This is a genomic window from Cryobacterium melibiosiphilum, assembly GCF_003602235.1.
Classification (GTDB): domain Bacteria; phylum Actinomycetota; class Actinomycetes; order Actinomycetales; family Microbacteriaceae; genus Cryobacterium; species Cryobacterium melibiosiphilum.
Genome location: NZ_QZVS01000094.1, coordinates 1 through 57444, shown reverse-complemented (window position 1 = coordinate 57444; position 57444 = coordinate 1). Strand labels below are relative to the sequence as shown.

The window sequence follows — 57444 nt, the reverse complement described above, 5'->3', positions numbered from 1 at the left end:
CCACCGGCCAGCATCGACCCCACCCGCAGGCCACGCCGCGGCGGCCGCCCACCCCTCCCCCAGCCGAAAGGACACTAGTGACCGGGCGTCCGGCCGAACCTGTCAGCGGAAGTCATCCCGGCATCTCGGCGCTGCCGAGCGGTGCCGGCGAAGTGGGCTGCAACACGGTCAGGCCGGCGTCACGCAGGGCGAGCAGGGCGTCGGGGTCGGCGGCGGCATCCGTGATGAGGGTGTCGAAGGCAGTGAGCAAGCCGACCCGGCCGAGGTGCACCCGCCCGAGTTTGGAGCCTTCGGCGACCACGACGACCCGTTCGGCAGCTCCCAGCATGAGGGTTTTCACCCCGGCTTCGGGCAGGTTGATGTTGGTCACGCCGCGCTCGACGTCGACGCCGTTGCAGCCGATGAAGGCGAGGTCGGCGTGCACCTGGGCGAAGAACGCGCTCGCGAGGGGCTCCACGAGCGAGTGCTGCAGCGGGCGCAGGGAGCCTCCGGTGACGATGACCGTGAACCTGGGGATGGCCGATTCCAGTTCGAGGGCGATACTGAGGCCGTTGGTGATGATGATGACGCCGTGCAGCTCGGCGCGCGCGACAAGCGCCCGGGCAATAGCCAGCGTGGTGGTTCCGACATCGAGGATCACACTCTGGCCGCTCTCGACCAGGCCCGCGGCGAGGGCGCCGATCTGCTGCTTCGGCACGACGGATGCCGCGAGCGATTCCTCGAACGAGAACTCGCGTTCCCGCGCGGTCGCCCCGCCGCCTCGTGGTGCGGGGTCGGTGTCCCGGGCCGGAACCGCTCCCCCGTGCACCCGGCGCAAGGCACCGGCGGCGACGAGGGCGTCGAAGTCGGCCCGAACGGTGACACTCGAGATCGTGAAGGCGTCGCGCACCTCGGCGACCCGCACAAAACCACGCTCAATCACCAACTGTTGGATCTGCTCGCGCCGTACGGTGGCAGGCAGGCCGTTGGTGTGGTGCGATACGGGTGAAGAAGGCATGACCACAGCTTCGCCTAGTTTCTTTTACTTTTCAAGACGAAGCCACTGGTTTCGAGAACGCAAGTCGGCTACTCTGGGAGCGCCATGACCGACACTGCTGCCGCCCCCGCCACCTTTCTCACCGATGCCACCATCGCGCGCCAGGCCCACACCCTCGCCGACGGCCGGGACCTCTTCTACTTCGACGACCCGGGCACGAGCCTCAGCCTCGACCGGGCGCCCGACCAGCGCGACCTGGGGCCCCGCCCCGCAACAGCGCGCATGCGCCAGGACGTGCTGACCGGCGACTGGGTGTCGATCGCCGAGGCCCGGCAGAACCGGGTGTTCCTGCCACCGGCCTCCCAGGATCCGCTCGCGCCGTCGACCCCCGGCAATCCCTCCGAAGTGCCGAGCAACTATGACGTCGCCGTGTTCGAGAACAAGACGCCGTCGTTCGGGCCGCTGCTGACCGACGAGAACGCTCCGGCGAACCTCGCCGAGCTCGACAAGATCGGCCTGGAACGCACCCGCACGAGTGTCGGCCGCTGCGAGGTCGTCTGCTTCAGCCCCGACAATGAGGGCTCCTTCGCCACGCAGACCGTGGTGCGCGCCCGCACGGTGATCGAAGCGTGGGCCGAGCGCACACATGCACTCGCCGGCATGCCCGGCATCGAGCAGGTATTCCCCTTTGAGAATAAAGGCGAGGCGATCGGCGTCACCCTGCGGCATCCACACGGCCAGATCTACGCCTATCCCTACGTGACGCCGCGCACCCAGCGGGTGCTGGCCTCCGTCGCCGCCTACGGCCCCACCCTCTTCGCCGACATTCTCGCCAGCGAACTCGCCGGGCCTCGGGTCGTGCTGCGCGGCGAGCACTGGACCGCCTTCGTGCCGTTCGCGGCACGCTGGCCCGTGGAGGTGCACATGCTGCCGAATCGTCAGCTGCCCGACCTGGCCGCCACGACGCTCGCCGAACGCGACGAGCTCGCCGTGCTCTACCGCCGACTGCTGCGCGGCATCGATGCGCTCTACCCCGAACCCACGCCCTACATCGCCGCCTGGCACCAGGCGCCGGTACGGGTGGGGCGCGCGGACATCCGTCTGATGCTGCAGGTGACGAGCCCGCAGCGCTCGGCCGACAAGCTGAAGTTTCTCGCCGGGTCGGAGGCCGCGATGGGCGCCTGGATCGGCGATGTCGCGCCCGAGCAGGCGGCAGACGCGATTCGGGCTGCCATCGCCCGTGCCCAGGAAGCGGATGCCGCGTCACCCGCCGCACGCACGTCTGACGCCGCCGAGGCCACGGATGACAGCGCGAGCGACGAGCTCGACGCCGAGACCCGCCGATGAGCCCGCTACACCAGGCCGCGCTCAGCGCCGTGCAGGCCGGCTTCGAGAGCCGCTTCAACCATGCCCCGGCCGGCATCTGGTCGGCGCCCGGGCGGGTCAACCTGATCGGCGAGCACACCGACTACAACAACGGCTTCGTGCTGCCGTTCGCGATCGACCGCCGCACGGTCGTGGCCCTGTCGCCGCGCACCGACCGCACGGTGCGCGTGGCCAGTTCCTTCGGCGGTGAGGCCGTCGAACTCTCGCTCGACCAGCTGTTTCCCGAGAATTTCACGGGCTGGTCGGCGTATCCGCTCGGCGTCGCGTGGGCGCTGGGCCAGTTCGGCGCCGACCTTGACGCGGTCAGCGGCTTCGAGGCGTACATCGATTCCGACGTGCCGATCGGGGCCGGCCTGTCGTCGTCGGCGGCGATCGAGAGCGCGGTGGCGATGGCGCTGAATGATGTGTGGGCGCTCGGCCTCGACCGGGCCACCCTGGCCAAGGTCGGCCAGCTCGCCGAGAACCGAGCGGTCGGCGCACCGACGGGCATCATGGACCAGTCGGCGAGCCTGCTCGGCCAGGCCGACTCCGCCGTGTTCCTCGACTGCCGCAGCCTCGAAGCCGACGTCGTTCCGCTCGGCTTCGACCCGGCCGGCCTCGAGCTGCTGATCATCGACACCAAGGTCAGCCATGCCCACGCGACCGGTGGGTATGCGGCGCGGCGCACCTCGTGCGAGACCGGCGCCCGGCTGATGGGGGTGCCGAGCCTGCGCGAGCTGAGCGTCGACGACCTGCCGCGCGCCGCCGAAACCCTCGACGACGAGACGTTCCGCCGGGTGCGCCACATCGTCACCGAAAACCAGCGGGTGCTCGACACCGTGAAGGCCCTGCGCCTGTTCGGCCCGAGTTCGATCGGCGCGCTGCTCGACGCCTCCCACGTCTCGATGCGCGACGACTTCGAGATCTCGGTGCCGCAGCTCGACCTCGCGGTGCGCGCCGCCCGCGGCGCCGGTGCGATCGGAGCGCGGATGACCGGGGGCGGCTTCGGCGGGTCGGCCATCGCCCTCGTGCCGCGCGACCTGGTGCCCGCGGTGCAGGTCGCCGTGCAGGCCGCGTTCGCGCTCGACGGCTACGCCACGCCCGACACCTTCGTGGTGCACGCCGCGGACGGCGCCGCCCGAGAACGGTAACCGGGTCGCAAGGCACACGCGGCGACGGATGCCGCGGGGCGGCCACCCGCGGCTCAGGTTAGATGCGCGGGCGCAGTTTCGATACGAAGCCCGCGAATCCAACCTGAGCCGGGGCATCCGTCGCCGCACCGGGCAGCCGGCCTAACGCGACCGGAGCCGGTGGCCGGCCTCAATGCGCTGGCCCCAGAACGTCCCCGCGATGATCAGGGCCGCGCCGACCGCGCCGACGAGGCCGAGGGTCTCGCTGCCGAGCGACACCCCCACCAGCACCGCCCAGATCGGCTCGGTGCCCATTAGCAGGCTCGCCCGGGCCGCGGAGGTGCGCCGGATCGCCCACAGCTGCGCGAGGAACGCGAAGACGCTGCAGGCCAGGCCGAGGTAGAGCACGCCGATCCACGCTGCGAGATCGAAGGTTGTGACGGCAGCAACGAGCCCCGGCACGTCCAAGGCCGTGAAGACGACGGCGCCGACGAGGGCCTGCAACAGGGTGAGGGTGATCGTGCTGTCGCTGCGCGCGCGGGTGAGGTGGCCGAGCATGGTGACGTGCAGCGCGCGCACGAGCGCGGCGGCGAGGATGAGCAGGTCACCGACGTTCGGCTGGGCGAAACCGTTGCCCGACACGAGTAGCGCCACCCCCACCACCGCGAGCACCGCGGCGACGAAGAACGGCCGCGGCAGCCAGCGCCGGCCGGCGACCGACTCGAGCACCGGCGTGAGGATGATCGTGAGGCTGATGATGAGGCCGGCGTTCGTGGCCGAGGTGAAGGCCACACCCTGCGTTTCCAGCCAGAGGATGCTCGCCTGCGTCGCGCCGAGCAGCAGGCCGACCCCGACGGCGCGGCGGGACGGCATCCGTTCGCGGCGCACCAGCCAGACGATCACGAGCAGGGCGGCGGCGACCAGAAACCGCAGCGCGAGCACGGCCGTGACGCTCGCCTGCTCGGTGAGCACCTTCGCGCTGAGGTAGCTTCCGCCCCAGACCACGGCGACGAGCAGCAGCACGAGGTCGACCCGGTAGCGCCGCAGCAGCGGGGGCAGCGGTGACAGGGGCGGGCGCGTGGTGGTGGTCATGGGGCAAGCGTGACCGTCGGCATCCGTTAAGTCTAGATACCACTTTGTGAACGGATGCTTTAGCTTTACCTTATGGAACTTCGTCACCTGGCCGTGCTGCGCGAACTCGGCGAACGGGGAAGCGTGGCCGCCGTGGCCCGGGCGCTGCACGTATCGTCGTCGGCGGTGTCGCAGCAGCTCAGCGCGCTCGAGCGTCGGGCGGGCGCAGCACTGACCGAGAAGCGCGGTCGCCGCCTCGCGCTGACGCCCGCCGGGGTGGCCCTGGCGGCGGCCGCCGCCGAGGTATCGACCGCGATGGCCCGGGCCGACGAGGCCGTGGCACGGTTCCAGGCCGATCCCGCCCTGCCGGTGTCGCTGAGCGCCTTCCACAGCGCCGGACTCGCCTGGTTCGGACCACTGATCGCGCGGCTGGGCGAGCTCGACGGGCCGAGCGTGGAATGCGGCGACGAAGATGTCGCACGGGAACGCTTTCCGGCGCTCGTTGCCGACTTCGACCTGGTGATCGCACACCGGGTGCCGCACGAGCAGTCCTGGCCGGCCGGCGTGAGCGTCACTCCCCTGTTGCGCGAGCCGCTGGATGTCGCGGTTCCGGCCGGGCACCGCCTCGCCGGGCAGGCCAGCGTCTCGATCGACGATGTGCGGGGCGAATCCTGGATCACCGGGCATCCCGGGTATCCGCTCGCGGAGGCGGTGAACGTGGTCGCGGTGGCCGCCGGCCAGCCGTTGCGGGTCGCGCACCGCATCAATGAGTTCTTTGTGGCGGCATCCGTCGTGGCGACCGGGGCGGCGATCGCCCTGCTGCCGCGGTACACGATGGCGCCGCGGCCGGGATCGGGCGTGGTGCTGGTGCCGTTTCGCGACGTGCCGGTGGCCCGGCAGATCGACGTGCTCAGCCGCCCGGAGGCCCTCGCTCGAGCCTCGGTGCGGCGGGTGCTCGCCGAGCTGGTCGCGGTCGCCGAGGCGAGCGCCTCCCCGCAGAGCACCCCGCAGCCTGCCCAGTAGGCTGGCGCCATGACCGTAGACGCCGCAGCCCGCATTCTGACCCTCCCCGACCTGCCCGCCCCGAGCATCGCTGCAACCGCGTTCGTGGCGCCCGGCGCCGTGCTCGTCGGCAACGTGACCCTGCACGACCAGGCCAGCGTCTGGTACAACACCGTGCTGCGCTCCGAAAACGAGCCGATTACGATCGGCGCGCGCTCAAACCTGCAGGACAACGTGAGCTGCCACGTCGACCACGGCTACCCGCTGACCCTCGGCGAGGGCGTCTCGGTCGGCCACGGCGCGGTGCTGCACGGCTGCACGATCGAGGACAACGTGCTCGTCGGCATGGCCTCGACCATCATGAACGGCGCCGTCATCGGCACCGGATCCCTCGTCGCGGCCGGAGCCGTGGTGCTCGAGGGCACGATCGTGCCGCCCGGGTCACTGGTCGCCGGGGTGCCGGCCAAGGTGCGCCGCGAGCTCAGCGACGACGAGATCGCCGGCATCCGTCACAACGCCGAGAATTACCTCGGGCACACGGCCGCCCACGAGGCCGCCCAGGCCTGAGCCGCGCCGCCGACGGATGCTCCGTCGCGGCCCCGCAGGGCGGCTACGCGGTCAGGGACTGCTCGGCGGCCTTGACCACGTTGCTGACGAGCATCGCACGGGTCATCGGACCCACGCCGCGCGGGTTCGGCGACAGGTAGCCGGCGACCGAGGCGACATCGGGGTGCACATCGCCGAGCAGCCGGCTCTTGCCGCCGTCAACACCGGCGACGCGGGTGATGCCCACGTCGAGCACGGCCGCGCCGGGCTTGACCCAGTCGGCTTCGATGAGGTGCGGCACGCCGACGGCGGCCACGACAATATCGGCGCGGCGCACCTCGCCTGCGAGGTCCACGGTGCGGGAGTGCGTCAGCGTGACGGTCGCGTCGAGGCCCTTGCGGGTGAAGAGCAGGCCGAGCGGGCGCCCGACCGTGAGGCCACGGCCGACGACGACGACCTTCTGGCCGACGATCGGCACGTCGTAGCGACGCAGCAGCTCGACGATTCCGGCCGGCGTGCAGGGCAGCGGCGACCGCAGGTTGCCCTCGATGCCGAGCACCAGGCGACCGAGGTTGGTCGGGTGCAGGCCGTCGGCGTCTTTCGCCGGATCGATGAGCTCGAGCATCGCGTTCTCGTTGTGGCCCACCGGCAGCGGCAGCTGGATGATGTAGCCGGTGACCTCGCGGCTCGAGTTGAGGTCCTTGATCGCGGCGCGCACGTCGGCGCTCGTCGCCGATCCGGGCAGGTCGATGCGCAGGCTCTCGATGCCGACCTCGGCGCAGTCCTTGTGCTTGCCGGCGACATAGAGGCGCGATCCCGGGTCGTCACCGACGAGCAGGGTGGCGAGCCCGGGCACGACGCCCTGGGCCCGCAGCGCGACGACGCGGTCGCGCAGTTCTTGCTTGAGGGCGGTCGCGGTGGCGACGCCGTCGAGGGTGATGGCCGTCATGGGTGGTTCCTATCTGCGTGGATCAAAAGCTGAAGTTCGGGCGCGACTGTCAGGTGCGCGCGTACCATTCGACGGAGATTGACCGGTAAAGCAAGCGGAAACATCCGCTAGACCGGTGTTTGCACGGCAATCTCCGTCGAACGGTACGGGGCCGAGGCGGATGCGCGGGCCGAGTCGACCCGGCGGCCCCGGCCGTCGGGCTACTGCTGCAGGCCGCTGTAGAGCGGGAAGGCCTGGGTGAGCACGCCGACGCGGGCGCGCAGGGCGGCGACGTCGGCGCCGGGCTTGAGGGCCTCGGCGATGACGTCGGAGACCTCGGTGAACTCGGCGTCGCCGAAGCCGCGGGTGGCCAGGGCGGGCGTTCCGATGCGGAGGCCGGAGGTGACCATCGGCGGGCGCGGGTCGAACGGAACCGAGTTGCGGTTCACGGTGATGCCGACCTCGTGGAGGGCATCTTCGGCCTGCTGGCCGTTGATCTCGGAGTGGCGCAGGTCGGCGAGCACGAGGTGCACGTCGGTGCCGCCGGTGAGCACGTCGATACCGTGCGCCTTCGAGTCGTCGGCCGTGAGGCGGTCGGCGAGGATGCTGGCACCGCGCAGGGTGCGCTCCTGGCGTTCCTTGAACTCGGGCTCGGCGGCGAGCTTGAACGCCGTGGCCTTGGCGGCGATCACGTGCATGAGCGGTCCGCCCTGCTGGCCGGGGAACACGTTCGAGTTGAGCTTCTTGGCCAGCGCCATGTCGCGCGAGAGGATGAAGCCCGAGCGCGGGCCGGCGAGGGTCTTGTGCACGGTGCTCGACACAACGTCGGCGTAGGGCACGGGCGAGGGGTGCAGGCCGGCGGCGACGAGTCCGGCGAAGTGGGCCATGTCTACCCAGAGCAGGGCGCCGACCTCATCGGCGATCGCCCGGAAGGCCTCGAAGTCGAGGTGACGCGGGTAGGCCGACCAGCCGGCGATGATCACCTTGGGCTTGTGGGCGATCGCGGCGTCGCGCACGGAGTCCATGTCGACGCGGAAGGTCTCCGGGTCAACGCCGTAGGCGACCGGGTTGTAGAGCTTGCCGGAGAAGTTGAGCTTCATGCCGTGGGTGAGGTGGCCGCCGTGGGCCAGCTCGAGGCCGAGAATGGTGTCGCCGGGGGTGGCGATGGCGGAGAGCACAGCGGCGTTCGCGGTGGCGCCGGAGTGCGGCTGTACGTTCGCGTACGCGGCACCGAAGAGGCTCTTGGCGCGGTCGATGGCGAGCTGCTCGGCCACGTCGACGTACTCGCAGCCGCCGTAGTAGCGGCGGCCCGGGTAACCCTCGGCGTACTTGTTGGTGAGCACGGAGCCCTGCGACTGCAGGATGGCGCGCGGAACGAAGTTCTCGCTGGCGATCATTTCGAGGTAATCGCGCTGGCGTCCGAGCTCCTGCTCGAGGACGGCGGCGATCTCCGGGTCGACGACCTCGAGGGGTTCGTTGAAGGTGGATTTGAGGGCGATGGCGGAATCAGGCACGGAGTTCTCCTTAAAAAGTGGATGTTTGCGGCCCAGGCGTGCGGCCACTAACCGTGTCAGTCGCTCCCCGATGGTGACCCATCTTCGTGCTACGCCAGTTGCGACGTGGCCAGCATACCAGCCGCCAACCGGGAATAGGCTCGGGCATAACTCCGTTACCCTCGATATACATGCACACGCATTGAAACTTGGAGGATGGCATGCAGTTCGGAATCTTTACGGTCGGAGACATCACCACCGATCCGACCACCGGCGACACCCCCACCGAAAACGCCCGCATCAAGGCCATGCTGACCATCGCGCAGAAGGTCGAAGAGGTGGGCCTCGACGTCTTCGCCACCGGCGAGCACCACAACCCGCCGTTCGTGCCGTCGTCGCCGACCACCCTGCTGGGCTACATCGCCGCGAAAACCGAGCGCATCATCCTCTCGACCGCCACGACCCTGATCACGACGAGCGACCCGGTCAAGATCGCCGAGGACTTCGCCACCCTGCAGCACGTGTCCGACGGCCGGGTCGACCTCACCCTCGGCCGCGGCAACACCGGCCCGGTCTACCCGTGGTTCGGCAAGGACATCCGCGAGGGCATCCCGCTCGCGCTGGAAAACTACGCCCTGCTGCGCCGGCTCTGGCGCGAAGACTACGTCGACTGGGAGGGCCAGTTCCGCACCCCGCTGCAGGGTTTCCAGTCCACCCCGCGGCCCCTCGACGGGGTGCCGCCGTTCGTGTGGCACGGCAGCATCCGCAGCCCGGAAATCGCCGAACAGGCCGCGTACTACGGCGACGGATTCTTCTCCAACCACATCTTCTGGCCCGCCTCGCACACCGCGAAGATGGTGGGGTATTACCGCCAGCGCTTCGAACACTACGGCCACGGCACCGCCGCGCAGGCCATCGTCGGGCTCGGCGGCCAGGTCTTCATGAGCAAGAACTCGCAGGACGCCAAGCGCGACTTTCGCCCCTACTTCGACAACGCCCCGGTCTACGGCAACGGCCCGAGCATGGAGGACTTCACCTCGCAGACCCCCCTTACCGTGGGCAGCCCGCAGGAGGTCATCGACCGCACCCTGGGGTTCAGGGACTACGTGGGTGACTACCAGCGCCAGCTCTGGCTGATGGACCACGCCGGCCTCCCGCTGAAGACCGTGCTCGAGCAACTCGACCTGCTCGGCGAAGAGGTCGTGCCGGTGCTGCGCCGCGAGTTCGCGAAGAACCGCCCGGCCACGGTACCGGATGCCCCCACTCACGAATCCCTGCGCCTCGCGCGGGTCGCGGCATCGGCCCCGGCCCCGGCGACCACTGGGGCCGAGGTGCACCACGACCTCGACACCGCCGCGGCGATCTCTCCACCCCGCGCCGGTTCGGCATTCGGACTGTCCCGCTCCGCGGGGAACGGTTCCTGAGATGACCGCACCGAAAGGGAAGCAGCGCACCCTCGCCGTCGTCTCGGCGGGCCTCAGCCAGCCGTCATCGACCCGACTGCTCGCCGACAAGCTCGCCGCCGCGACCGTGGCCCGGCTGGTCGACGAGAACATCGAGACCCGGGTGGTGACCTACGAACTGCGTGACTACGCGCAGGACGTGATGAACAACATGCTCACCGGATTCGCCAGCCCACGGCTTGAGACGATGATCGACGCCGTCACCGCGGCCGACGGCCTGATCGCGGTCACGCCGATCTTCACCACCAGCTATAGCGGCCTGTTCAAGTCGTTCTTCGATGTGATCGACAACCGCTCGCTAACCGACCAGCCGGTGCTGATCGGCGCGACGGCCGGAACGGCACGGCACTCGCTGGCCCTCGACTTCGCGCTGCGCCCGATGTTCACCTACCTGCACGCCGTGGTCGTGCCGACGTCGGTGTTCGCCGCGTCGGAGGACTGGGGCAGCGGCGACGCCCGTGTGGCCACGCTTCCCGCCCGCATCGAACGCGCGGCCGGCGAGCTCGCGGCGCTGGTCGCCCGGTCCGACCGGTCCGCCCGGGTGCTGGACCCGTTCGAACTGCCCGCGGGCTTCAACCCCGCCGGCCTAGGCCCCTCCCGGTAGGTTTCAGCGTCGCCCGAGAGCGGATGACGGTTCTCGCGGCACTCGTTAGGCAAGCGGGCACTTATTACAACGCGTGCCGCGTCGCACAACGAGTGCCGGGAGGCGCGGCGGGTCGCAGGTCAGGGCGCGCGGCGGTCGCGCAGCTCGTCGACGATCAGCAGCTCGGGGTGCAGGTGCTCGGTGTCGTACGCGGCGCGGCCCACGAGGTGCGCGGCCATCGGTGCGGTCAGCGCCTGGAACACCACGATCGCGACCACGAGGGTGACGGTACCGACCGTGAAGTTGTTGATGGCGACATCCGCCGTCACCGCCATCAGGCCGAAGATCTGCGGCTTCGTCGCGGCGTGCAGACGTGAGAGCACATCGGGAAAGCGGATGAGCCCGACCCCGGCCGCGAGGCACATTGCGGCCCCGGCGAGCACCAGGACCGCCGTGACGATGTCGTGCGTCAGCATGTTCATGCGCTGTCCCGGGACGGCAGGAACCGGGCCACGCTGAGCGATCCGAGCACCGCGAACAGGGCCAGCACGAGCAGCACCGGGAGGGTGTCGGTGTGCCGATTGAGGGCCATTTCGGCGCCGAGGGCGCAGATGATCGTCGCGACGAGCACGTCGGAGGCGATGACCCGATCGAGCACGCTCGGGCCGACCACGATGCGGTACACGGCGCAGAGCGCGCCGATCGCGAACATCACCGAGGCGATCACCGCCACAATCTGCAGCATCATGAGAGTCCCTTCTTCAGAGGCCTGTTTGCGCGGGCCGCGCGGCGGGTGGCGAGACGATCGGCGGGCAGCACCCCGCGCATCCGCTCGACATCTTCGTGGGATCCGAAGCCGCGCACGATGCGTCGTTCGGTGTCCAACACCTTCCGGCGGAAGCGTTCAATGTCGCGGGCGCTGTGCATGTTGAGCACGTGCAGGAACAGCGTCGACGACTCCCGGTCGACGTCGACGACGATGGAGCCAGGCACGATCGACGTCGCCACGGCCGTCCACGTGAGAATCAAGTCACTGCGGGTGCGCAGCTCGATCGCGAGGATCGCGTTGCTCGTAACCAGTCGCGGCTTGACCGCGAGCCACGCCACCTCGACCGAGGCGCGAACGATGTCCCCGACCAGCCGCAGCAGGAACACCAGCGTGTGCCACGGATGCAGCCGACCGCTCAGCTGCACCGGCACCAGGTAGAAGACGACGGTCACGATCAGGCCCACGCCGAGGCCGACCAGCAGATTCAGCCAGGAGAATTCGCCCCAGAGCAGCATCCAGAGCACGACCAGCGCGATCAGCGGCGGGAGCTGGTTGCCGACCGCGGCGAGGCGTTCGCGCGGGGTGGTCACTCGGTGCCCCCCTCGAAGCTCGTGCCCACGTTGGTCTCGGCGATAAAACCGGTGCCGTTTGGGAACACGGCGTCGATGTACGTCGAGGGCGAGCTGATGTTTGCGGCGGCTCGCGCCGTCAGCTCGAAGATTGGGCCGGCGAACACCGAGAGCCCCAGGGTCAGCACGAGCATCGACGTGGTCGCACCGATCATCAGCGGGGAGATCGTCTTTTTCAGCACGGTCCCCTCGTCTTGCGGGTCTTCGAGCAGGGACGCCGACATGGTCGAGGTGAAGTCGGCGACCTCCTTTTTCGGCCGCCAGAACGCCATGTTCCACGCCCGGGCCAGCGCATACAGGGTGAGCAGGGAGGTGAGCGCGCCCGCGGCCATCAGCACGTAGATGATCGGGTCGCCGAGGATGGTGCCGGCCTGGAAGAGCGCGATCTTGCCGAGGAAGCCGGAGAACGGCGGGATGCCGCCGAGGTTCAAGGCACCGAGGAAGAACAGAATCGCCACCAGCGGAGCCGATTTCAGCAGGCCCCCGAGCCGCGACAGCGAGGTCGTGCCGCCGACCCGGTCGATGAGCCCCGCCGCGAGGAACAGCGTGGTCTGCACGGTGATGTGGTGCACGACGTAGAAGATGGTCGCGGCGATTGCGAGCGGGGTGCCGATCGCAATCCCGAAGAGCATGTAGCCGATGTGGCTGACCAGGGTGAACGACAGCAGCCGTTTGATGTCGGCCTGGGCGAGCGCGCCGAGGATACCGACGATCATGGTCAGCGCCGCGACGACCATGAGCGGCATCGAGAACTGGTTGTCGGGAAAGAACAGCGTCTGCGTGCGCAGGATGGCGTAGACGCCGACCTTGGTCAGCAGCCCGGCGAACACGGCCGTGACCGGGGCGGGGGCGGTCGGGTAGGAGTCCGGCAGCCAGAACGACATCGGGAACACGGCGGCCTTCACCCCGAAAGCGATCAGCAGCAACAGGCCGAGGATCAACTGAATGTCGCCGGGGAGCTGCGGCATCCGCTCAGCGATCAGGGCGAGCGTCACCGTGCCGGTGGCGCCGTAGATCAGGGCGATCGCCACGAGGAACAGCAGCGACGACACCAGGCTCACCACGATGTAGGTGATGCCGACGCGGATGCGTGCTCCCGTGCCGCCGAGGGTCAGCAAGACGTAACTGGCGCTCAGCAGCATTTCGAAGCCGACGTACATCGTGAAGAGGTCCCCGGCGACGAAGGCGTTGAAGAGGCCCGCCGCCAGCACGAGGTAAGTCGGATGGAAGATCGAGACCGGGGTTTCGGTGTCGCCGTCGATGATGCCCTGGCCGACGGCGAAGATCAGCACCCCGAGCAGCATCAGGGCCGCGATCAGCAGCATGATCGCCGCGAGCCGGTCGACGACGAGCACGATGCCCCACGGCGCCTCCCAGCCGCCGACCTTCACCACCGCGGGGCCGTTTCGGTCGACCAGCACGAGGAGTACGGCGCTCATCACGGTTGCCGCGGTGAGGCTGACGACACTCACGATGACCTGCAGGCGGCGACGCTGGCCGAGCATCAGGGCGACGGCCGCGCCGAGCAGCGGCAGCGCGACGATCAGGGGAACGAGGGCGGTCATCGGGGGCCCTCCTCGTCGGGGCGGGCGGCGGGGCGGGTGTCGCGGTCGCCGGCCGCGGGCTTCGGGGCGGCGACGACTGGAGGCGCGTGCCGGGGTGCATCCGCCGCGTGTGCCGCCGCGCCCGCCTTGCCGCCGGCGGTTTCCTCGTCGCTGTGGGCGCCGTCGCCTCGCTCGAACTCGTCGATGGATTCGGCGATGGCGTCGTCGTCGTCGGAGGACGAGCGGAAGGTCTCGTCGACCTCGTGGGTCGTCTCGGCGGCGTGCTCGTCGGTGAGGGTGTCGCCCTCGTCGCCGAGCTGCGCGAGCCACCACGAGCGGTAGATGAGGGCGAGCAGCAGCGCGGTGATCCCGAAGTTGATCACGATCGCCGTGAGCATGAGCACCTGCGGAATCGGATCGACCATGGTGTCGTCGAGGCTGGTGCCGGTCACGATCGGCGAGCTGCCGGGGCGGCCGCTCATGATGAAGATGAGCAGGTTGGTGGCGTTGCCGACCAGCAGGAAGCCGATCAGCACCCGGGTCAGGCTGCGTTCGAGCATCACGTAGACGCCGGCGGCGTACATGACGGCCATCACGATGACGAGGGTGAGGGAGGCGCTCATCGGGTGCCTCCGTTCCTGGTGCTGGGTGCCGTGTCGGCCGTGGTTTCGTGCAGGGGGCGGATGCTCAGGCCGGCCGCGGTGTCGGTGCCCGGCTCGGTGCCCGGCTCGCCCGCGGAGGCACTGGGAACGGACCCCGCGGCATCCGCTGCCGGAGCCGGCCGCGGGCCGATCTCGGCGGCCTCGCTCTGCCGGTCGATCTCGCTGCCGAGGCTGCGCAGGATGTCGTAGGTCAGGCCGATCACGACGAGGTAGACCCCGATGTCGAAGATGGTCGAGGTGCCGAAGGACAGGTCACCGAGCACCGGAACGCTGGCCGTGAAGTACGCCGATTCGAGCGGGATTCCGTCGAAGAACAGCGACACGACGCTCATGCCCACGGCGAGGATCACGCCGAGGCCGAGGATCTTGCCCGGGTCGATCGGTGCGGCCTCGCTGAGCTCGTAACGTCCGCCGGCGAGGTATCGGGCGACGAGGGCGAGGCCGGCGAGCAATCCGCCGGCGAATCCGCCGCCGGGCAGGTTGTGGCCGGCGAAGAGCAGGTAGATCGACACGATCATGGCGGGGTGGAACAGCAACCGCACGAGAACCTCGATCAGGATCGAGCGGCTGCGCGGCGCGTTCTTGCGTCCGGCCAGCAAGAACGCCTGGCGACTGACGGCGTGGCCCTCGCTCGAGAGTTCGGGGTCGGGCACCACGCGGCGGCGGTTGGCGACCGAGCGCAGGCTGCGGGACTCTTTCAGGCGCGGCACGATCGAGTTGCGCCCGGAGACGAAGAGCAGGCTCGCGACGCCGGTCGCGACGACGATCAGCACGGAGACCTCGCCCATGGTGTCCCAGGCGCGAATGTCGACGAGCATCACGTTGACGATGTTGTCGCCGTGGCCTTCCTCCACCGAGAGACGCGGCAGGGCGCCGGCGATGCTCTCGAACTGGCGGGCGCCGAGCGCGATCACGCCGATCGTGCCCATCACCAGGCCGACGAGCCCGCCGATCAGCAGGCGGCGCTTGCGGCGCACGGGCTTGTTGTGCTGGGCGATGTTGGCCGGCAGGCGGCGCAGCACGAGCACGAAGATCACCAGGGTGATCGACTCCACGAGCGCCTGGGTGAGGGCAAGGTCGGGCGCCCCGTGGAAAGCGAACAGGGCCACGAGGCCATAGCCGGTGACGCCCGCGAGAATGACCGCGGTCATCCGCTGCCCGACTCGTGCGGCCATCACCGCGCAGATGCCCATGATCAGGGCAATCACCACCTGGCCCGGGTAGTCGTAGAGCACGATTGCCTCGGGCCAGGTGCGGTTGACGAAGGCCGCGAAGCCCAGGGCGAGCACGAAGACGGTGAGGATCGTGCCGAGGTACTGCGGCAGGCCGCCGCGCTGGGCGAAGTGGGTGACCCGCGCGGCGATGCGGTCCACGCCGCGGATGGCCTTGCCGTAGCCTCGGCCGGCGTCGATCGTGTCGGGCACCGTGGCCTGGAACCTGCTGACGCGGCGGCGGCCGGCGAACATCAGCGCACCGAGCACGATGACGACCATGCTGAGGTACAGCGCGGGTTCGAAACCGTGCCAGAGGGCCAGGTGGTACGGCGGCTCGGTGAGTGTGCCCACGCCCGGAACAGTGTCGGCGTACGGGGCCAGCAGCGGGTCGAGCGCCGACGCGAAGAGGCCGAGCCCGACCGTCGCGACCGTGAGCACGGCCGGCGCGAGCAGGGTGTCCCAGGGGCTCGCGTGCAGCACGGTGTCGGGCTGTTCGCGGCGGGTGCCGAACGCTCCCCAGAAGAAGCGGATGCTGTACGCCACCGTCAACACGGAGCCCACGGCCGTTCCCGCGAGGGCGATATACCCCCATGGGGAGCCACTGAGCCCGGCGTCGAGCAGCGATGTGAAGACCGCTTCCTTGGCGACGAATCCGAACAGTGGCGGGAGGCCCGCCATTGACGCGACGGCGATCAGGGCGATGACCGCGAGGGCGGGGGTGGCGCGCCCGACCCCCGACAGTTTGCGCCAGTCGCGGGTGCCGGCCCGATGGTCGATGACCCCGACCACGAGAAACAGGGTCGCCTTGTAGAGGGCGTGGGCGAGCAGCAGGGCCGCGCCGGCCAGCGCCGTGTCACGGGTGTTGAAGCCGACCGCGATCATCAGGAAGCCGAGCTGACTGACCGTGCCGTAGGCCAGCAGCAGCTTGAGGTCGTACTGGCGCAGCGACCGCCAGGCACCCACGAGCATCGTCCAGGTTCCGAGGGTCACGAGCACGGGCAGCCAGCCCTCGCTGTCGGCGTAGCCGGGAGCGAGCCGGGCGACGATGTAGATGCCGGCTTTAACCATGGCGGCGGCGTGCAGGTAGGCGCTGACCGGGGTCGGCGCCGCCATCGCGGCGGGCAGCCAGAAGTGGAAGGGCACCAGGGCGCTCTTCGAGAGCGCACCGACCAGCACGAGCAGCACGCCCCAGGTGCCGATCGGGCCGGCGACCGGGTTGTCGACGATCGCGGCGAGGCTCGTCGTGCCCGCGCCCACGCTCAGCATGACGACGCCGACGAGCATCACGAGGCCGCCGAAGGTCGTCACGATGAGGGCCTGCAGCGCCGCGCCGCGGCTCTCCCGCTTGCTGGTGTAATGCCCGATCAGCAGGTAGGAGAGCACGCTCGTGATCTCCCAGAACATGAACATCACCACGATGTCATCGGCGGTGACGAGGCCGTACATGGTGCCGGCGAAGGCGAGCAGCACCGCGGCGAAGCGGCCGAGGCTGGGCTCATCGTCGGTGAAGTACCGCGCGCAATAGACCAGCACGAGGGCGCCGATGCCGGTCACGACAAGCGCGAGCAGCCAGGCGAGGGTGTCGACGCGGAACGAGAAGTTGATGCCGAGCTGCGGAATCCACGGTACGAACTGGGTGACCGCGCCGCCGGCGGTCACGGTCACGGTCTGCGTGAGCGTGTAGACGAAAGCGCCGGCCGGCAGCAGGGCGATGAGATAGAACACGCGGGTGCCGAGCAGCCGGGTGAGCCAGGGGGTCAGCACCGAGAGAACCAGGAAGGCCAGGAGGAATTGAGCCATGCGCGCCTCCAGGCTTGTCAGGTCGGGGTGTGAAGGGCTAGTCTACCCGACCACAGGGGGCGCCCAGCCGGAGACGCGTGGCGCGGCTGGTGCGCGGAGTAGGGTTGCGCTATCCCCCGGCCGACGCCACACGCCGCCAGAAGCGCGCGGGTGTGCAGTTTCCGGCCACTTCCCGTGCCATCCCACGCCCGTTCCTCAGCCTCGAGGGCCGTGCCGGATTGCGCGGCCAGCGAAAAAGAGCGCCAATTGAGCCCCACCCGCGACGTGCAGCCCGAGCCGCACGGTCACCACGACCACGCGAACCCGCCGGAGGAGACCCCCTTCGACCACATCGAAGACGCCCTGAGCGTGCACGAGGACGACGCCCTGCACAAGGGCCTAAAATCCCGCCACGTGCAGATGATCGCCATCGGCGGCGCCATCGGCACCGGCCTCTTCCTCGGTGCGGGCGGGCGGCTCGCGAGCGCCGGCCCAGCCCTGGTAATTGTCTACGCCATCTGCGGTTTCTTCGCTTTCCTGATTCTGCGGGCGCTCGGCGAACTGGTGCTGCACCGCCCGAGCTCCGGCTCCTTCGTCTCCTATGCCCGCGAGTTCTTCGGCGAGAAGACGGCGTTCGTGACCGGCTGGCTGTACTGGCTCAACTGGGCCATGACGGCCATCGTCGACGTGACCGCGGTCGCACTGTACATGAACTTCTTCGCGACCTACTGGGCCCCGTTCGGTTCGGTGCCGCAGTGGCTCTACGCCCTCGCCGCGCTCGCCCTGGTCATGTTCCTCAACCTGCTCTCGGTCAAGGTCTTCGGCGAGATGGAGTTCTGGTTCGCGCTCATCAAGGTGCTCGCGATCGTGGCCTTCCTGATCGTGGGCACCTGGATGGTGATCTTCGGCACCCCGCTCGACGGCGCCACGACCGGGTTCGCGCTGATCGGCGAGAACGGCGGCTGGCTGCCCAACGGACTGATCGCATCCGTCTTGGTGGTGCAGGGCGTCGTGTTCGCCTACGCGTCGATCGAGCTCGTCGGCACGACCGCCGGCGAGACGAAGAACCCCGAGAAGGTCATGCCGAAGGCGATCAACACGGTCATCATCCGCATCGCGGTGTTCTACGTCGGGTCGGTCCTGCTGCTCTCGCTGTTGTTGCCGTACACGGCATACAAGGCCGGCGAGAGCCCCTTCGTGACGTTCTTCGGCACCATCGGCATTGACGGCGTCGACGTGATCATGAACCTCGTGGTGCTCACCGCGGCGCTGTCCTCGCTGAACGCCGGTCTATATTCCACCGGCCGCATACTTCGCTCGATGTCGCTCGCCGGCTCAGCACCGCGTTTCGCGGGCAAGATCAGCCGCCGCGGGGTGCCGTTCGGCGGCATCCTGCTCACCGGTGTCGTCACCCTGCTCGGAGTGGCCCTCAACGCAATCGTGCCCGACGAGGCCTTCGAGATCGTGCTCAACATGGCCGCGATCGGCATTGTCAGCGCTTGGGGCATGATCGTGCTCTGCCAGCTGCGCCTGCAGGCCTGGGCGAAGCGCGGCATCCTCGTGCGACCGGTGTTCCGGATGCCGTGGGCCCCGTACTCGGGCTACATCACCCTGATCTTCCTGGTCGGAGTGCTCGTGCTGATGGCCTTCGACTGGCCGGTCGGCACGCTCACCATCAGCTCGCTCGTGCTGATCATCCCGGGGCTGATGGTGGGCTGGTACGCCTGCCGTGGCCGCATCTTCGAGATCGCCGCCGCCCGCGACGGTTTCACCGGCCACGTGCCGGTCGTCGCGAACCGCCCACTGGCCGACCGCCCGCGCGACTAGGGCGGCCGGTTACGTCAAGAGCCCGCGCACAACTGTGGGCTGAGATGGATTGCACACTCCCCCGGCTTTGGGGCCTGGGTAAACTCGACCAATTTTCCAGCCCGTTAGGAGATCGAATACAGCTCTGAATTTCTGTCCACAAATCCCGAAAAATGCTCGAGTTTTGGGGTGGAGTCCGGGAAAATAGTGCTATGACCGTTTCACGGGAAATGCCAGATGAGGAGCCGGATAGTCCGGTCCCGCCGCCCGATCATCCACCCGACGCCGAGTGGACGATTCAGAACACACTAACGAGCGACGGGCCGGAGACGGATCCGGCGCTGTTCGATCCGGCGCTGTTCGATCCGGCGCTGTTCGATCCGGCGCTGTTCGATCCGGCGCTGTTCGATCCGGCGCTGTTCGATCCGGCATCGGCAACGCTTGCTGCTCCGGTGCTGGTTGATCCGGTGCCGGCGGAGCCCGTGTCCACCGGTCCCGGGGAGGCCTTTTGCTGGGCGTGGGTGCCGGGGATGGAGACGTGCAACCTCCTGCTCGACGTGGTCGAGGACACCCACCGCCGGATGGCGGCCGCCGCGGCCGACCGTGCCGTTGCCCTCGACGCCCTGCAAACCCACCTGCGCAGCCTGGAACTCCCCGGCCGGCCGGTCGCTGAGTCGGGAACAGGGCCGGGGAGCGAGCCGGCACGGGATGCCGCGGGCCGGGAGATTCCGCGGTGGAGCGAACAACGCCGGGGCGAAGAGACCCTGGTCTCAGAGGTCGGAGCCCTGCTCCGCCAGAACCCCGACCAGAGCCGGGCACTACTCTACGAGAGCCAACGCCTCGTGCAGCACCTGCCCGCCACTCTGTCCCGCCTGCAGAGCGGCGACATCAGCTACGACCACGCCCGGGTCGCCGTCGACCAGTCCGGGGTACTGCCCGACGACCTGCTGGAGGAGTTCGAGGACCGGGTCCTGAAAGACGCCGAGTGGCTCTCCCTGGAGCAGCTGCGGCGTCGGGCCGTGCGGGTACGGGAGCGCCTGAACCCGGAATCCATCACCAAACGTCACAAGAAAGCCGTCGCCGAACGGTGTGTGCGGCTCAAGGACACCTTCGACGGGATGAGCTTCCTCGACCTGCTGCTGCCCACCGACGACGCCCACGCCATCGTCAACCGCCTCACGACCATGGCGACAGACCTCCGTACCGCCGACGACGGCCGCACCCGCGCCCAGCTACGGGCCGACATCGCCACCGACCTCCTCATCCAGGGCGTCACCGCCACCGGCCTCGGCCACGGCATCCGCGCCACCGTGAACGTCACCGTCCCGGTCTTCACCCTGATGGGCCACAGCGACGAACCCGGCCTCCTCGACGGCACCGTCCCCATCGATCCCGAGACTGCGCGGCGTCTCGCCGGCACCGCGACCGGCTTCACCCGCCTCCTCATCCACCCCGAGACCGGTGTTGTGCTCTCCGTGGGCCGTGACCGCTACGCGGTACCGGCCGGGCTGCGGAAGGCGGTGGAGATTCGCGATCAAACCTGCCGGTTCTTTGGCTGCACCCGGACGGCCACCCACGACGATGTCGACCACACCCACGACTGGGCCTTCGGCGGGGAAACCACCCTCAATAATCTTGCGATGCTCTGTCGGTACTCGCACCGACTCAAGCACGAGACCGGCTGGCAAGTCAGCCAAGACCACACAGGCACACTCCACTGGATCAGCCCCGCCGGGCGGTACTACCCCACCTTCCCCGCCGACCGCCAGAACCCACCCATCCCGGTTCACCTCCGCCCCAAAACCAAAGCACAACTCAAGGCCGAGCTGCAGGCACAGGAACCCCGCCGCCTTAGCTGGGACGAACTCTGGGCACTCCCCACGCCCACCGACTGCCCCTTTTAGGGCACTGCGGATTAGGGTCAGCGTGTCGCCCGGCGCTGCTCGGCTGTCATCTGCCGACACCAGAGCGGACCCGGCTGGTCGGCTCAGGCCCGCGAGCGCCGGTGGGTCAGCCGGTCGGTGACGATCACGAGCACGAGGGCCACGAGCAGCAGGCCCACATAGACGAACGGCACCGCCTCGAGGCCGACACTGTCGAGCAACACCGCTCCGAGCAGCGCGCCACCGCCGATGCCCGCGTTGAAAGCGGTCGTGTAGAAGGCACTCGCGGTGTCGCGGATCTGCGGCGACGCGGCGTGCAGCATCCGCGTCTGAAGCAGCGGGGGGAGGGTGCCGAACGCCATCCCCCACAGCACGAACGCGGCGATCGCCACCGGCAGCGTCGCGGTGAAGACCGCGAGCAGCGTCACACTGAGGGCGCTGACGGCGAGGCCGAGAATCAGCCCCAGGCTCGGCCGGGGCCCGAAGACCGTGCCGACCAGCAGCAACCCGACGGCGCCGGCGACGCCGTAGGCAAAGAGCAGCGGTGCCAGCAGGCTGAGGTCGACGCCGAGGCCGTCGAGCAAAAACGGCGTGATGTAGGTGTAGAAGCTGTAGTGGCCGATCATTGTGATGCCGGTGATGAAGCAGATCAGCACCACCGCCGACACGGTCGCGTCGCGCGGCCCCGTCGCCTTCTTGCCGGTCTTCCCTGAAGCGGATGCCGGTGCCCCGGTCGAATAGCGCGCTACCGGTGGAAGAAACTTCCACACCAGCACCGCGCCGACGAGCATCAGGCCGGCCAGCAGGACGAACGACAGGCGCCAGCCGAGCAGATGGCCGCCCATGGTGCCGAGCGGAACGCCGAAAACGAATGCGAGGGTGCCGCCGGCGACCGTGATTGACACGGCGCGGCCGATCTGCGCCTTCGGCACGAGGTGGCCGGCGTAGGCGCCGACGACCGACCAGAACAGGCCGTGCGCGACGCCGCCGAGCACCCGGGCGGCGACAACCAACTCGTAGGTCGGCGCGATCGCGGTGAGGATGTTGCTGACCGCGAAGATGATCAGCACGACGATGATCAGGCCGTGGCGGGGAAAGCGGCGGGTCCAGATCGCGACGGGCGCGCTCGTGAGCACGACCGTGAACGCGAACCAGGACACGAGCAGCCCGATCTGCGATTCGGCGACGTTCAGGCTGCGGCTCATCTCGGGCAGCAGCCCGGTCGGCAGCATTTCGCTCGTCACCGAGAGAAAAACTGCGGCGGCGAGGGTGATCAGGCCAACCCACGGGAACGGCGGGTCGGTCTTGTCAGGGGGCGTGCCGGGAACGACCCGGATCGACCCGGTGGGCAGAAAGATGCTGGCGGTGTTGGTCATGGTGGTAGTTGCACTATTCGCACTGGGAAGTCGAGAGGCGGCACTAACCACGAGACCGGTGGGACCATTCACACCGAGATCGAAGCCACTCGACTACGCGCCGACGTGCGCGCCCGGGGCCGACTTGTTCAGCACGACCAACACGCAGTCTACCCGGGTGCCCTGTTCAGGCAAGGTGAACGACGGATGGCGGCGGGGCATCCGCTATCGCCCAGCGGGTATTCTAAGCGGATGACTTCTCCTGCCTCGCACCCGCACCACTGGGTGATCACCCTCGTCTGCGCCGACCAGCCCGGCATCGTGCACGCCATCACCGGCGCGATCGTGCAGGCCCAGGGCAACATTCTCGAGAGCCAGCAGTTTTCCAGCGACGACACCGGCCGCTTCTTCATGCGCCTGCAGGTGGAATCCCCCGCGGCGCAGGCCGAACTGGCCGCGGTGCTCAAGCCGGTCATCGAGCGCTACGACATGGATGCCGTCGTCGACGTCGTCGGCCGACCGCTGCGCACCCTCGTGCTCGCCTCGACCGCCGGCCACTGCGTGAACGACCTGCTGTTTCGCCAGCGCGGCGGCCAGCTGCCCATCGACGTGCCGCTCGTGCTGAGCAACCATGGCACGCTGCGCGACCTCGTCGGGTTTTACAGCGTGCCCTTCGAATCGCGCCCGATCACGGATGCCGCGAGCAAGGCCGCCTTCGAGGCCCGCGTGCTGCAGGCGGTCGAGGAGCTCGATATCGAACTCGTGGTGCTCGCCCGGTACATGCAGATCCTCTCCCCCGAACTCTGCGAGGCGCTCGCGGGCCGGGCCATCAACATCCATCACTCGTTTTTGCCCGGGTTCAAGGGCGCCAACCCCTACCGTCAGGCGCACGCGCGCGGCGTGAAGCTGATCGGCGCGACCGCGCACTTCGTGACCGGCGAGCTCGACGAGGGCCCGATCATCGAGCAGAACGTGGTGCGCGTGGACCACTCGCGCACGCCCGCGGAGCTTGTGGCCATCGGCCAGGACGAGGAGAGCCGCACCCTGACGACCGCGGTCAAGTGGTTCGCCGAGAACCGCGTGCTGGTCGACGGCATCCGCACGATCATCTTCAAGTAAGTACGCCGCCCGGCTCTGCAGATCGGCCCACCCGGTTTCGATACGCGGGCGTGGGGCGTGCCCGCTACTCAACCAGCGAGCCTCCGCTGGTTGAGCCTGCGCGCGCAGCGCGCCGGTCGAAACCGGGCGAGCCGACCTCCAGGCTGCGGGAGAACCAGCCGCCGGTCGCTAAGATTGGTGGGTGACAAATACCCGCGCAACGCCCCAGGTCGGCCCCAACGACATCGTGCGCCTCGTGCTCGAACTGTTCGCCTTCGTCACCCTCGGCATCTGGGGTTTTCTCGGCTGGCCGCTGCCGTGGCCGGGCGTGCTCGTGGGCATCGCGGCACCGGCCTTCGCCATTTTGCTGTGGGCGCTGTTCCGCTCACCGAAGGCCGTCTTCACGCTCGACACCTTCGGCAAGGCCCTGATCGAAATCGCCGTCTTCGGCGCAGCCGCCCTCGCCTGGTGGGACCTGGGCCTGGGCCTGATCGGCCTCGTGTTCGCCGTCATCGCCACGATCAGCGGCGTGCTCACCGGCCGCAAAGAGCTCTCGAACTAGAGTCGCTCAGCTCGCGAGCCAGCCCTGCGCCGCATACACGTCGGCCTCGGTGACGCCGTGCCCGCCCGAGCGGCGCACCTGCCGCACGCGTGCGCCGCGCTGCTCGAGCTCGGCCGCGAGCGCGTCGACACTCGGCAGCGGCGCCATCGGGTCGCTCTCACCGTTCAGCAGCAACACGCTCGTGCCGCTCAGGACTGCGGTCGCGTCCCGGCCGGGAAGCGGGTGCATCCCGGAGAACGCGATCACTCGCGCCACGGTCGACGGATGCCGCAGCGCCGTGGCGAGGGCCACGTTCGCGCCGTTCGAGAACCCGACGGCGACGACCGGGCGGTGACCGAGCCCGTACTGGGCGCGGGCCGCAGTCACGAAGCCGACCAGCTCGTCGGCACGCACCTCGACGTCCTCGAGGTCGAAGACCCCCTCGGCGAGGCGGCGAAACCACCGGTTCATGCCGTTCTCGGTGACACGTCCGCGCGGGGCGATGACCGCGGCCGCCGGGTCGAGGGCGTCGGCGAGACCGAGCAGGTCGTGCTCGGTGCCGCCGGTGCCGTGCAGCATCAGCAACACCGGGCGCTCGGCCGCACCCTCCCGGTAGACGTGCGGCCAAGCGGCCAGCAGCGCCGCGGCATCCGTCTCGGTGCCGGAATTCGCGTTCGGGCTCATACGACGAGCGCGGGGTTGTTGGCGGCGGGCACGGTGATCGGCACGACGGAGTGTTCGATGGCCTCGCGGCTCGGCTCGAGCCACGGCGGCAGCTTCAGCGAGCGGCCCAGTTCGAGCAGCGGTTCGTCGATGTCGAAGCCGGGGGTGTCGGTCGCGATCTCGAAGAGCACTCCGCCGGGTTCGCGAAAGTAGATCGAGGTGAAGTAGTCGCGGTCGAGGATTTCGGTGACTCCGTAGCCGCGGGCGACGAGTTCTTCGCGCCAGTCGGCCTACGTCGCACGGTCGGGCACGCGGAAGGCGACGTGGTGAACGGTGCCGCCGGCGGTGAGCCCGGCGTGCCCGTTGGGGTCGGCGATCACGTCGACGAGCGCACCGGGATCACCGTTACCGGCACCCACCCGGGTGCGGTTGCCCTCTTCGGAGATGATGCGCATGCCGAGGTCACGGGTGAGCACCTGCAGCGTGCCGGTCGGGTCGGCGACGGTCAGCACCGAGGAGTGCTGGCCGCGCACCGCATACTCGGCGGGAACGTCGGCGGAATCCCACGGGTCGCGCGGGTCGATCGTCGACGATGCGACGAGGTCGAGGCCGAGGCCGTCGGGATCGCGCAGGGACAGGCGCTCTTCGGTGGACGACGTCGAGGTGATCGCGGATTCGACGCCGAGGTCGGCGAAGTGCTTCTGCCACCAGCCGAGGCTTCCGGCCGGCACCGAGAAGGCGGTGCTGGTGGACTGCCCGACGCCGTGCACGCCCGAGCGCACTCCCGTCCACGGGAAGAAGGTCAGCAGCGACCCGGGCCGGCCCGAGTCGTCACCGTAGTAGAGGTGGTACGTGCCGGGGTCGTCGAAGTTGACGGTGCGCTTGACCAGCCGCAGGCCGAGGCCGGTGACGTAGAAGTCGACGTTGCGCTGGGGTGCACCGGCGATGGCGGTGACGTGGTGGAGTCCGGAGGTGAGGACGGTCATGGGAGGGCCCTTCTGAAGTGGTGGGGTGTCGCCCAGCCTAGGCGATATGTATGCAAACGCATGATTACCGGTGGGTATTCCCAGCCGAGGGTCAGCGCCGGGCCTCGCGGGGCATCCGCAGGGCGTAGCCGGCCGCGCCGAGCAGGAACAGGGCTCCCACCAGAAACGCCGCCTGGTAGGACACCGTGTCGACGAGCCAGCCCGCGACGAGCGGCCCCACGATCGCGCCGGCGTCGGCGAACATCGAGAACACGGCCACTGGGCGCCCGCCGCGCGAGCCCGCCGCGTCGCCGAGGGCCGCGCCGGGCGCGGTGCCCATGAACGCGGCCGCGACGCCGTAGAGGCAGAGCAGACCGCCGAGCACCCAGATGTTCGGCGCGAACGGCACCGCCATGATCACGACGGATGCCGCCGCGAACGCCCCGATAATCGCCGGCCGCCGCCCGACGGTATCGATGAACCGGGCCGCGGGGGCCAGCGCCAGGGTCTGGGCGACCGCCGCGCACGCGAAGGCGATGCCGGTCCACGCGGTCGGGCCGCGAAGCACCTCCACGATGAGCACCGGAATGAGCGCGGCGCGCACGCCGAGCGAGGTCCAGCCCTGGGCGAAGTTGGCCAGGCACGCGGCGCGAAACCTCGGGTCGGCGAGCACCGTGCGAAACGGGAGCGCGGCATCCGTCGGAGCGATCGTGGCCGCAGCCGAACCGCGGGCCGGGCGCAACATGATGACGCCGATCAGCCCGGCGATCGCGAGGGTGCCGGCGTAGAAGAAGAACGGGGCTGTCAGCGAGAGCGTCGCGAGCAGGCCGCCGATCGCCGGGCCGGCCATGCCGCCGATCAAAAAGCCGCCCTGGTAGAAGCCGAGCGCCCGGGCGCGCAGCGTCGACGGGGTCGAGGCCAGCAGCAGCGTCATGGCCGAGACCGAGAACATGGCCGAGCCGATGCCGCCCGCGCCGCGCAGCATCAGCAGCTGCGGGTAGGTGTCGGCCAGGCCCGCGAGGCCGCTCGAGACCGCGACGATGCCGATGCCCACCGCGAGAATGGTGCGTTCCCCCGCCCAGTCGATGAGCCGCGGCACGAACGGGCTCGCGACCAGGCGCATGAGCGCGAAGGCGCTGAGCACCGCGCCGACCTCGAGGTAGCCCACGTCGAAGCTGCGCACATAGACCGGCAGCACCGGCACGACCACGCCGAAGCCGACCATGACGAAGAAGGCGACGACCCCGAGCACGTACACTTCGCGGGCGAGCCGGGGTTTCGGCAGCTGGTCGGAGGTCATCCGTTCAGCCTAAGCGCCGTCCGGGCCCGCGTCGGCGCGGCTGCGGGGCGGCGCCACGAGCCGGCCGCGGTGAGACCCCCCCCCCCCACCAAGCACGGTTGTGCCCGGCCAATACCATGCATTTTCGGGGTGTCACCCCCGCACGCCGCCGGCTACCGCAGGCGCAGGCGCGCGGTCGGGCTCTCGTCTCCCGCGACGGTCGCGGTGCCCGCCCAGCTGGCGCTCACCCGGTGGGTTCCGGCCTTGAGGTCGGGCAGGGTGAACCGAGCCCGGCCGCCGCGGCCGAGTTGCACGGTGTAGTCGCGGTTGTCGACGGAGACGACGACCGCGCCGGTCTGGGCCGTGTCGCCGCTGAGCACCCGAATGCGCGCGGTGATCGTGCGGCCGACGGATGCCTCCCTGCGGTTGAGCGTGAGCGTCACCTCCGACGCGGCCAACACCTGCACCCCGCTCGACACGGCGAGCGCCGGCGAGAACCCGTCGGCGGTCGCGGTGACGACGAGGGTGATCGTGGCGCCGGCCGCAGCATCCGTCACCCGGTAGCGCACACCGGTCGCACCGGGAATATCGACCCCGTCGGCCTGCCAGCGGTAGGCGAAGTCCAGCTGGGCCGGGTCCCATTCGCCGGCCCGGGCGCGCAGGGTGCGCCCGACCTCGGGGGTGCCGGTGATGGTCGGTGGGGATTGGTTGGTGGCGACTTCGAGCGGTGGCACGCCCGGGTCATCGGGGTCGTCGGGGTCGGTCGGACCGCCGGGGTCAACCGGGCCACCGGGCCCGCCCGGGCCCACCGCCCCCGGGGCGACCGTCAGTACGGTGCGCACGCCGGTGTCGCCGTATTCAACGACGCCGAGGTATGGGGTGCCGGCCGGCAGATCGGCCCAGGACAGTGAAGCCCAGGACAGGCCGATGTTCGCCGTGGACCCCGCGGTGCCGGCCAGGGTCGACGGCGTGGCGGTGAAGGTTCCGCTGCCGGATCCGCTTGGAACGACGTAGGTGGTCAGCGTGAAGTCACTGGCTCCCTCGAAGGTGTTGATGACGACCTGGTAGGAGCCGGCCGGGGCTTCGGGAATGTCGACCCGTTCGTCGCTCGCGCTGCTCTGCGAGTCCCACATCACCGACTCTTCTCCGGGCCGGTCGAGAAAGATGTTCAGGTCAAGGTCGGCGCCGTCACCGATCGAATCGAGGTCGAAGCGCACAAAGCGGCTGCCGGCCGCAATATCGACGCTGTACCGGAATTCGTCGCCGGTGGCGGCGCTTCCGGTGACCGGGCTGGCCGCGTCGTCGGGGTTCGGCAGCCGCGCCCCGGGCGTCAACCCGCTGACGTTCAGCGGCACCGAACCGGTCGCGCCGGGGGTCACGGGAACGCTCACCGATCCGGTCGCGCCGCTGCCGCCGACGGATGCGGGAGCCTGCAGGTCAACGGGTTCGTCGCCGACCCCGACAGCTACGGCGGCCGTGCCGTAGCCGCCGAGGAGTGCGGCAACGAGTACGGCCGTCAGGCCGGCGCGGGCCGGGTTTCGACCGGATGAGGAGGGGGAGAGTGTTGCGGCGTGACGGTGGAGCGGTGACCTGACTGCAGAACTCACGAGTGTTCCAATCGGGAGAACGGGCCCCCGACGGAAACCCACGTCTGGTGAATCTAGTCGATCCGGGCCCCCTCCTCTAGGGGCAGACCCAAGAATTCCTCACAAACGGCCCGCGCCAGCGACCAGCCTCCCCGCGCAGGCTCGCCGCGGGGAGGCGATCAGCGGCTACCGGGTGACGCGCAACCGTTCCGCACCGCTCATCGAGCCGGTGACGAGGTCGCTGCCGGCGTACGCCGCCGACACCCGATACCCGCCGCGGGCCAGGTCGGTCAGGGTGACCTGGCCGTACCCGCGCGCGTTCAGCATCACGTCAAAGTGCCGGTCACCGACCCGCACGTCGACGGTTCCGGTGACCGGGCCGTCGCTCATCACCTTCACGCCGATCGTGACCTTCTGGCCGACGGATGCCGTGGCCCGGCTCAGCCAGACCCGGGTTTCGGACGCGTACTTCACGACCACGGGCTCGGCCGGGGAGCCGGCGACGGCGCCCTCCGGCGTGCGCGCGGTGACGAGAGCCGACAGCGCGGAGCCGCGGTCGGCATCCGTCACCCGGTAGCGCGCCCGGGTCGCGCCGGGGATGTCGACGCCGTCGGACTGCCACTGGTAGCCGAACGTGAGGTCGGCGCTGGCCCACTCGCCGGTGTTCACCCGCAGGGTGCGGCCGGCCTCGGCTTTTCCGGTGATCACCGGGCGCACGACGTTGACCGGGGTGGCCGGGGCGGTGTCCTCAGTGGTGTCGATGCGCACGGTCGTGTACTGCGTGACGCCGGCGTCGAAGGCGTAGCCGATGGCGGCGACGAAGACGGAGTTCGGGGCCAGCCCGCTCCAGGAATAGGTGTAATTCGTCGGAACACCCGCTTCAGTGTCCAGTTCGAATGGCGTGACGGTCTGGGTGCCGGCCGATGAGGTCACCGTCGAACCGAAGGTGCGCAGCACGAAATCGGTGGCCGGTCCGAAGCTGCGCACGGCAACCCGGAACTCGTTGACCGAGGGCAGCACGAAGACTTCCTGCGCCTCGCTCGCGGTCGGGCCTGGTTCGACGGCCGTGCCCACCGGGCCGCCGACCCCGTCGGCGCCAAAGATCAGCAGGTCCACATCGGCCGCCGGGTTAGACAGCTCAATCTCGAATCGTGACAGCACGAGCGAAGCCGGCAACGTGACGAGGAAGGACTGCTGGTCGATCCCGCTGATCGAGCCGGTGATCGGACTGGCGGGGTCATCGGGGTTCGGCACCGGCACGCCGGGGGCCAGCCCGGACGCGGTGATGCGCACCACACCGGTCGCCCCCGGGGTGACCGGCACCGTGATCGAACCGGATGTCCCGGTGCCGGTGACGAGCGCCGGCGCCACGAAGTCGGCGGCCGGGTCGGCAGTGCCCGGCTCGGGGGTCGTCGGGGCAGGGGTCGTCGGGGCAGGGCTCGTCGGGGCAGGGGCCGATGCCGCGGCGAGCGCCGCGGCATCCGCTTCGGGAGAGAGCACCTCGGTCGCCGCGGGCGGCAGCTCGTCGGCGAAGGCACCGACTACTCCGAGCGGGGCGAGGGCTGCCAGCAGCGCGACGGTCACCGCCGCGGCGACCCCCCGGCGGTGCAGCACGCCGTGCAGCGGAGGTGTGGAGCGCTGAAGAGAAACGGAGTGGGTCTCGGGCTGGGCTGGTCGATTCACGTTCGGTTCCCGTCGTTGGGGCGAAGCGCGCCGAAACCCCGGTGGATTTCGCGTCGGGGGGACCCTAGCCCGAGCGGCGGATCCGAACTAGGGCAGCCTCAGGATTCGCTGAGCGCGACCTGCGAGCTCGCCGAGCCTCGGAGTCATTGCAGGGCGCCGATGATCGCCCCCATCACGGTGAACGACACCACGGCGTAGGACCCGTTGATGTAGAACAGGGTGAGGCTGCGCCGCTCGAACAGGTATGTCATGCCGCAGAAGGCGGCAGCGAAGGTGGCTCCGGTGGCGATGCCGGCGAAGACCCCGAACCCGAAGCCGCCGTCGCCGATGAACGCGGCGAGGCTGGCCGCCATCACGAGTGCCAGCAGAAACGACCCGATAAAGATGCGGGCGGCGCCGGTCGTCAACTGTTCGTCGGTGACCCCCGCTGCGCGCTGCCAGGGCTTCGCGAACAGCAGCGAATACCAGAGCCCGCCGATCAGAAAGGTGGAGAGGGCCCCGAGCAGCACCGCGAGCCAGTTGATCGACACGTCCATGATCGCTCCTCAGAGTGAGATTCAGGTCAGAGTGAGATTCAGGCCTTGTGCAGCATGCGCCCAGAATAGTCCCGCCCGGCCGCAGCGGGGCTCCCCGGGCGGGCCGGCACGCGAACGCCGGCCGCGGCATCCACTCGCCCGCCGATCGCCCGCAGGGCGTTGAAGATGGTGATGAGGTCGACGGCCTCCTGGCTGAGGGCGCCGGCGGTGGCCGGGATCAGGCCGAACGCCGCGACGAGCATCAGGACAAGGCTCAGGATGATGCCGATCCAGATGCTCTGGAGGGCGATGCGGACGGTGTCCTGGCCGATGCGCACGGCCCGCACGGTGCGGGAGACATCGTCGAGAAGAATGACGACGTCGGCGGATTCGCTCGCGGCCGTTGACCCTTTCGCGCCCATCGCGATGCCGATGTCGGCGACCGCGAGTACCGGCGCGTCGTTGACGCCGTCGCCCACCATGATCACCGGTCGTTCTGTCAGCCCGCGCACCGTGTCGACCTTGTCGCTCGGCAGGCAGTCCGCCTGTACCCGGGTGATGCCGACCTGCGCGGCGACGTGCTCGGCGGTCGCCCGGGCGTCGCCGGTGAGCATGATGCTGTTCCGAACACCGAGCCGCCCGAGCGCGTCGACGGTTGCGCGGGCGTTGTCCCGCACGGTGTCGCTCGCCACGATGCACCCGGCGTAGGCCCCGTCGACGGCGAGGTAGATGGCCAGTTCCCCGCCGCTCAGCGCCGTCGCCACGGCGGCCGGCGCGCGGTCCCTGATGAAGGACAGCTTGCCCACGGCGACCTCGCGGTCACCGAAACGCGCGACCACCCCGTGGGTGGCGATCTCCCGGGCCGAGTCGGCCGGGGTCAGCACGAGGCCGCGGTCGCGGGCGGCGCCGATGACGGATGCCGCGAGCACGTGGCTCGAATACTGCTCGGTCGACGCCGCGAGGGTGAGCAGGGTGTCGGAGTCGAAACCGGCCTCGGCGCGCACCTCGGCGATCGCGGGGGTGCCGTAGGTGAGGGTTCCGGTTTTGTCGAAGACGACCGTGCGGGCCCGAGCGAGGGACTCGAGCACGCCGGCACCCTTCACGATGATGCCGTTGCGGGCGGCGCGGCTCATGCCCCCCATGAAGGCGACCGGCGCGGCCAGCAACAGCGGGCACGGGGTCGCCACGACGAGCACCTCGGCGAACCGCACGGGGTCGCCGGAGAGCGCCCAGGCCAGTCCGGCGATGAGGAGCGACACGGCCGTGAACGGCACGGCGTAGCGATCGGCGAGACGCACCACCGGTGCCTTGCTGGTGGACGCCTCCGCGACGAGCGCGATGATGCGCTGGTACTGGCTGTTTTCGGCGGTCGCGGTGGCTTGAAGGGTCGCCGCTGCCTGCCCGTTGATCGAGCCGCTCAGAACCGGCTCGCCCGCGGTGTGTTCTACGGGCAGGCTTTCCCCGGTCAGCGACGACTCGTCGAAACTCGCACTCGCCGTGAGCAGCGTGCCGTCGACCGGAACGATCTCGGCTGGCCGCACGAGCAGCAGATCCCCGAGGCGCACCTCGGTGGCGGGGATGTCGTCGATTTCCGTGGCGGCAGCGTCGTCGGCGCCGCCAGGCCTGATGCGGTGCGCGATCTGCGGCGCGCGGGTGAGCAGGGCCGTGAGTTCGCGGGTGGCCCGGCCGGCCGCGTAGTCCTCGAGCGCGGCCCCGCCGGTGAGCATGAGAACGATGAGCAGGGTGGCGATGTATTCGCCGACCGCCACGGTGGCCACGATGGCGATAACCGCGAGCAGGTCCACTCCGAAGGTTCCCTGGCGGAGCCTCTTGATCATGCCGACGCTCTCGATGCCGGCCACGACCAGGCCGAACGAACTGAACAACCATCGCGGCGCATCCGTCGCCCCGGCTAGCCAGAGAACCAGACCGAGCACGCCGACGATCACGGTCGCGACGAGCAACGGATAGCGAAATACGCGGCCTGAAATGCGCTTCATCCCTCGATTGTTCACCCGGGCGTGCCGCTCCGCCAGCAAGGTGAGGCTGCGCTCATCGGCCGCCCGGCACTCGTCGCGCCGCCTCCCCTACCGCTTCACGCGCAGCCGCACCGCGTCGCTCTCGATCGGGGCCACGATGTCGCTGCCGGCGTAGTACGCCGTGACCTTGTACGAGCGCGGCGGCAGCCCGGACAGCGTCACCTGCCCGGTCTGGTTCGCGTCGAGCGGCACCTGGTAGCGCAGCGCGCCGACCCGCAACTCGACGTTGCCGGACACCTTCGAAAAGCTGCGGATGGCCACGGTCGCCACCGTCGACTCCTCCGGCCCGATGGTGCTCGCGCTGAGTTCCACGGTCGGGAACACCCTCTCCTTCACGTAGACCCCGCCCGAGATGGCGGTGCCGGCGATCAGGCCCGGCGCCCGCGCGGTGACCTTCACCGTGAGGGTCGCCCCCGCGACGGAGTCGTTCACCCGGTAGCGTGCGTCGTTCGCCCCGAAGATATCGCTGCCGTTGGCCTGCCACTGGTAGAAGAACTCGAGGCCCTTCGGGGTCCAGGTGCCGGTCTTCGCCCGCAGCGTTCGCCCGTCTTCGGGCACCCCCACGATCGTCGGCGGGCTCACGTTGACGGCGGTGACGACGGATGCCGCCCCCGGGTCCACCTCGAGCACCGTTCGGGCGTTCCCGCCGTACTCGACGAGTCCGAGGTAGCCCGGGCCCGCCTGCAGGCCCGACCAGTTCAGCGTGTAGGAAGCCGGCACCGCCGCGGTCGCCGGCACGGCCGCCGGTGTCGCGCTGAGAGCGCCGACCCCGGGACCGGCCGGCAGCAGGTAGGTGTCCAGGGTGAAGTCGGAGTACCCGCTCACCGCGGTCACCACCACCTCGTAGTCGCCGGGGATCGGGTTGGGCAGGTTGATCTGTTCGTCGGCCGCACCGGTCTGGGATTCGAACTGCACCGACTCGTCGCCGGGAACCTCAACGTAGGCGTTGAGGTCGAGGTTGGCGCTGTCCCCGATCGAGTCGAGGTCGAGGCGCAGAAAACGCAGGCCCGCGGGCACGGTCACGATGTACGTGGTGTCCTCACCGGGCACGGTGAACCCGGACGTCGGGCTCGCCGGGTCGTCGGGGTTGGGCTGGCGTGCCGCCCGCACGAGGCCGCTCACCGCCAGTGGCACGGTGCCGGTGGTGTCGGGCGTGAACTCGACGGCGACCGATCCGCTGGTGCCGGTCCCGGCGACGGATGTCGGCACCAGCGGCGCCGCGGCGGCCGGCGGCGGGTTGACTCCCCCGCCGACGACAGTGGCGACCAGGGCGCCGACAGCGACGGCGGCGACCAGCGCACTGCGACGGGAACGGCGTTGGGTATCGGTCCGGGCGGGCCCCGGCGCGGCGGGCATGACAAAAGTTTTCACGAGACGAGCCACTCCATCCGCCGACGCTCCAACAGTCCGACTCGGCGGCGGCACCGGCTGCACCGACAAATCCACGTTTGCAGAATCTAGTGCATTCCCGTCCTGTGCCTCCAGACCCAACACAAAAGCCGGCAGCCGTCGCGGGTGCGCGGTCGAGCATCCGCTTGCCTCGCAGGCCTGCCGGGTCTGTGCCCGGTCGCGGCCGAGCCAGTTTGGCACGCGAAAGGCCCCGACCAGTGCGGTCGGGGCCTTCGGGACGTGCGGGGGCGGAGGCTACTTGCCCAGGCGCGCCTGCAGGTTCTCGGCGAGCGAGGCGAGGAATTCCTCGGTCGTCTGGTACGGCTGCTCCGGGCCGACCAGCAGGGCGAGGTCCTTGGTCATCTTGCCGCTCTCGACGGTCTTGATGACGACGTCTTCGAGGGTGAGGGCGAACTCGGCCAGGGCCGGGTTGGAGTCGAGCTTGGCGCGGTGCGAGAGGCCCCGCGTCCAGGCGTAGATCGACGCGATCGGGTTCGTCGAGGTGGGCTTGCCGAGCTGGTGCTGGCGGTAGTGACGCGTCACCGTGCCGTGAGCGGCCTCGGCTTCGACGATCTTGCCGTCGGGGGTGGACAGAACGCTGGTCATCAGGCCGAGCGAGCCGAAGCCCTGCGCGACGGTGTCGGACTGCACGTCGCCGTCGTAGTTCTTGCAGGCCCAGAGGTAGCCACCCTCCCACTTCATGGCCGAGGCGACCATGTCGTCGATGAGGCGGTGCTCGTAGGTGAGTCCGGCCGCTTCGTAGCCGGCCTTGAACTCGGTGTCGAAGATGTCCTGGAAGATGTCCTTGAAACGACCGTCGTAGGCCTTCAGGATGGTGTTCTTCGTCGACAGGTAGACCGGCACGTTGCGCTCGAGGCCGTAGGCCAGGGTGGCGCGGGCGAAGTCGGTGATCGACGAGTCGAGGTTGTACATGCCCATGGCGACGCCGTCGCCCGGAGCGTTGAAGACCTCGAAGGTCGACGGTTCGCTGCCGTCTTCCGGGGTGAAGGTCATGCTGAGCGTGCCCTTGCCCTGAAAGCGGAAGTTGGTGGCCTTGTACTGGTCGCCGTAGGCGTGGCGGCTGATGATGATCGGCTTGTTCCAGCCGGGCACGAGGCGCGGGATGTTGCTGATGACGATGGGTTCGCGGAAGATCGTGCCGCCGAGGATGTTACGGATGGTTCCGTTGGGCGAGAGCCACATCTTCTTCAGGCCGAATTCCTCGACGCGGGCCTCGTCGGGGGTGATGGTCGCGCACTTGACGCCCACACCGTGCTTCTCGATGGCGTGTGCCGCATCGATGGTGATCTGGTCGTTGGTCTCGTCGCGCTTCTGGATCGAGAGGTCGTAATACTCGAGGTCAATGTCCAGGTAGGGGTGGATGAGCGTGTCCTTGATGGCGTGCCAAATAATGCGCGTCATCTCGTCGCCGTCAAGTTCAACGACCGTTCCTTCAACCTTAATCTTCGACAATGGCTTCTCCTCCGCGGTTCGACGGCCCACTATGGCCGTCTGCAAGCTTACTAGAGACTCGTAACTATCTTGACATCGAGATATATTCCCCCGTTCGGGGACGTTCCGGGGGTGGTCCCGGCCCGTGATGCACCCCGATCGGGTACCGGCGAGCCCGGGGGCACGTTAGCCTGAGCACATGGGTGAGCTGAGACTGGAAGAACTGTCCGCACGTAACATCGTTGCCGCCAACAACCTGAGCCTGAAACCGGGACAGGAAGCGTTCGTGGCGCCCGTCTCCTACTCAGTGGCGGCATCCGTCATCAATCCCGCGACCGCGTGGCAGCGTGTTGTGCTGCTCGACGACCAGGTCGCCGGCTTCATTCACGGCAACTTCGACCCGAATTCCGAGCATGAAGAGTTTCGGGCCTGCATCTGGCGCATCAACGTCGACGCCGGCGCCCAGGGTCAGGGTGTGGGCAAGTTCGCCTCCGACGCCCTCGCCGAAGAGGCCCGCGCCCGCGGCTTCGACCACATCAACGTGATCTGGGAACCGGGAGACGACGGCCCCGGGGCATTCTTCCACCGCATCGGCTTCGTCGACGTGGGCGAAACCCAGTACGGCGAGACCATCGGCGCCCTGCAGCTCTAAGACTTTTTTGAGAGCGGATGCCCATGGCCGGGACTTCGGATGACGCGGCAGCGCCGCCGCGCGGCGAGGCCTTCGCCGAGCACGTGCTCGCCATCGTCGACTCGATCCCGCCGGGCCGGGTGATGACCTACGGCGACATCGCCGCGGTGCTCGGCAGTCGCGCGGCGCGCACGGTCGGGCAGGTCCTCGCGCACAGCGGCGGCACCGTGCCGTGGTGGCGCGTGGTGCGGCACGGCGGGCATCCGCCGCCCGGCCTCGACGAGCGCGCCCGCGCTCACTACGAGACCGAGGGCACTCCCCTGCTCGACGCGCCGACGGATGCCGCCTATCGCGTCGACTACGCCGCCGCCCGCTGGTCACCCGGCCGCCCCTGACCCGCCCGCGGCCGGTCCCACCCCGTCGCGGCACTCGTTAGCTCTCGCGGCACTCGTTCTCTCGAGTGCCGGCCGACGCAACGAGTGCCGCGACGCGACACCACCCCTCGGGACGGCCGTGGTGGCCCGGTGCTACCGTGCTGCGCATGACACGCGATCCGGTCGCCAGCAATCCCGAGCACTACAGTGTGCTGTTCGAAAATGATCGGGTGCGGGTGCTCGAGTACTCTGACACTCCGGGAGACGCGACAACCCCGCACAGCCACCCCGACAGCGTCATGGTGACCCTCAGCGCGTTCACTCGCCGGCTCTCCGCCGAAGCGACGACCACGGGGATCGGGCCGACCCTCGACGTGGAGCTGCCGGCCGGCGCGGCACGCTGGCTTCCCGCCCAGACGCACTCGGGCGAGAACATCGGAACCACCCCGACCCACACGATCTTTGTGGAACTCAAGGGTGAGCATCCGCTGCCCGCACAGACGACGGATGACCCGCCGCTCGGCCCCGACGCAGGCTAGACCAGGGAGTCCCGCCAGGCCGCGTGCAGCTTCGCGAACCGCCCGGTGCCGGCGATCAGGTCGTTCGGGGTGCCGTCTTCGACGATGATTCCGTTCTCCATCACGAGCACCCGGTCGGCGATCGCGACCGTCGACAGGCGGTGCGCGATGATCACGGCGGTGCGGTCACTCAGCAGGGTCTGCAGGGCTTCCTGCACGAGCCGCTCGCTCGGGATATCGAGCGACGACGTGGCCTCATCAAGAATCAAGACCGCCGGGTCGGCGAGAAAGGCCCGGGCGAACGAGATCAGCTGGCGCTGCCCGGCCGAGACCCGGCCGCCGCGCTTATTCACGTCGGTGTCATAGCCGTTCGGCAGCTGCGAGATGAAACCGTCGGCGCCCACGGCACGCGCGGCCGCCCGAATTTCTTCGTGGGAGGCATCCGGCTTGCCGATCGCGATGTTCTCCGCGACGCTGCCGCTGAACAGGTACGCCTCCTGGGTGACCATGACGATCGCCCGGCGCAGGTCCTTGGGGTGCAGGTCGCGCAGGTCGACGCCGTCGAGCAGCACCCGGCCCTCGCTCGGGTCGTAGAAACGGCTCATCAGTTTGGCGAGCGTGGACTTGCCGGCACCGGTCGAACCGACCAGGGCGATGGTCTGGCCCGACGGAATCTCGAGGTCGAAGTGCGGCAGCACCACCCGGTCGGTCTTGTAGGCGAACTGCACGTTCGTAAACGACACCGTGCCCTTGGCCGTCCACAGGTCGACCGGGGTGGTCGGGTCGGGAACGCCCGGGCGCTCTTCGAGCACGCCGGAGATCTTCTCGAGCGCGGCCGCGGCCGACTGGTAGGAGTTGTAGAACATCGCCATCTCCTCGACCGGGTCGAAGAAGCGGCGGGTGTACAGCAGGGTGGCGAGCAGGGCGCCGATCATCAGGTCGCCCTCGACCACGCGGAAGCCGCCGACCAGCAGCACCGCGGCCACGGTCACGTTGCCGATCAACACGAGCCCCGGGTCGAACACGCCGAAGAGCTGGATGACCCGGGCATTCACGTTGCGGTAGTCCTCGACGAGGCCGCCGAACTGCGTGTTGTTGCGCTTCTCCTTGCGGAACGCCTTCACGGCACGGATGCCGGTCATGGTCTCGACAAAATGCACGATCAGGCTCGCCGAGGCGACCCGCGACTGCCGGAACAGGGTCTGCGAGCGCACCTGGAACCAGCGGGTCAACACGGCCAGCGGAAGAAGCGCACCGAACAGCACGAGGCCGCTCGTGCCGTCGACCAGGAACAGCGCGATCGCCGTGAACAGCATGTACAGCACGCCCTGCACGAGCTGGTTGATGCCCGAGTCGAGCAGCTCGCGGATGGCGTCGAGGTCGCTCGTCTGCCGGCTGATGATGCGCCCCGAGGTGTACGACTCGTGAAACTCGAGGCTCAGCTTCTGGGTGTGCAGAAACACCCGCTTGCGCAGGTCGATCAGCACGCTCTGGCTGACCCGGGCGGCGAGCACGGTGTACCAGGCGATCAGGAGCGCGCCGCAGACCCCGGTGACGAGGTAGACCGCGCCGGTCGCGGCGAGTGGAACCCAGTCGTTGGCCAGCAACGCCGGAAGCCCGCGGTCGATGCCGAGGGCGATCAGGGCCGGGCCGGCGACCTGCGCGGCGGTCGAGACGACCACGACGAGCATCGCGAGAATCACCTGCCCCCGCACGGGAATCAGCAGCGAACCGAGCAGCCGCAGCGAGCGCTGGCGAATCTGGCGGCTCTCGGCCTTGGTGAAATCGTGGCGTTCTTCGCCGGCTACTCCGGTGACGCTCACAGTGCCTCCTCCGCACGTTCGGCCTCGCGTTTGACTTCGTCTTCGAGGCTCGAGATGACGAAGCTGTAGTGCTGATTGCTGGCCAGCAGCTCGGAGTGGGTGCCGACCGCGGTGATGCGGCCGTCTTCGAGCAGCGCGACGCGGTCGGCGAGCATGACCGTCGACGGCCGGTGCGCCACGATCAGGGTCGTCGTGGAGACGAGCACCTCGCGCAGTGCCGCTTCCACGAGGGATTCGGTGTTCACGTCGAGCGCGCTGAGCGGGTCGTCGAGAATCAGCACGGCCGGCTGGGCGGCGACCGCCCGGGCGAGGGCGATGCGCTGGCGTTGCCCTCCGGACAGGCTCATGCCCTCCTCGCCGACCAGGGTGTCGACACCGTCGGGAAGGTCGTGCACGAAGCCCGCCTGGGCGATGTCCAGGGCGGAGGCGAGTGCGGCATCCGCTGCCTCGCTGGCCAGGCCCTCGCCGGTGGCATCGTTGAATTCGGCGCGGCCGAGCAACACGTTGTCGCGCACGGAGGCCGAGAACAGGGTGGCGTCTTCGAACGCCATCGCGAGGTGGCTGCGCAGTTCTTCGCGTCCGAGGCTGCGCACGTCGACGCCGTCGAGGGTGACGGCGCCGTCGGTGACGTCGTAGAGGCGGGTGGTGAGCGCGGTCAGGGTGCTCTTGCCGGAGCCGGTGAGGCCGACGAGGGCCATCGTCTCGCCGGGTTCGAGCACGAGGTTGACCCCGTCGAGCAGGTCGGGAAAGCGTTCGGGCGAGTCCGCGTAACGAAAGTGCACGTTGTCAAAGGCGAGACGGCCGCGCGGGTTGGCGAGGGTCGCCGCGTTCTCGGGGTCGACGATCTCGTTCGGGGTGTCCATGATGTCGAAGAAGCGGTCGGTCGCGGTGCGGGCGTCGAAGGTCATCGAGAGCAGAAAACCGATCGACTCGACCGGAAACCGCAGCACGGTCGCGGTGGCGAAGAAGGCGGCGAGCTCGCCCACGCTGAGGTCGCCCTGCGCGGTCAGCCAGACGCCGGTGATCAGGCAGATCGCGAAGGCCACGTCGGGAACCAGCAGCAGCCACAACCAGATTCCGGCGATCGCGCGGGCTTTCTCGATCTCGGTGCCGCGCAGGTCTTCGGCCTGGTGGGCGAAGTTTTTCAGCGCGAAGGAGCCACGACCAAAGGCTTTCAGCACACGGATGCCGTGCACCGACTCCTCGACGGCCGTCGCCAGGTCGCCGGCCTGGTCCTGGCTGCGCCGGGCGATCACCGAGTACTTCTCTTCGAAGACGTAGCCGTAGATCCAGATCGGGATCGAGCAGACGATGAAGATGAGGCCGAGCAGCCAGTTCATCGAGAACAAAATCACGACGCCGACGATGATGGTCAGAAAGTTGATCACGAGCAGCACGAGCCCGAACGACACCCAGCGGCGGATCAGGTTGAGGTCGCTGACGGCGCGGCTGAGCAGTTGGCCGCTCGGCCAGCGGTCGTGGAAGGTGACGGGCAGGTCTTGCAGCCGGGCATAGAGGCCGTTGCGCATGCGCGCCTCGATGTGGGTGCCGGGGGTCAGCACGAACCAGCGGCGCAGGGCTATCATGATGGCTTCGAGGACGCCGAGGCCCAGCACGATCCAGACGGCCGGCCAGATCTCTGACGAGTCCTGGGTGCTGAGGGGGCCGTCGACGAGGCCGGCGAGCACCTGCGGGATCGCGAGGGCCACCAGCCCGGCGAGCAGCGCGGCGAGCGCCCCGAGCGCGAGCCGCGGCAAGGCCGGGCGGGCATAGGGGTAGAGACGTAGCAGGGTGCGGAACGTGTTCCGCCGAGTGCTGGGCATGGTGTGTCCTGAACGACGGCGTTGTGCGCGGCCCGATCAGGCAGCCTTTCAGACTACGGCCGAAGGGGGCTAGACCGCAAATCTCGCGGTGGGTCGCGGTTGTCGAGCCTGTCGAGACGCCGCTCGCCGCGACCAGCGGCGCACATACCGTGCAGCGGCGCAGCAGCAGCAGGCGAGCGGTGTCTCGACGGGCTCGACAACCGCGCAGGGCTGGGCCCCGTGGGCTAGACCGCGGCGCCCAGTCGGGCCGCGGCCAGGCGTTCGGCGGCGGCGAGGGTCGTGATGCCCTCGGCGTGGGCATCCGCGAAGATCTGGCCGAGCACGTCGCCGATCGCCGCGACCCGGGTCGCGATCGCGGCTGCGTCGGCATCCGCTTCGCTCGCCATGGCGAGGAACACCACTCCCCCGGCGTTCACGACGAAGTCGGGTGCCCAGAGAATGCCGCGGGCGTCGAGCTCGGCGGCTCCGGCGACCTCGGCGAGCTGGTTGTTGGCGGCGCCGCAGACGCCGAGCACGTTGAGTTCGCCGATCACGGTCGCGTCGAGCACGCCGCCGAGACCGCACGGCACGAACAGGTCAGCCTGGATGCGGTGCGCGCCGGCAACGGGAACCCAGCCGGCGCCGAGCTCATCGGCGAGTTCGCGCTTGTCGGGGTTGATGTCCGTCACGGTGAGGGTCGCGCCGGCGGCGGCGAGGGCCCGCGCGAGGCGGCCGCCGACCTGGCCGAGGCCCGAGATCACGAGGTGGCGGCCGGCGACCTCGCGGCTGCCGAAGAGGGCCTCGAGGGTGGCGAGAATGCTCGCGTACACGCCCGCGGCGGTCGCGTCGGCGGGTTCTCCGACGCCGCCGGTGGCGGTCGGCAGGCCGCAGACATGCGCGGTGCGCTCGGCGACGATGGCCATCAGTTCGGCGCTCGACCCCACGTCTTCGGCGGTCATGTAGGCGCCGTTCAGGCTCTCCACGGCGTCTCCGAGGTCGAGCATGGCGTCGCGCTTCTCGGCCTCGGTCAACACGGTGCCGAGCGGCAGGTAGACAACGGCCTTGCCGCCGCCGAGCGCGAGGCCCGCGGCCGCGTTCTTGAGCGTCATCGCGGCGCTGAGGCGCAGCGCGTCGGCGACGGCGTCGGTCCAGCTGGCGTACTGCCAGATGCGGGCGCCGCCGAGGGCCTGGCCGAGGCGGGTGGAGTGCACGGCGACGGTGATCATCAGTCCGGAGCGGGTACCGGTCGTGACCAGCACTTTCTCGTGCGTGAACGGGATCGCGGCGAGCGCATCGAGCGACACTGCGGGTTGCGTGAGATTCATGGGATTCTTTCGGACGGGGGTCTGCCGGCCGGGTGGGCCGTCAGTCGTGTGGGGCGCAGGGTGTTGCGCCATCCGCCCAGACTAACGCGGAGAGCGCCCGGCACCGGGATCGGCGCCCGAACCGCCGGAATCGCCGAGCGCGTCACGCTCCTGCACCGGGATCGACTCGGTGAACTGGGCCGCCCGTTTCTTGGCCTTCTCGTCTCCTGAGAACAGGCCGACAGGTTCGGTGACCGGATGCCGCCGCTCCCGTCGCGCGGGCGCCGCCACCTCCCGCTCCTGCCGCAGTTCCATCCGTCCGACCGGGATCGCCTCGGGGTTGTCGCTGTTCAGCCAGGTGATCAGGTTTTCCCGCACGAGACAGCGCAGGTCGAAGAGGGTGGGGGCGTCCTGGGCGGAGACCAACACGCGTACGCGCACGAAGCCGCCCACGGCATCCGTCACCTGGAGCACGACGACGCGCTCGTCCCAGAGGTCCGTCGCCGCCACGATGCGGTTGAGCTCTTCGCGCATGCCGACCGGGTCGACGCGCCAGTCCAGGTCGAACTCGATCGCGCCGAGCAGTTCGCTGGTGTGCCGGGTCCAGTTCTGGAACGGATTCGTCGTGAAATAGGTCGAGGGCAGCACCATGCGGCGGTCGTCCCAGATGTGCACGACGACGTAGGTGAGGGTGATCTCCTCGATCTTGCCCCACTCGGTTTCGACGATCACGACGTCGTCGACCCGCAGCGCATTGTTGAAGGCGAGCTGCATGCCGGCGAAGACGTTGGCGAGGGTCGACTGCGCGGCGAGTCCCGCGACGACGCTGAGCAGCCCGGCGGAAGCGAACAGGCTCGCCCCGGCGGTCGCGGCGCCCGGAACACTCAGCAAAATCGCGCCGATCGCGCAGATGATGAGAATGACCACCCCGATGCGGCGCAGCATGCGCAGCTGGGTGCGCACCCGCCGGGCGACGCGGTTGTCGCGCACGTCGATGCGGTACCGGGTGGCGGCGATCTCCTCGAGAAAATACAGCAGCGCGCAGAGCAGCCAGGTCGCCGAGCCGGTGAACAGCGTGCGAAAGATGAAGTCGGCGAGGTCGGTCAGTCCCGGATCGGCCACCGGGTAGAGGGTGTCGGCGAGCCAGAGCAAGCCGACGAGCACCGTGATGCGAAAGGGGATGCGCGCCAGCCGCAGCAGGGTGCGGGCCCAGGCCTTGCGCCGCCCGACCAGGCGAAAGCTGAGCGACGCGACCGCGGTCACGGCGACCGCGAGCACGACCGCGACGAGCGCGGCGAACACGATGGGTGGAACGAAGAAGTCGAGGATCGTCACGATGGCCCTCCCGCAGGTCCCGCATCCGTAGGTCGTGGCTCCACCCTAGTTGCGCCTGCCCGCACCCCTCCGCTCGCGAGTGAGCAGTTTCGGCACTTCCCGGGCTCGGGAAGTGCAGAAACTGCTCACTCGCGGTTCGAGAAACGTGGTGCGATCAGTGGAAGAAGTGACGCTCTCCCGTGAAGTACATCGACACGCCGGCAGCGGAGGCCGCGGCGATGACCTCGGGGTCGCGTACCGAGCCACCGGGCTGCACGACGGCGGTGACGCCGGCTTCGAGCAAAACCTGCAGGCCGTCAGCGAAGGGGAAGAACGCGTCGGAGGCGGCGACGCTGCCCTCGGCGCGGTCGCCGGCGCGGCTCACGGCGAGGTGGCAGCTGTCAACGCGGTTGACCTGGCCCATTCCGACGCCGACGGATGCTCCGCCCCGAGCCAGCAGAATCGCGTTCGACTTCACGGAACGGCACGACTTCCACGCGAACTCGAGGTCGGCGCGGGTGGCGGCGTCGACCTCGGGGCCGGCGACGAGTTCCCACTTTTCCGAGGAGAACTCCTCGAAGCTGTCGGTCTCTTGTACGAGCAGTCCGCCGGAGATCTGGCGCAGTTCAAGGGAGGAGCGGGCGTAGTCCGCGGGAAGCTCGAGCAGGCGGATGTTCTTCTTCTTGGTCAGCAGTTCGACCGCGGCGGGCTCGAAGCCAGGAGCGATGAGCACCTCGGTGAAGATCTGGCTGATGGTCTCGGCCATGCCGAAGGTCACGATGCGGTTCGCCGCGATGACACCGCCGAAGGCCGAGACCGGGTCGCAGTCGTGGGCGCGCTTGTGGGCGCTCGCGATGGCATCCGGTGCCTTGGGGTTGGCGACGGCGATGCCGCACGGGTTGGCGTGCTTGACGATCGCGACGGCCGGTTCGCCGAAGTCGAAGGCGGCGCGCACGGCGGCGTCGCCGTCGACGTAGTTGTTGTAGGACATTTCCTTGCCGTGCAGCTGCACGGCCTGGGCGATGCCGCGTCCGCCTTCGCCCACGTAGAGGGCGGCGGCCTGGTGCGAGTTCTCGCCGTAGCGCAGCACAGCAGCGCGGCTGGCCTCGATCACGAGGGTGTCGGGGAACGGCGACTCGGGGTCGTCGGAGTTGTCGAGGGTCTCATCGAACGGCGCGTCGAAGACGGAACCGGCCATGGTGGGGTCGTCCCCGATCAGGCTGTCATCAGCACCCAGCGAGTGGGCCAGCGCGGCGGCGCCCTCGGCGTCGGCCGTCAAGGCGTCGACGACGTCGTCGTCTTCGGCCCACTGGTCGTAGACGTTGGCGGTGAACCACTCGGAGACGGCGAAGTCGTAGTCGGCGGTGTGCTCGAAGGCGAGCGAGGCGAACTTCTGGCGCAGGCGGAGCGTGGTGCCGCCGGCTTCGACCGCGGCGACAAGTTCGCCGTAGTTCTCGGGATCGACGACAATCGCGACGTTGGCGTGGTTCTTCGCCGAGGCGCGCACGAGGGCGGGGCCGCCGATGTCGATCTGTTCGATGACCTCGGCGTCGGCCGCGCCGCTCTCGACGGTTTCGACGAACGGGTAGAGGTTGACGACGACGAGCTGGAACGGCGCAATGCTGAGGTCGGCGAGCTGGTTCTCGTGGGCTTCGAGGCGCAGGTCGGCGAGGATGCCGGCATGCACGCTCGGGTGCAGCGTCTTCACGCGGCCGTCGAGGGATTCCGGGAATCCGGTGACCGTGGCGACATCCGTCACCGGGTGGCCGGCGGCACGGATCGCGGCGGCCGTGGAGCCGGTGGAGACGATTTCGACGCCGGAGGCGGCGAGCACCGCGGCGAGTTCGAGCAGGCCGGTCTTGTCGCTGACGGAGATGAGGGCGCGTTCGATCTTGATCGCGTCGCGTTCGCGGTAGAGGCTCTGCGCCAGGGTGGGTGCGCTCATGCGGGGGAATGCTCCTTGAGATTGACGTGGCCGTTGGCGATATCGAGCACGGCCTGCACCAGCAGGCGCCGCTCGACAAGTTTGATGCGCTCGTGCAGGGCGGCTTCGCTGTCCCCCGCCTCGATTGCGACGCGTTCCTGGGAGATGATCGGGCCGGCATCGACTCCGCCGTCGACGACGATGATGCTCGCGCCGGTCTGGGTGGCCCCGGCGGCGAGGGCGTCGCGCACCCCGTGGGCGCCCGGGAATTCGGGCAGGTACGCCGGATGCGTGTTGATCAGGTTCGGAGAGAGGGCCGCGACCACGCGGGGCGGCAGCAACCGCATGAGGCCGCTGAGAATGACGAGGTCGGGTTTCCAGAGCTGGATTTGCTCGAGCAGGGCGTCGCCCCAGGCGGCGCGGTCGGGGTAGGAGCCGTAGTTGACGGCGAAGGTCGGGATGCCCAACTCCTCGCCGAGGCCCAGCCCGTCGGCGTCGCGATCCGCGCCGATGGCCACCACTCGGGCCGGATATTCGGCGTCTTCTGACGCCTCAAGCAGGGAGCGGAGGTTGGATCCCCCGCCGGAGATCAATACGAGCAGTGACAGCACTACTTGAGCCTACCGTTTCGCGGGCGGCTGGCCCGATCCACCGTCACTCGGGCTCCCACCGGCGCTGTCCTCGTCGTCTTCGGCGCGCAGAAACCGGCTGAGGCGTTCGCGGCGGGTGCCGGTGGCGGCCGGTTTCGGTGCCGGGGTGGGCTTGGGCGCGGCCTGAGACTTCGGCGCGGGCTTCGGTTTCGGATCGCGTTTCTGGGCGGGCTGATCGGGTGTGCCGCCGGACTGCGCGCGCCGGGTCCCGAGGCGTGGCCACGGCATGCGAGCGGTACCGGGGGCAGCGGATGCCGCGACCGGCTTCGAGCGCGCGGCCGTGCGCGGCCGCCTGGCCGGCCGAACCCGGCGCTGCGGCAGCACCACGTGACCGCCGACGAGCATGCCGAGCACCGCGGCGACACCGACCTCGGCGGCGGTGAGGGCACCGACGAGCAGGGGGTTGGGGCCCACCTCGACGAGGCGTCCGGGACCGATGGCTCCGCCCGACCACCAGGCGAGCAGCCCGAGCAGCAGGCCGGCGAGCAGGCCGATGCCCAGTCCAGCGAGCACCTGCGCGAGGCGCCCGGGGTCGGGGATGCCGGGCCGGCGCATCCGCTGCCGAACCACGACGGCCGCGATGAAGCCGATCAGAATCGGCACGAGCAGGCCCAGGAAGCCCCATTCGAGGGCCCCCTGGGGCAGGGCGCCGAGAATCGGCAGGCCCGGGATCGGACCGAGCACGGTTCCGGCCGGGGAGACGCTGCTGCCCACGCCCACGGCGATGCCGGGGCCGACGAACCAGGCCGCGGCCCAGGTGACGAAGTTGGGAATCAGCGCGAGCTGCATGACGGTCAGGGTGGCGCCGCCGAGCACGCCGGCCTGAACGGCTTCGTAGAGCCCGATGATGGTGGTGTAGTTCAGCCCGATGAGCACCGCGACGGTGATCGCGGAGACGCCCATGATGCCCGCCGTGGTGGCGGTTCCACCGCGCAGCACCGCCAACACGACCGTGCGTGCCGTCTGGGGCAGGTCGAGGTAGCGTTCGCGAATGGTGCGGGCGACCGGGTCGAGTTGCCGGGCGCCGGTCGATCCGGGCAGGCCTCGGCCCTCGCGGGCGCCGAGTTCGGAGCCCAGCAGCACGCCGGCGGCGTAGATCAGCGGCGGCAGCACGAAGCCCTGCCAGAGCACCGGGCTCACGATCGTGGTCTGCGCCGACACGGTCACAAGGCTCGCAAAGAGGGCATAGCTGAGAACGGATGCCCCCACCCCCACCCAGCGGTGCGGCGTCTCCGCCGCGCGACGGCCGGTGCGCACGCCGAGGAGCACGGCCGTGAGGGCGAAGCCGAGCGGGGCGAGGGTCAGCAGGAAGGGTTCTTCGGCGCCCGTGAACGCGAAGGCGACCGCGACTTCCGGGGACAGGTGCACGAGCAGGTCCACGCCGTTGCCGATCAGCCAGACGTCGACGGCGGCCCGCCAGAAGACGAACCACTCCACGGCGAGGCCGAAGTGGGCGGCCCAGAGCACGGTCAGCGGCACGAGCGCGATCCCGATGCCGATAGCGACGACGAGGAGCGCCTCGAGAGCGGCAAGCAGGGCTGTCGTTATGCGGTTCATCCGGCTTCGAGCCTACCTGCCGCGGCGGGGCATCACGTCCTGGGACACGGCACCTCTGCGGGCACGGCACCTCTGCGGGCGGGCTGAACACGTCGCGGCACTCGTTGCGCGAGCGGGCACTCGTTGTAACAAGTGCCGGCTTGCACAAGGAGTGCCGCGAGTGGGCGCTGGGGCCGTGGCGGCAGCCTCCCGGCCCGGGCGAGCGCACAACAGGGCCCGTCGATCGGCGGGCCCTGTCTATTGGTGCGGGTGGTGCGGGTGGTGCTTAGAGTGCGGCGAGCGCCGCGCGCAGCAGGGTGGCTGCCTCGCTCGGCGTCTTGCCGACCTTGACTCCGGCGGCCTCGAGGGCCTCCTTCTTGCCCTGGGCGGTTCCGGCTCCGTCGGAGACGATGGCGCCGGCGTGGCCCATGGTCTTGCCTTCGGGGGCGGTGAAGCCGGCCACGTAGCCGATGACCGGCTTCGTGACGTGCGCCTTGATGTACTCGGCGGCCTTCTCCTCGGCGTCGCCGCCGATTTCACCGATCATGACGATCGCGAGGGTCTCCGGGTCGTTCTCGAACGCCTCGAGGGCGTCGATGTGCGTGGTGCCGATGATGGGGTCGCCACCGATGCCGATCGCGGTCGAGAAGCCCAGGTCGCGCAGTTCGTACATCATCTGGTACGTGAGCGTGCCCGACTTGGAGACGAGTCCGACCGGGCCCTTGCCGGTGATGTTCGCCGGCGTGATGCCCACGAGCGCTTCACCGGGCGTGATGATGCCGGGGCAGTTCGGGCCGATGATGCGGGTCTTGTTGCCCTTGGCCTTGGCGTACGCCCAGAACTCGGCGGAGTCCTGAACCGGCACGCCCTCGGTGATGATGACGAGCAGCGGAATCTCGGCGTCGATCGCTTCGATGACGGCGTCCTTGGTGAACACCGGCGGAACGAAGACGATGGAGACGTCGGCGCCGGTGGCCGCGACGGCCTCCTTGACGGTGCCGAAAACGGGCAGTTCGACGTCGCCGTGGGTGACGGTGGTGCCGGCCTTGCGGGCGTTGACGCCACCGACGACCTGGGTACCGGCCTTGAGCATGAGGGCGGTGTGCTTGGTGCCCTCACCTCCGGTGATGCCCTGCACGATGACCTTGGAGTCCTTGTTGAGGAAGATTGACATTTTCTTCGGTCCTTACTTCGCCGCGTTGGCGAGTTCGGCAGCCTTGGCGGCGCCCTCGTCCATGGTGGCGGCCAGTGTCACGAGCGGGTGGTTGGCCTCGGCCAGAATGCGGCGGCCTTCCTCGACGTTGTTGCCGTCGAGGCGCACGACGAGCGGCTTGTTGGCGGCTGTGCCGAGGGTCTCGAGCGCTCCCACGATGCCGGACGCGACGGCGTCACACGCGGTGATGCCACCGAAGACGTTGACGAAGACGCTCTTGACCTGCGGGTCGCCGAGGATCACGTCGAGGCCGGCGGCCATGACGGCAGCGGATGCTCCGCCCCCGATGTCCAGGAAGTTGGCCGGCTTCACGCCGCCGAAGTCTTCGCCGGCGTAGGCGACGACGTCGAGGGTGCTCATGACGAGCCCTGCGCCGTTGCCGATGATACCGACCTCACCGTCGAGCTTGACGTAGTTGAGTCCGGCGGCCTTGGCCTTGGCCTCGAGCGGGTCGGCGGCGGCAGCGTCTTCGAGAAGCGCGTGCTTCGGGTGACGGAAGTCGGCGTTCTCGTCGATGGTGACCTTGCCGTCGAGGGCGATGATGTCGCCCTCTTCGGTCAATACGAGGGGGTTGACCTCGACCAGGGTCGCGTCTTCGCCCGTGAATACGTCGTAGAGCTTGACGAAGACCGGAGCGACCTTGTCAACGAGCTCGGCGGGGAACTTCGCGTCGATCGCGATCTGCTTCGCGACGGCGAGGTCGATGCCGACCGCGGGGTCGACGGCCGTGTAGGCCAGCGCTTCGGGCTTCTCAACGGCGAGGACTTCGATCTCCACGCCGCCCTCATAGCTTGCGAGGGAGAGGTATGACCGGTTCGACCGGTCGAGCAGCACGGAGAAGTAGAACTCCTGCTTGATGCGGGCTCCGCCGGCGACCATGACGCGGTGCACGGTGTGGCCCTTGATGTCCAGGCCCAGGATGTCGCGGCCTGCGGCCTCGGCGTCATCCGGAGTCTTGGCTACCTTGACGCCGCCGGCCTTGCCGCGGCCGCCAACCTTGACCTGCGCCTTGACGACGACAACGCCGCCGAGCTTCTCGGCCGCGGCACGCACCTCTTCGGGGGTGTCCGCGATAATGCCCGGTAGTACGGGAACGCCGTACTCCTCAAAGAGGTCTCTGGCTTGGTATTCGTAAAGATCCACGCTGCTCTTCCAATCCGCATCTGAGCGCTCTCGCTGCTTTTGGGGGTGATGGTGGGCAGCCATTGCCGAAAAGTAGCTCGACATCAAGACATACCGACCCTTAGAAACTCTATCGGTTCACGATGGCCTGCTCGGTCACCGCGCAGGCTAGCCACACCTTGCTGGAAAACGGCGCGGACAAGTGCTTATCTAAGTTCATGACTTCTGTAAACGGCGCCACTGAGACGCAGTCCGTCGAACCGCACGCGGCGGGCCTGGCCTCCCGGTTGAACTGGTTGCGCGCCGGGGTTCTCGGCGCCAACGACGGCATCGTGTCGGTGGCCGCGCTCGTGGTGGGCGTCGCGGCGGCGACGACCGACTCATCCGTCATCTTGATCGCCGGCGTGGCCGCCCTGCTCGCCGGCGCGATTTCGATGGCCCTCGGCGAATACGTGTCGGTGAGCAGCCAGCGCGACAGCGAGCGCGCGCTCATCGCCAAGGAGACCTGGGAACTCGAAAACGAGCCCGAAGAAGAACTCGCCGAGCTGGCTGGCTTCTACGAGGCCAAGGGCCTGACCTCCGCGACCGCGCGGCAGGTGGCGATCGAGTTGACCGACCACGACGCCCTCGCCGCCCACCTCGAGGTGGAGCTGCACATCACGGCCGAAGACGTCTCCAACCCGTGGACCGCGGCCTATGCGTCGGCGATCGCCTTCACCGTCGGTGCGGCCCTGCCGCTGTTGGCCGTGCTGCTGCCGCCGGCCGAATGGCGGGTTCCGGCGACGTTCGCGGCGGTGCTCGTGGCCCTCGTCATCACCGGCTGGCTCAGCGCCTACCTCGGCGGCAGCCCGAAACCCCGCGCCATCGCCCGCATCGTGATCGGCGGCCTGCTCGCCCTCGCCGTGACCTACCTCATCGGCGGCCTGCTCGGCGGAGCGTAGGGTGAGCGACATGACCGCGCCGCTCCCACCCCTCGTTCGTCTGCCCCTGCTCGCCCTGCTGATCGACGCCGCGCTGGTCGTGCTGTTCGTGCTGATCGGGCGGGCGAGCCACAACGAGGGCCTGCTCGGCACCCTCGTCACGCTGTGGCCGTTCCTCGCCGGACTCGTCGGCGGCTGGCTGATGATCCGGGCCTGGCGCGCGCCCTTCAGCATCGCCTGGACCGGCCTCGCCGTCTGGGCGGCGACGGTGGTGCTCGGACTTCTGCTGCGGGTTGCGAGCGGCCAGGGCGTGCAGCTCTCGTTCATGATCGTGACGACGATCGTGCTCGGGGTCTTCCTGCTCGGCTGGCGCGGGGTCGTTCTCCTCGTGGGCCGGGCACGCGTGCGCCGCGCCGCCCTGCTGGCCACCGCGAAACGGATGTCCACCGCCGGCTGACCGGCCGGCCCGGGCTGGCCAGCTCACCTAGACGCGCCCGTGCGCCGAGAGTATTCTCAGCGCATTAGCAGGCCGTCGACGGGTGGTTCCCATGAACGTGTCTTTTCAGGCAGCCCGGCACCGTGAGCCGCGAGCGCCCCAGGTTCTCGAGTTGCGCATCCACGGCATCAAGAACACCACGCCGGCCGAGATGCTCGGTGTCAGCGCCGACCAGGTCGAACGCGCCGACGGCGACGAACTCGGTGCCTTCTGGATCGAAAAAACGCCGCCACCGACGGCCGGGCAGCAGACACCCCGCCGCACCCGCCGTGAGGCCTACTCGTGGGGCGAGATGGCCCGGTCCGGCGGCGGCCCGCTGGCACTGATCGGCACGCTGTTCGTGCACCTCGGCTGGCTGCTGATTTTGCCGTTCGGGCTCTGCAACGTCGCATACTGGACCCGCCGCATCCCGACCCGGCAGCGCGCCGGCCGCTGGGATGGCGGCCGCGGCGCCCCCGTGCTGCGGCTCTTCGCGCTCGGCCTGACCCTGATCTATGTGACAGCCCTCGCTTCGGTGAGCCTCGACCTGATTGGCGTGCAGTGTTTTCCGCTGGACGGCACGGTCTGCAGCCAGCTGCCCTCGATCTTCGACGCGCTGCAGAACCTGGCCCGCGGGCCCCGGCTGGCCCTGCTGACGCTGATCCCGCTCGGCGTCATGCTGCTGCTCTATGTCATCTCGCACCGCGCCCGGGTGCGTTTTGAACCCAATATTGCCCGGCTCGCGAAGCCGCGGACCGGTGGCGTGCCCGACTCCGGGCACCACGACGGCGCGCCCGTCGCCCCGGTCGTGCCGGGCACCACGGCGAGCGCCCCGACCGACCGCTCCGGCGCCACGGCTGCCCCGGTCGAACCGGCGGCAGCGGATGCGGCCGGGCCCGGCGCATCCGCTGCCTCGGTGCCGGAGCCTACGATCGTGCCGCCACCGGCGCTGCTGGCCAGCGCCGAGTTCTGGGTGCAGGCGCGCGTCGCGGCGACGACGGAACGCCTGCACTTCGCGGCCGTGCTGTTGTTCCTCGCACTGCTGCTGTCCGGCGACCGGCTCTACGCCGGTAACGCCGAGCTGCAGGCGGGTCGCTTCGACCCGCTCGAGGTCTTCGCAACCTCCCCGATCGCTTTTCTCGCGTTCGTGCTCGCCGCGACGGGCCTCGCCCTGGTGTGCGTGCTCATCGTGATCACGTCGGAATCCGACCCGGATCGCATTCTGGTGCGACGGCGCCTCGCCGGCTGGCTGCTCGTGCTGTCCGGCGTGCTGCTGCTTTTCACCGGCCTGTCGAGCGCCGTCGACCCGGCGTCGCGGCTGCAGCTGCCCGCGGGCACCCTCGTGGTGCCCACGGTGGTCGGCCTCGAGGCCGCCCCCACGCTGCTCGTGGGCGTTCTGCTGGGTTTGAGCGTGGCCGCGCTCGGCTGGCGGCGCGGGGTTCCGGTGTGGCTGTCGATCGTCGTGCTCGTCGGAGCGCTCGGCTTTCTGCTGATCGGGCGGTCACTCAGCGAAGACGCCGGGCCGGTCGCCCCGGCGGCGGCGCCCTACTACCTGGGCGCGGCGCTGCTGCTCGCCCTCGAGCTGCTGTTCGTGTTGCGGTATCCACTCGGAGCGAACCGGGCCGAACGGCATGCGGCGTTTGCCTACGAGGGCTGGCGCGGCATGGGACCGGGGGTCGTCATGCTGCTGGCCCTCGGCGTCGCGATGACCCTCGCGAGTCTCGTCGTGGTCGGGTTCGCCGCGTTCCTGGCGATTCCGCTGGCCGACACGGCGACGGATGGCCTCTGGCGCGCCGCCAGCGCATCTCCCCTGGTCGTGCCGCCGGCCTACGTCGAGTTCGGGGTGGTGCTGCTCGGCATGCTGCTGGTCGTGCTGCTCTTCGCGGCCGCGACGCTCGTGCCGCTCGTCACCCGGCTATACCGCCTGAGCACCCCCGCCCTGCGCCGGGACGGCGACCGCGTCGACGACGCCGTGGTGATCGCGCCGCTGCCCGATTACGGTGCCAGCGGCGAGCCCCCGGTCGCGCACTCCATCGACCGGGTCGAGCTGCGGGTGCTCAAGGCGCGCCGCTTCGCCGCGCTAACCCAGCGCGGCGAACCTCTGCTCGGGTTTCTCGCCGTGACGATCGGCGTCGGCATGGCCGCCACCGTGGTGCTGCGTTTTCCACCCGCCACGGCAACCACGAGTCCGTGGCTGAGTGCGACTCCGAGCATCGCCGTCGGAATCTTGTCGGCAACGGCCCTCGCCGCGGTGGCGGCGATCGCCATGAACGCGCTCACCCGGTCGGAACGGCCGCTGGGCCTGCTCTGGGACCTGATCTGCTTTCTGCCGCGGGCGGGGCATCCGTTCGGACCGCCGTGTTATTCGGACCGGGTCGTGCCCGAACTGAATGCGCGGGTGCGGGACTGGCTCGAGCCGGACGGGGTGCCGCTCGTGCGCCGCCGGGTCGTGCTCTCGGCGCACAGCCTCGGGGCCGTGCTCGCGGTGTCGACGGTGTTCGCGCACGCGTCGGCGACGGATGCCCGGCGGCCGCTCGCCGGGGCCACCGACGGCTCGCCGCGCATCGGGCTGGTCACCTACGGCACCCAGTTGCGTGCGTATTTCGGGCGCTTCTTTCCGGAGTTGCTCGGCCCCGCGGTGCTCGGCACCCGGCCGTGCCGCGCGCCGCGCCTGTTCGGCGGCGACCCGTGGCTGCGCCAGGTGCTCGATGACGAGAACGATGCGGGCCTGCCCGCGGTCGTCGCGCCGGGCACCCTGCGCGCGGTGCTCACCCCCACACGCTCCCCCGCGCCACCGTTCTGGATCAACGTCTGGCGCCGCACGGACTTTCTCGGGTTTCCGGTGAACAGCTACCGGGAAAATGTGATCGACCGCGGCGCGAGCGAGATCGAGCCGACGACCTATTTGCTCAGCATCGCGACGCACGGCCTCTACCCGGACGTCGCCCAATACGACGGCGCCATCGACGACCTGCTCGAGCGGATGCTGCCTCCCGCAGCGGCCGTGCAGCCCCGGCCGGCGGCCCGGCGCCGAACAGCCGTTTCGGCGCCGCGCACCCCGCGACATCGGTCCCGCGGCAGCGACACCCGGTCGGCAGGCACCGACACCGACACCGACTGAGCGGATGGCCGCGGGTGGGCGCGGGCGGCGCGTCGTCGAGCCCGTCCAGCTAGCCGAGACACCCGCGGAGCGGCGCGAGTCCCGCACAGGCGCAGGACACCACATCCGCGTGCCACCCGATGTCACCATCACGCTGGCGTAACACCCGCGCGGCGCAACACCCGCGCATCGCACAGTGACCGGCCAGCCGCCCCTGGCGCAAGTCCCGCGGAGCGGCCTCACCGCCGCGGGGCGGCAACAGCGGTTGCGGCAGTGGCGAACTAGACGAGAACGTTGACGGCCGTGTTCCAGTTGAACGACGCGTGGGCCGGGTTGACCTGCAGCGTCATGATGAGCAGCTGGAAGCCCTCGAGCTCGCGGGCGCGGCGCAGCGGGCCAACGTCGATGGGGCGCAGGGCGGCATCCGTCACGAACAGCGCGACGGCGTCCTTGGCGGCCTGCGACTCGCCGGCGATGAAGACGTCAAGCGGCTTGCCGTCGACGGCTCCGGCGGCGAGCGGGCCGGCGAAGGTGGTGTTGAACGCCTTGACGATGTTGACACCCGGGGCGGCGAGCTCGGCGAGCTCTTCGGCGGCGGAGGTGCCGGGGGCGACCGTGAGGGCGTCGAAGGTGGCGAAGTCGATGGGGTTGGTGATGTCGATCACGGTCTTGCCGGCGAGCTTGGCGCCCAGGCCGGTGACGAGTTCGCGGGCCGAGTCGTAGGGAACAGCGAGCACGACGATGTCGCCAGCCAGCTCGCCGGCGAACGGCAGGCTGATCGCACCGCTGGTGACGGATGCCCCGAGCTCGGTCGCGAGAGCGGCCGCGGCGGTCTCGTCGCGGCTGAGGATCTGTACCGCGCGGCCGGCGGCGACGGCGCGGGTGCCGATGCCGCGGGCCATGTTGCCGCTGCCGATGATGGTGATGGTGTCAGTCATGGGAATCTCTTTTCGTCGGGCTGAATGTGTCGGGCTGCTTCGGGGAGCTTCGGATGATTACTTGAAGCAACAACTAAAACCTAGAGCACTTTGGTTGAAGCGTCAAGTTATCAGGCAGGATTGGTTCTAGAATTCACCTATGGCCGACTTCCCCACCCCCGAAACTCGCTGGCTGACCGACGAGGAGCGCACCGCCTGGCTGCGGCTGATCGCGGTCACCATGCTGCTGCCGAGCCGACTCGAATCCGAACTCAAGCGCGACGCCGGACTCAGCCACTTCGAGTACTACGTGCTCGCGATGATCTCCGAAACCCCCGAACGTTCCCTGCTGTTGACCGAGGTCGCCGCCCGCACCAACTCGTCGCTGTCCCGGCTGTCCCACGTGGTGGGCAGGCTGGAAGGCCAGGGGTTCCTGTCCCGCTGCACGTCGCCGCATGATGGACGCGCCTCACTCGCCCGGCTCACCGAGGCCGGCTGGGCGAAGGTCGTGGCGAGCGCGCCCGGTCACGTCGAGGAGGTGCGCACGGTCGTCTTCGATTCCCTCGAAGACGGGCAGGTACAGCAGCTCAGCGAGATCTGCGCTCGACTGCTCGGCGCCCTGGATCCCCAACACGTGCTGTTGGGACTCGGCGAGCGCCTGCCCTAGTCACCCGCCCTCGTCGCCGATGCGAGTCACTTGCCCGAGTCGCCGACACGAGTCACCGGCGACCTGACCGCACTCGAGGAACGGCCTACAGGTCGTCGCGGTAGAAGTCGCGATCGCCACTGCGCTCGGAATCGCCCTCAACCGGCCGTTCGTCGGCGTCGGTGCCCCAGTCGTCGAGGTCGACGTCGTCATCGTCGTCGCCGAGCACGAGTTCTTCGTCGGCGTTCGGATCGATCTCGGTCACTTCGCGGTCTTCGTCGGTCCAAAATCCATCGGGTTCGCGTGACATGGTCAGCCTCCAGGGTGAATCTGAATGAGAAGGTGAAACTGAATAGGATGTCGAGCTGAAGGGGAATCGGGGGCCACGGTACCCCTCTCCGCCGACACGATCAAGCACTCCCAGCATCCGCTCACCGACCGGCCCGGCGCCGGCGCGTGCCCCGTTACCGGCGCAGCCCGGGAGTCGCCAGCAGCCCGCCGCCCTGCAGCACCGCGAGCACCTCGATCTCCGCCGAAGCCGTGCACTGGTTCAGCATCGGCTCGCCGCCGGCAACGATCGCGGTGGCGAGCACGTCCGCGGTCACGATGTCGGCCGCGAGCACGCTGACCTGCCGAAACGGCGAGCGGATGCCCGGCGCCGGCGTCCAGATGTGTTCGCCACGTTCCGCGCTGCCGGAGGTCGCCACGGCCCGGAGCGGCGCGCGCAGCGGCACGGTCGCGAGCAGGTCGAGTCGGTCGAGCGGGTTGACGAGCGCCACGACCCAGTCCGGGTCGACGAGCGGGTCGAGGCGGCGGGCGAAGGTGACGTCGGGGCATCCGCTCACCAGGATGTCGCCGCCCGCGTTGATCGACCAAGCGTCTTGCCCCAGGGAGTCGAGCGCGGCTCCGGCCTCACGGATCGCGAGCGCCTTCACGATTCCCGACAGGTCGATCACCCCGTCGGCCCGGTGCGGCGTGAACACACCGTCGGTCTGATCGCGCCAGTGCAGGGCGAGCGCGTAACAGTCGCGCAGTTGCCGACTGGCTTCGGTCAAGCGGATGTCGCCGCGCGCCACCCGGCTCAGTTCCGACCCCGGGCGGTACAGGCTGAAGCGATCGTCCCAGCGCCCGAAGACCCCGGCCACGGCGGCCTGGGCGCTCTGCCGCACGGCATCGCCCCGGGAGTCGGTCAGCCCGCCGTTCAGCCGCACGCTCACGACGGTGCCCATGGCCTGCAGGGTGATCGCGGTCACACCGACCATGCCCGCGGTCTCGGTCGTGGCAGACATCGTCGCCTCGTCGGCCGCCGACTCGGTGATCGTCGCGTCGGTCTGCGCCGCACTCTGGGACGACACTCTAGAAACCGGCCGCATCAAGCGCGGACTGCAGCGATTGCAGGTAGCCGTTGGTCGTATAGGTCGCGCCGCTCACGTTCTGCACGCTCGCGGACTGGGCGTTGAGTACCTCGGAGCGCAGGATCGGCTCGGCGCGAGCGCTGATCTGCACGGATTTGCGGTCGTCGGCGGTCAGTTGCAGGGCGGTGACGTCGGTGATCGATCCTCCCGCAATGGTCACGGAGACCTGTACATTGCCAAACCGGGTTCCCACGGCGGAGCCGGTGAAGGTTCCGTCCTGACCCGTCGAGGCGGCGGCTGACGCGGCGGCAGCGTCCGCGGCCGCCTGCGCATCCGCGGCGACCTTCGCTGCGGCCTGGGCGTCGGCGGCGGCCTGCGCTGCCGCAGCGGTATCGGAGGCCGCGGTTGCGGC

The 57444-nt window shown here is 69.4% G+C and carries 50 protein-coding genes, 1 pseudogene and 1 riboswitch; of the genes and pseudogenes, 17 read left to right on the top strand and 34 right to left on the bottom strand.

Annotated elements, in window-relative coordinates:
- Positions 1-112: 112 nt before the first annotated feature.
- On the bottom strand, positions 113-997 hold the full coding sequence (locus D6T64_RS17820) for a DeoR/GlpR family DNA-binding transcription regulator (protein ID WP_119976136.1): 885 nt from the start codon (positions 995-997) through the stop codon (positions 113-115).
- An 84-nt stretch (positions 998-1081) separates the two neighbouring features.
- On the opposite strand from D6T64_RS17820, the gene galT reads away from it, so the two are divergent.
- Positions 1082-2323 (top strand): galactose-1-phosphate uridylyltransferase, encoded by a 1242-nt coding sequence (galT, locus tag D6T64_RS17815; RefSeq protein WP_119976028.1) that lies wholly within the window; start codon positions 1082-1084, stop codon positions 2321-2323.
- Positions 2320-3492, top strand: a complete 1173-nt coding sequence (gene galK / locus D6T64_RS17810; RefSeq protein ID WP_119976027.1) for a galactokinase — start codon at positions 2320-2322, stop codon at positions 3490-3492. The genes galT and galK overlap by 4 nt, the downstream gene beginning before the upstream one ends.
- 141 nt (positions 3493-3633) lie before the next feature.
- On the opposite strand, the gene D6T64_RS17805 is transcribed toward galK, so the two are convergent.
- Positions 3634-4563 carry a DMT family transporter gene (locus tag D6T64_RS17805; protein WP_119976026.1) on the bottom strand — a complete coding sequence of 310 codons (930 nt, stop codon included), beginning with the start codon at positions 4561-4563 and terminating at the stop codon, positions 3634-3636.
- 72 nt (positions 4564-4635) lie between these two features.
- Between D6T64_RS17805 and D6T64_RS17800 the strand changes: the two genes are divergently transcribed.
- Together D6T64_RS17800 and D6T64_RS17795 are read left to right on the top strand one after the other, a co-directional pair.
- Positions 4636-5565 (top strand): LysR family transcriptional regulator, encoded by a 930-nt coding sequence (locus tag D6T64_RS17800; RefSeq protein WP_119976025.1) that lies wholly within the window; start codon positions 4636-4638, stop codon positions 5563-5565.
- 9 nt (positions 5566-5574) lie between these two features.
- Positions 5575-6111 (top strand): gamma carbonic anhydrase family protein, encoded by a 537-nt coding sequence (locus tag D6T64_RS17795; RefSeq protein WP_119976024.1) that lies wholly within the window; start codon positions 5575-5577, stop codon positions 6109-6111.
- Between the two features lie 43 nt (positions 6112-6154).
- On the opposite strand, the gene D6T64_RS17790 is transcribed toward D6T64_RS17795, so the two are convergent.
- Positions 6155-7039: a bifunctional methylenetetrahydrofolate dehydrogenase/methenyltetrahydrofolate cyclohydrolase gene (locus tag D6T64_RS17790; protein ID WP_119976023.1), complete on the bottom strand. Its 885-nt coding sequence runs from the start codon at positions 7037-7039 to the stop codon at positions 6155-6157.
- Between the two features lie 200 nt (positions 7040-7239).
- Positions 7240-8532, bottom strand: a complete 1293-nt coding sequence (glyA, locus tag D6T64_RS17785) for a serine hydroxymethyltransferase (RefSeq protein ID WP_377010088.1) — start codon at positions 8530-8532, stop codon at positions 7240-7242.
- Positions 8533-8555: 23 nt separating this feature from the next.
- Positions 8556-8644, bottom strand: a riboswitch (ZMP/ZTP riboswitch).
- Between the two features lie 88 nt (positions 8645-8732).
- Here glyA and D6T64_RS17780 point away from each other — a divergent pair.
- Both D6T64_RS17780 and D6T64_RS17775 read left to right on the top strand, forming a co-directional pair.
- Positions 8733-9935 carry an LLM class flavin-dependent oxidoreductase gene (locus tag D6T64_RS17780; protein ID WP_119976022.1) on the top strand — a complete coding sequence of 401 codons (1203 nt, stop codon included), beginning with the start codon at positions 8733-8735 and terminating at the stop codon, positions 9933-9935.
- A 1-nt stretch (position 9936) separates the two neighbouring features.
- Positions 9937-10578, top strand: a complete 642-nt coding sequence (locus D6T64_RS17775) for an FMN reductase (protein WP_119976021.1) — start codon at positions 9937-9939, stop codon at positions 10576-10578.
- Between the two features lie 119 nt (positions 10579-10697).
- Here D6T64_RS17775 and mnhG read toward each other — a convergent pair whose 3' ends face one another.
- Genes mnhG through D6T64_RS17745 form a run of 6 tightly spaced genes read right to left on the bottom strand, consistent with a single transcriptional unit; the run spans position 10698 to position 17175 of the window.
- Entirely contained in the window at positions 10698-11039 is a 342-nt protein-coding gene (gene mnhG, locus D6T64_RS17770; RefSeq protein WP_119976020.1) for a monovalent cation/H(+) antiporter subunit G, read from the bottom strand.
- On the bottom strand, positions 11036-11305 hold the full coding sequence (locus D6T64_RS17765) for a monovalent cation/H+ antiporter complex subunit F (RefSeq protein ID WP_325049811.1): 270 nt from the start codon (positions 11303-11305) through the stop codon (positions 11036-11038). Before D6T64_RS17765 ends, mnhG begins: the two co-directional genes overlap by 4 nt.
- Positions 11302-11916: a Na+/H+ antiporter subunit E gene (locus D6T64_RS17760; RefSeq protein WP_119976019.1), complete on the bottom strand. Its 615-nt coding sequence runs from the start codon at positions 11914-11916 to the stop codon at positions 11302-11304. Before D6T64_RS17760 ends, D6T64_RS17765 begins: the two co-directional genes overlap by 4 nt.
- Positions 11913-13520, bottom strand: coding sequence for a Na+/H+ antiporter subunit D (locus tag D6T64_RS17755; protein WP_119976018.1), 1608 nt, complete (start codon positions 13518-13520; stop codon positions 11913-11915). The genes D6T64_RS17760 and D6T64_RS17755 overlap by 4 nt, the downstream gene beginning before the upstream one ends.
- The gene (locus tag D6T64_RS17750; RefSeq protein ID WP_119976017.1) at positions 13517-14122 is read right to left on the bottom strand and encodes a sodium:proton antiporter; all 606 of its coding nucleotides are present in this window, start codon (positions 14120-14122) and stop codon (positions 13517-13519) included. Before D6T64_RS17750 ends, D6T64_RS17755 begins: the two co-directional genes overlap by 4 nt.
- Complete coding sequence (locus D6T64_RS17745) at positions 14119-17175, bottom strand: Na+/H+ antiporter subunit A (RefSeq protein ID WP_119976016.1); 3057 nt, start codon at positions 17173-17175, stop codon at positions 14119-14121. The genes D6T64_RS17750 and D6T64_RS17745 overlap by 4 nt, the downstream gene beginning before the upstream one ends.
- Before the next feature lie 330 nt (positions 17176-17505).
- Here D6T64_RS17745 and D6T64_RS17740 point away from each other — a divergent pair, with 330 nt between their 5' ends.
- Both D6T64_RS17740 and D6T64_RS17735 read left to right on the top strand, forming a co-directional pair.
- Positions 17506-18981, top strand: a complete 1476-nt coding sequence (locus D6T64_RS17740; RefSeq protein ID WP_377010191.1) for an amino acid permease — start codon at positions 17506-17508, stop codon at positions 18979-18981.
- Positions 18982-19172: 191 nt separating this feature from the next.
- Complete coding sequence (locus D6T64_RS17735) at positions 19173-20864, top strand: HNH endonuclease signature motif containing protein (protein WP_119976015.1); 1692 nt, start codon at positions 19173-19175, stop codon at positions 20862-20864.
- 83 nt (positions 20865-20947) lie between these two features.
- Here the strand turns inward: D6T64_RS17735 and D6T64_RS17730 are convergent.
- Positions 20948-22294 (bottom strand): annotated as a pseudogene (locus tag D6T64_RS17730) (MFS transporter); the annotation flags it as partial.
- 156 nt (positions 22295-22450) lie between these two features.
- On the opposite strand from D6T64_RS17730, the gene purU reads away from it, so the two are divergent.
- Positions 22451-23317 (top strand): formyltetrahydrofolate deformylase, encoded by an 867-nt coding sequence (purU, locus tag D6T64_RS17725; protein WP_119976013.1) that lies wholly within the window; start codon positions 22451-22453, stop codon positions 23315-23317.
- 181 nt (positions 23318-23498) lie between these two features.
- Entirely contained in the window at positions 23499-23858 is a 360-nt protein-coding gene (locus D6T64_RS17720) for a YrdB family protein (RefSeq protein ID WP_119976012.1), read from the top strand.
- Positions 23859-23864: 6 nt separating this feature from the next.
- On the opposite strand, the gene D6T64_RS17715 is transcribed toward D6T64_RS17720, so the two are convergent.
- From D6T64_RS17715 to D6T64_RS17675, 10 genes are all read right to left on the bottom strand, one after another.
- Positions 23865-24521: an alpha/beta hydrolase gene (locus D6T64_RS17715; RefSeq protein WP_119976011.1), complete on the bottom strand. Its 657-nt coding sequence runs from the start codon at positions 24519-24521 to the stop codon at positions 23865-23867.
- Positions 24518-24691 carry a VOC family protein gene (locus D6T64_RS23545; RefSeq protein WP_233551391.1) on the bottom strand — a complete coding sequence of 58 codons (174 nt, stop codon included), beginning with the start codon at positions 24689-24691 and terminating at the stop codon, positions 24518-24520. The genes D6T64_RS17715 and D6T64_RS23545 overlap by 4 nt, the downstream gene beginning before the upstream one ends.
- Before the next feature lie 99 nt (positions 24692-24790).
- The gene (locus tag D6T64_RS17710; protein ID WP_325049810.1) at positions 24791-25486 is read right to left on the bottom strand and encodes a VOC family protein; all 696 of its coding nucleotides are present in this window, start codon (positions 25484-25486) and stop codon (positions 24791-24793) included.
- Between the two features lie 91 nt (positions 25487-25577).
- Positions 25578-26765, bottom strand: coding sequence for an MFS transporter (locus tag D6T64_RS17705; RefSeq protein ID WP_119976010.1), 1188 nt, complete (start codon positions 26763-26765; stop codon positions 25578-25580).
- 152 nt (positions 26766-26917) lie between these two features.
- Positions 26918-28351, bottom strand: a complete 1434-nt coding sequence (locus D6T64_RS17700; protein ID WP_119976009.1) for an Ig-like domain repeat protein — start codon at positions 28349-28351, stop codon at positions 26918-26920.
- A 165-nt stretch (positions 28352-28516) separates the two neighbouring features.
- Positions 28517-30013, bottom strand: a complete 1497-nt coding sequence (locus D6T64_RS17695; protein ID WP_147364608.1) for an Ig-like domain repeat protein — start codon at positions 30011-30013, stop codon at positions 28517-28519.
- Positions 30014-30156: 143 nt separating this feature from the next.
- Entirely contained in the window at positions 30157-30549 is a 393-nt protein-coding gene (locus D6T64_RS17690; RefSeq protein ID WP_119976007.1) for a DUF1761 domain-containing protein, read from the bottom strand.
- 38 nt (positions 30550-30587) lie between these two features.
- Positions 30588-32528 carry a heavy metal translocating P-type ATPase gene (locus tag D6T64_RS17685; protein ID WP_119976006.1) on the bottom strand — a complete coding sequence of 647 codons (1941 nt, stop codon included), beginning with the start codon at positions 32526-32528 and terminating at the stop codon, positions 30588-30590.
- An 87-nt stretch (positions 32529-32615) separates the two neighbouring features.
- A complete protein-coding gene (locus D6T64_RS17680; protein WP_119976005.1) occupies positions 32616-33923 on the bottom strand; it encodes an Ig-like domain repeat protein in 1308 nt (435 codons plus the stop codon).
- Positions 33924-34211: 288 nt separating this feature from the next.
- A complete protein-coding gene (locus D6T64_RS17675; RefSeq protein ID WP_119976004.1) occupies positions 34212-35429 on the bottom strand; it encodes an NADP-dependent isocitrate dehydrogenase in 1218 nt (405 codons plus the stop codon).
- Between the two features lie 178 nt (positions 35430-35607).
- On the opposite strand from D6T64_RS17675, the gene D6T64_RS17670 reads away from it, so the two are divergent.
- The 3 genes from D6T64_RS17670 (at position 35608) to D6T64_RS17660 (ending at position 36952) form a co-directional block, all read left to right on the top strand.
- Positions 35608-36060 carry a GNAT family N-acetyltransferase gene (locus D6T64_RS17670; protein ID WP_119976003.1) on the top strand — a complete coding sequence of 151 codons (453 nt, stop codon included), beginning with the start codon at positions 35608-35610 and terminating at the stop codon, positions 36058-36060.
- Positions 36061-36083: 23 nt separating this feature from the next.
- The gene (locus tag D6T64_RS17665; RefSeq protein WP_233551365.1) at positions 36084-36434 is read left to right on the top strand and encodes an MGMT family protein; all 351 of its coding nucleotides are present in this window, start codon (positions 36084-36086) and stop codon (positions 36432-36434) included.
- Positions 36435-36580: 146 nt separating this feature from the next.
- The gene (locus D6T64_RS17660; RefSeq protein WP_119976132.1) at positions 36581-36952 is read left to right on the top strand and encodes a cytoplasmic protein; all 372 of its coding nucleotides are present in this window, start codon (positions 36581-36583) and stop codon (positions 36950-36952) included.
- Here the strand turns inward: D6T64_RS17660 and D6T64_RS17655 are convergent.
- The 9 genes from D6T64_RS17655 to sucC form a co-directional block, all read right to left on the bottom strand.
- Positions 36949-38754 (bottom strand): ABC transporter ATP-binding protein, encoded by a 1806-nt coding sequence (locus D6T64_RS17655; RefSeq protein WP_119976001.1) that lies wholly within the window; start codon positions 38752-38754, stop codon positions 36949-36951. The two genes, D6T64_RS17660 and D6T64_RS17655, sit on opposite strands and share 4 nt — an antisense overlap.
- A complete protein-coding gene (locus tag D6T64_RS17650) occupies positions 38751-40577 on the bottom strand; it encodes an ABC transporter ATP-binding protein (RefSeq protein ID WP_119976000.1) in 1827 nt (608 codons plus the stop codon). Before D6T64_RS17650 ends, D6T64_RS17655 begins: the two co-directional genes overlap by 4 nt.
- Before the next feature lie 224 nt (positions 40578-40801).
- Entirely contained in the window at positions 40802-41881 is a 1080-nt protein-coding gene (locus tag D6T64_RS17645; RefSeq protein WP_119975999.1) for a Glu/Leu/Phe/Val dehydrogenase dimerization domain-containing protein, read from the bottom strand.
- Between the two features lie 81 nt (positions 41882-41962).
- Positions 41963-43195 (bottom strand): mechanosensitive ion channel family protein, encoded by a 1233-nt coding sequence (locus D6T64_RS17640; protein WP_233551363.1) that lies wholly within the window; start codon positions 43193-43195, stop codon positions 41963-41965.
- A gap of 154 nt (positions 43196-43349) precedes the next feature.
- A complete protein-coding gene (gene purH / locus D6T64_RS17635) occupies positions 43350-45119 on the bottom strand; it encodes a bifunctional phosphoribosylaminoimidazolecarboxamide formyltransferase/IMP cyclohydrolase (RefSeq protein WP_119975998.1) in 1770 nt (589 codons plus the stop codon).
- Complete coding sequence (purN, locus tag D6T64_RS17630; protein ID WP_119975997.1) at positions 45116-45709, bottom strand: phosphoribosylglycinamide formyltransferase; 594 nt, start codon at positions 45707-45709, stop codon at positions 45116-45118. The genes purH and purN overlap by 4 nt, the downstream gene beginning before the upstream one ends.
- Before the next feature lie 9 nt (positions 45710-45718).
- A complete protein-coding gene (locus tag D6T64_RS17625) occupies positions 45719-47305 on the bottom strand; it encodes a cell division protein PerM (RefSeq protein WP_199719214.1) in 1587 nt (528 codons plus the stop codon).
- A 265-nt stretch (positions 47306-47570) separates the two neighbouring features.
- Positions 47571-48458: a succinate--CoA ligase subunit alpha gene (sucD, locus tag D6T64_RS17620; RefSeq protein WP_119975996.1), complete on the bottom strand. Its 888-nt coding sequence runs from the start codon at positions 48456-48458 to the stop codon at positions 47571-47573.
- A 12-nt stretch (positions 48459-48470) separates the two neighbouring features.
- Positions 48471-49640, bottom strand: coding sequence for an ADP-forming succinate--CoA ligase subunit beta (gene sucC, locus D6T64_RS17615; protein WP_119975995.1), 1170 nt, complete (start codon positions 49638-49640; stop codon positions 48471-48473).
- 197 nt (positions 49641-49837) lie between these two features.
- Here sucC and D6T64_RS17610 point away from each other — a divergent pair, with 197 nt between their 5' ends.
- From D6T64_RS17610 to D6T64_RS17600, 3 genes are all read left to right on the top strand, one after another.
- Positions 49838-50560 carry a VIT1/CCC1 transporter family protein gene (locus D6T64_RS17610; protein ID WP_119975994.1) on the top strand — a complete coding sequence of 241 codons (723 nt, stop codon included), beginning with the start codon at positions 49838-49840 and terminating at the stop codon, positions 50558-50560.
- A 10-nt stretch (positions 50561-50570) separates the two neighbouring features.
- The gene (locus tag D6T64_RS17605) at positions 50571-50996 is read left to right on the top strand and encodes a DUF3054 domain-containing protein (RefSeq protein ID WP_119976130.1); all 426 of its coding nucleotides are present in this window, start codon (positions 50571-50573) and stop codon (positions 50994-50996) included.
- A gap of 91 nt (positions 50997-51087) precedes the next feature.
- The gene (locus D6T64_RS17600) at positions 51088-54135 is read left to right on the top strand and encodes a hypothetical protein (protein WP_119975993.1); all 3048 of its coding nucleotides are present in this window, start codon (positions 51088-51090) and stop codon (positions 54133-54135) included.
- A 260-nt stretch (positions 54136-54395) separates the two neighbouring features.
- Here the strand turns inward: D6T64_RS17600 and D6T64_RS17595 are convergent, their stop codons facing one another.
- Entirely contained in the window at positions 54396-55052 is a 657-nt protein-coding gene (locus tag D6T64_RS17595) for an NADPH-dependent F420 reductase (protein ID WP_119975992.1), read from the bottom strand.
- A 139-nt stretch (positions 55053-55191) separates the two neighbouring features.
- Here D6T64_RS17595 and D6T64_RS17590 point away from each other — a divergent pair, with 139 nt between their 5' ends.
- Positions 55192-55698, top strand: a complete 507-nt coding sequence (locus D6T64_RS17590) for a MarR family winged helix-turn-helix transcriptional regulator (RefSeq protein ID WP_119975991.1) — start codon at positions 55192-55194, stop codon at positions 55696-55698.
- An 85-nt stretch (positions 55699-55783) separates the two neighbouring features.
- Here D6T64_RS17590 and D6T64_RS17585 read toward each other — a convergent pair whose 3' ends face one another.
- The 3 genes from D6T64_RS17585 to D6T64_RS17575 all read right to left on the bottom strand — a co-directional run.
- A complete protein-coding gene (locus D6T64_RS17585; protein ID WP_119975990.1) occupies positions 55784-55987 on the bottom strand; it encodes a hypothetical protein in 204 nt (67 codons plus the stop codon).
- A 154-nt stretch (positions 55988-56141) separates the two neighbouring features.
- Positions 56142-57032, bottom strand: coding sequence for an FAD:protein FMN transferase (locus D6T64_RS17580; RefSeq protein ID WP_233551362.1), 891 nt, complete (start codon positions 57030-57032; stop codon positions 56142-56144).
- Position 57033: 1 nt separating this feature from the next.
- The coding region (locus D6T64_RS17575) for an FMN-binding protein (RefSeq protein ID WP_119975989.1) at positions 57034-57444 on the bottom strand (411 nt) is incomplete at its 5' end.

Bases quoted from the DNA above. Each gene is read 5' to 3' on its own strand.
- D6T64_RS17820 (WP_119976136.1), bottom strand. From the start codon at position 997: ATGCCTTCTTCACCCGTATCGCACCACACCAACGGCCTGCCTGCCACC.
- galT (WP_119976028.1), top strand. From the start codon at position 1,082: ATGACCGACACTGCTGCCGCCCCCGCCACCTTTCTCACCGATGCCACC.
- galK (WP_119976027.1), top strand. From the start codon at position 2,320: ATGAGCCCGCTACACCAGGCCGCGCTCAGCGCCGTGCAGGCCGGCTTC.
- D6T64_RS17805 (WP_119976026.1), bottom strand. From the start codon at position 4,563: ATGACCACCACCACGCGCCCGCCCCTGTCACCGCTGCCCCCGCTGCTG.
- D6T64_RS17800 (WP_119976025.1), top strand. From the start codon at position 4,636: ATGGAACTTCGTCACCTGGCCGTGCTGCGCGAACTCGGCGAACGGGGA.
- D6T64_RS17795 (WP_119976024.1), top strand. From the start codon at position 5,575: ATGACCGTAGACGCCGCAGCCCGCATTCTGACCCTCCCCGACCTGCCC.
- D6T64_RS17790 (WP_119976023.1), bottom strand. From the start codon at position 7,039: ATGACGGCCATCACCCTCGACGGCGTCGCCACCGCGACCGCCCTCAAG.
- D6T64_RS17780 (WP_119976022.1), top strand. From the start codon at position 8,733: ATGCAGTTCGGAATCTTTACGGTCGGAGACATCACCACCGATCCGACC.
- D6T64_RS17775 (WP_119976021.1), top strand. From the start codon at position 9,937: ATGACCGCACCGAAAGGGAAGCAGCGCACCCTCGCCGTCGTCTCGGCG.
- mnhG (WP_119976020.1), bottom strand. From the start codon at position 11,039: ATGAACATGCTGACGCACGACATCGTCACGGCGGTCCTGGTGCTCGCC.
- D6T64_RS17765 (WP_325049811.1), bottom strand. From the start codon at position 11,305: ATGATGCTGCAGATTGTGGCGGTGATCGCCTCGGTGATGTTCGCGATC.
- D6T64_RS17755 (WP_119976018.1), bottom strand. From the start codon at position 13,520: ATGACCGCCCTCGTTCCCCTGATCGTCGCGCTGCCGCTGCTCGGCGCG.
- D6T64_RS17750 (WP_119976017.1), bottom strand. From the start codon at position 14,122: ATGAGCGCCTCCCTCACCCTCGTCATCGTGATGGCCGTCATGTACGCC.
- D6T64_RS17745 (WP_119976016.1), bottom strand. From the start codon at position 17,175: ATGGCTCAATTCCTCCTGGCCTTCCTGGTTCTCTCGGTGCTGACCCCC.
- D6T64_RS17735 (WP_119976015.1), top strand. From the start codon at position 19,173: ATGACCGTTTCACGGGAAATGCCAGATGAGGAGCCGGATAGTCCGGTC.
- purU (WP_119976013.1), top strand. From the start codon at position 22,451: ATGACTTCTCCTGCCTCGCACCCGCACCACTGGGTGATCACCCTCGTC.
- D6T64_RS17715 (WP_119976011.1), bottom strand. From the start codon at position 24,521: ATGAGCCCGAACGCGAATTCCGGCACCGAGACGGATGCCGCGGCGCTG.
- D6T64_RS17710 (WP_325049810.1), bottom strand. From the start codon at position 25,486: ATGACCGTCCTCACCTCCGGACTCCACCACGTCACCGCCATCGCCGGT.
- D6T64_RS17705 (WP_119976010.1), bottom strand. From the start codon at position 26,765: ATGACCTCCGACCAGCTGCCGAAACCCCGGCTCGCCCGCGAAGTGTAC.
- D6T64_RS17690 (WP_119976007.1), bottom strand. From the start codon at position 30,549: ATGGACGTGTCGATCAACTGGCTCGCGGTGCTGCTCGGGGCCCTCTCC.
- D6T64_RS17685 (WP_119976006.1), bottom strand. From the start codon at position 32,528: ATGAAGCGCATTTCAGGCCGCGTATTTCGCTATCCGTTGCTCGTCGCG.
- D6T64_RS17680 (WP_119976005.1), bottom strand. From the start codon at position 33,923: ATGCCCGCCGCGCCGGGGCCCGCCCGGACCGATACCCAACGCCGTTCC.
- D6T64_RS17670 (WP_119976003.1), top strand. From the start codon at position 35,608: ATGGGTGAGCTGAGACTGGAAGAACTGTCCGCACGTAACATCGTTGCC.
- D6T64_RS17665 (WP_233551365.1), top strand. From the start codon at position 36,084: ATGGCCGGGACTTCGGATGACGCGGCAGCGCCGCCGCGCGGCGAGGCC.
- D6T64_RS17660 (WP_119976132.1), top strand. From the start codon at position 36,581: ATGACACGCGATCCGGTCGCCAGCAATCCCGAGCACTACAGTGTGCTG.
- D6T64_RS17650 (WP_119976000.1), bottom strand. From the start codon at position 40,577: ATGCCCAGCACTCGGCGGAACACGTTCCGCACCCTGCTACGTCTCTAC.
- D6T64_RS17645 (WP_119975999.1), bottom strand. From the start codon at position 41,881: ATGAATCTCACGCAACCCGCAGTGTCGCTCGATGCGCTCGCCGCGATC.
- purH (WP_119975998.1), bottom strand. From the start codon at position 45,119: ATGAGCGCACCCACCCTGGCGCAGAGCCTCTACCGCGAACGCGACGCG.
- D6T64_RS17625 (WP_199719214.1), bottom strand. From the start codon at position 47,305: ATGAACCGCATAACGACAGCCCTGCTTGCCGCTCTCGAGGCGCTCCTC.
- sucD (WP_119975996.1), bottom strand. From the start codon at position 48,458: ATGTCAATCTTCCTCAACAAGGACTCCAAGGTCATCGTGCAGGGCATC.
- D6T64_RS17610 (WP_119975994.1), top strand. From the start codon at position 49,838: ATGACTTCTGTAAACGGCGCCACTGAGACGCAGTCCGTCGAACCGCAC.
- D6T64_RS17605 (WP_119976130.1), top strand. From the start codon at position 50,571: ATGACCGCGCCGCTCCCACCCCTCGTTCGTCTGCCCCTGCTCGCCCTG.
- D6T64_RS17600 (WP_119975993.1), top strand. From the start codon at position 51,088: ATGAACGTGTCTTTTCAGGCAGCCCGGCACCGTGAGCCGCGAGCGCCC.
- D6T64_RS17595 (WP_119975992.1), bottom strand. From the start codon at position 55,052: ATGACTGACACCATCACCATCATCGGCAGCGGCAACATGGCCCGCGGC.
- D6T64_RS17590 (WP_119975991.1), top strand. From the start codon at position 55,192: ATGGCCGACTTCCCCACCCCCGAAACTCGCTGGCTGACCGACGAGGAG.
- D6T64_RS17585 (WP_119975990.1), bottom strand. From the start codon at position 55,987: ATGTCACGCGAACCCGATGGATTTTGGACCGACGAAGACCGCGAAGTG.